Raw genomic sequence first — 57,671 nt, forward strand, 5'->3', positions numbered from 1 at the left:
TAATCGTATCTCTTTGATGTTTCTAGTTCTTATTATTCGTATAAACTATCTCTAGTCTAATACGCGCTGTCAATCAATATGTCTATGAACTTTTTTAACTCCTGAAGCGATCTTCTTCGCCAGTCGTCTTGTCAATTAATAAGGAATCGAACCTTATAAATGTTACCTCTAACACCCTACTCCTGTATAATTATTTATAATGAACCTTACTTGTTTCTCAAAGCGGGTGCAAATATACAACCCTTTTTAATTCTACAAAGCTTTTTTTTTAATTTATTTTAAAGTTTTTTTTAATCTCTTTTAAAACAAATCTTGTCTATGAACTTACCAAAACCGTAAACCGTTTTGCGGCTGCAAACCTACAACCTTTTTTTATTCTGACAAGAACTTTTTTTATAAATATTTTAAAAAAATATCAAACTCTTTTAGCAATAAATATCCTCAATGAACAAAGCAAAACAATAGCCCGTTTTGCGGGTGCAAACATACAACTCTTTACTACATACACAATATCTTTTTTACAGTTTTTTTACATTAATTTAACAACCCCCTGAAAACACACCCTTTACAACTCCCATTTTTTCAAATATCACTAATCCCGAAGGGAAAATTACCCGAAAGATCCATATATACTATCTAAACATATGATAAAAAAGTAGCCAAAACCATATCATACATAAAACTCCTTTACAGATAAAGGTGTATCATAACTAAGCGTGAGGGATAGTAGTGAAAATCCCACAGCCTGAGGAAACGAAGTGCGAGGAATTGTAACGGATAGCCCGACCCATAGGGGCACGCCATAATCAAAACTCTTTAAATAGTACTACTAAACTCTTTCTATACCTACAACTATAGATTTACTAATGGGAGTATGACTCTTATCTGCATAATGGTTATATGGAACTAAAACATTGGTCTCTGGAAAATAAGATGCTAGATTCCCTTGGGGTATATTATAAGGGAGTACTAAAAAATTGCGAGCTATACGTTCTTTACCATCATAGTAACTTGTTAAATTAACAACATCCATCTTTTCTAATGACTGCTTCTCCATATCTGACTTGTTCATCAAAACAATCCTGCGTTCATTATATATACCTCTATAGCGATCGTCTAATCCATAAATAGTAGTATTGAATTGATCATGAGAACGGATTGTCATTAACAAAAACTCATTGTCTTTTATACTATGAAAAGGCAAGCTACATACACTAAATTGTGCTCTATGGTTAGGGAGTTTACTAAAATCTAAATCTCGTACATTATTAGGTAAGTAAAACCCTGATCCTTTGGATCTGTTTTTTAGATTATTAAACCCTTTGAGAACAAGTTCGATTTTCTCTCTAACCTGTTCATAATCTTCACTTAGGTTTTTCCAATCTACAACATGCCCTTCTTTATAATATGCATTTGCAATCCCACCGATGATTTCGGGTTCGCTTTTTAGATCACCAGATGCAGGTTTTAATAGTCCTTTGGACTGGTGTACTTTTCCCATGCTATTTTCTACTGTAAAATATCTGGGTTTCCCATTTTTGATATCTAACTCTGACCGACCTAGTGTAGGTAATATCAATGCTGTTTTTCCTGTAACCAGGTGCGATCTATTTAACTTGGTACTGATTGCAACGGTTAGATCACAATTTTGAAGAGCTTCTGCTGTGTATTCTGTATCTGATGCTGCTGATAAAAAGTTACCTCCTAAGGCTATGAATACTTTTGCTTTTCCTTGATGCATTGCTTCTATAGCATGTACCGTATCCAACCCTTCTTTATCTGGAGGCGTAAAACCAAAGGTATTTTCTATTGCTGTATTTAAATCAGGAGAAACATGGTGCATTATACCAACGGTTCTATCCCCTTGCACATTGCTATGCCCTCTAACGGGACATGTTCCTGCCCCAGGTTTTCCTAAACTACCTTTGAGCAATAACAGATTAACACATTCTTTTATATTATCTACTCCATTTTTATGCTGTGTTAGCCCCATTGCCCAACAAATAATTATTTTATTGTTGCTTGCTAACAGTTCTACTGTTTTATCTATCAGTTCTTCTTCTACTCCTGATAATGTATGCAACTCTTGTTCTGAATATTGCTCTATATCTTTAAGAAGTTCTTCATATCCTTGGGTATAGGTTTCTATAAATGTATGATCGAAAACATTTCCTCTTTCTTTATCGAGTGTTGCCAGTTTTTTGATAATAAGCTTTAATAGGGCTACATCCTGATTTATCTTTACTTGCAGGTGTATATCTGTTAGCGCTACTCCAGAGGCTAGTACTCCTTTAACTTCTTGTGGGTTTTTAAATCTAATTAATCCTGCTTCTTCTAGAGGATTAATACTTATCACTTTGCCTCCATTTTCTTTACATTTTTGCAAAGCGGATAGCATTCTAGGGTGATTTGTACCTGGATTTTGCCCAATAACCAGAATTACTTCTGCTTTATCAAAGTCTTCGAGTTTTACTGATCCTTTTCCTATCCCCAAGGTTTCGCTTAACCCAACTCCACTAGACTCATGACACATATTAGAGCAATCTGGCATATTATTAGTACCGAAAGCTCGTATAAAAAGACCGTATAAAAAAGCGGCTTCGTTACTGGATCTACCAGAAGTATAAAAGACTCCTTGGTCTGGGTTACCTAATTTATGTAATTGATCTGCTATTAATGTATAGGATTCTTCCCATGATATTGGTTCATAATGAATACTTTCTGGTTTTAGGATCATGGGTTCTGTAAGCCTACCGCTTTTACCAATTTGATAATCTGACCAGTGTGATAGCTCTTCTACAGAATGTTTTGCAAAGAAGTCTTTACCTGTTCTAAGATTGGTTGCCTCTTCTGCAATTGCTTTGGCTCCATTTTCGCAATATTCTCCCAATTTTGAAGGCTTATCAGGATCAGGCCATGCACAACCAGGGCAATCAAACCCTTCTTTTTGATTCATCTTAGAGAGTATATGCATGGATTTTACCACTCCCATTTCTTTGAACGCATGCTGAAGCGCTACTTTTACCCCTGTTAGCCCGGCTGCATAGGTTGCGGGTTTTTTAAAAGTAATCCCGGTAAAAGCATCTGGACCTAAGACAGAAACGTTTCTTTTTTTGATAGTGCTCATTATATGTACTCTAAAATGATGTGATAAATTATAAGGATCAAAGATACAAGTATCTACTGAAAATACATTATCCTTATGTAATGGATTAAAATTTTGATAATTTATCAATTAACAGCACTGCTTCTTTTTTATTTTCTGACAAATAGGATAAGTAGTAAAAAATATCAATCGGGGTTTGGGTTGTATAAAAACTGCTCATACTCATTGGTTCTCATTATTGTGCCTCTATATGGTATAATGGCATTAGGGTCTTCTTCATGAAAATACTTTCTTATTCAAAATATTATCCTGGCAAAAAAATACGTTTTAGATTTTTATGATGTAGTATAACAATTTGAGCTTCTATATATTTTAAAAGCTCTGGGCAATCGCGCTCAAAATCTTCTGAAACAATTCTTTTTGATCGATTATCCCATTTAAAAGTTACTATCAATTGGCTAGCACACGATGATTTACTGCTATATGAATCTTTTAAGTCAAAAAAACCGTTGTTAACTACATAACTTATCAAGCTATCTCGGGTACTCTTACTTATTTTTTGTTCTGAAGTATAATTATAGGCGTCATACTTTTTTTCAAATTTTTCTGACGATGGGTAATAGGTTATAACGGTATCTTTAAGTACAAATTTATCATAATGAAACGCTCCTCGTTCTACTTGTATTACTGCACTTGAGAAGTCCATTGATGATTTTGAGGATATCGTATCTGATTTTGAAACTTGTAGTGATTTTATATCTCTTTCGGAACTGGATTCATTACAACTCAAAAAACTTAACCCTATCAGAAGTATGATTATTATAAATTTCATTAGTCTTAGTTTGATTCTATATACTCTTTAAGATTCTTTCTTATAAAATAATCCCACCCGGCAAGACAACTCTCTCTTGTAAACTCAGGGATATCATCAGGAAAACTTTCAACTATTTTTGTTGTTAATTCTAGTTTTATCTTATTCTTTTCTTCTTTTAATTCGAAAGTAACAAAAGAGTTTCCTGGATACTCTTTATATTTCCAGTTATACGTTATCTTTTTTTCGGGAATTGCTTCTGTTATTTGCCATAGATGAGTGAATTTTCTGTCTTCTACCTGTACTGAGAATTCAGTTTTAAACCCTACCTGAGGCACAAATGACTCAAGAGCTTCAAAGTACCATTTCTTCATTTCTTCCGGTTTAGTTATGGCATTCCAAACTTTTTGAACAGAAGAAAGAAATATTTGCTCTACAATAATGGGGTCATCTGTACTTTTCATAATTGATAAAGTATTGAATTCATGCTACATCATTTTGTATTGTTTTACTCTTAATACATTGGTTTATTTTCAAAAAAAAGCTTTTCTATTTTTACACTTACAATATAGCAATTATAGAAAAGCTTTTCTATAGGGGTTACTTATTAGGAACTATTCTGGAAGTAGTTTTATATTTCTATTTTTGCTCCCATAAGTTTTAAGAACTCCCTGATGAAGCTAGGGTGTGCTGGCCAGGCGGGTGATGTTACCAAATTACCATCTACTACTGCACCATCAACAGGGATTGATTGATACTCTCCTCCTGCAAGAGTTACTTCAGGACCAACAGCAGGATAGGCTGTTAATTTTCTTCCATGTACTACACCGGCAGCTGTTAATATCTGTATCCCATGACAAATTGAAGCTACTGGTTTATTAGTTTTAAAGAAATGTTTTACTATTTGAATTACTTTTTCGTTTAATCTCAAATATTCTGGAGCCCTTCCTCCTGCGATCACTAATCCATCATAATCAGTTACATCTACTTGATCAAAACTATAGTTTAGGGTAAAATTATGCCCTGGTTTTTCGGTATAAGTTTGATCTCCTTCAAAATCATGGATAGCTGTTTTTATCGTATCTCCTTTTTTCTTATCTGGGCAAACTGTATGCACCGTATACCCAACCATTTCCAACATTTGAAATGGCACCATGGTTTCATAATCTTCTGTAAAATCTCCGGTTAAAAACAGTATTTTTTTCATCTTTTATTTGAGTTTAAAATTTCAGTGAGTATGTGTTGTGACGTCATAACATTGTACAGCATACTAGTGATAGTTGTTGTTTTTTATTACTACAATACAAAATAATCTTTATTAGTTTTTTAAAACTACTCTAAACCTTGCATTTCCTTCTTCGAGGTGAGTCAGAGCTTCATTTGCATTTTTCATAGGAAATTCTTCTACGGTAGGATATATATCATGTCTTACACAAAAGTCTAACATCGTTTTGGTTAGTGCCGGGCTTCCTAATGGGCTACCTGCTACAGATTTCTCACCACCAATTAGGCTAAATGCAGGTATTGCCATTGGTTCCATAACAGCTCCTACGGTATGAAATTTCCCTTTTGGTGCCAGAGAGGAGAGATAAGAGTTCCAGTCTAAAGTAACGTTGGTGGTATTTAGGATAAAGTTTAGTTTTCCTTTGATACTTTCTAGTTCTTCGGGGGATTTTGAATTGATCACTTTAGTGGCTCCCATATTTAAAATTTGTTCTTTCTTATCCGGATTAGAGCTAAAAGCTATCACCTCGCACCCCCAGTGTTTTAAAAACTTGAGTGCCATATGCCCTAAGCCTCCGATCCCAATAACCCCCACAGTATCTGTTGGTTTTACACCTGCCATAATAATAGGATTAAAAACGGTAATACCTCCACAAAGCAAAGGACCGGCTTTGCTCATATCTATCTCTTCTGGAAGAGGAATTGCCCATGACCAGTGACCACGAACATAATCTGCAAATCCACCGTGTCTCCCTACTATTGTAGCTTCACTATTAGCACAAAGGTGATGTGTTCCCTCCATACATTCCTGACAACTCATACATGACGCAGAGAACCAACCCAACCCCACTTTGTCTCCGATTTTTATATTCTTTACGGCTGCGCCAGTGGCAACAACTTCTCCTACAATCTCATGTCCCGGCACAATAGGATACTCTGTCATTCCCCAGTCATTATTGATCATACTTAAGTCTGAATGACAAATACCGCAATATGATACTTTAATATCAACTTGCTCTGCCCCTAATTCACCTAATTCATAGGAATACGGAGTTAACTTTTCTTTTGGCTCTAACGCCGCATATGCATTTATCTTCATAGCTCTTCTTTATTTTTTTGTAATAGGATCCACCTGTAGAAGATTCATAAAACCCTCACTAATTTTCATACCAATATAGGTTGCCTTTTATGAATACTATAAATATAAAACAGCGACTTTGGTTATACATCAAAGTCGCTGTTATTTTTTACTTAATATTATCTTATTGTATTCTAGAAATATTATCCATTATATATTACAAAAGGAAGATAGTTTTGCTTCTTAATTACTAATCCAGAAGGGGTTTATGTGTACTTATTGCTATTCTGTTCCAAGCGTTGGCAACTGTTATTGCCATGATCACTTGTGCAATATAGGTATCAGAAAAAGTAGTACTTGCTTTTTGATATGTGGCAGCAGACAATCCTTTGTTATGAATCAATGTTATCTCTTCGGTCATTTCTAAGAGTATTTTTTCTTCTTCAGAAAATAAATTAGTTTCTCTCCAACCGTCTAACACTACAATTCTTTGTAGACTTTCGCCATTTTCTAGAGCTACTTTGGTATGCATATCTAAGCAAAACGCACAGCCATTTATTTGTGATGTTCTAATTTTAATAAGCTCCTTGTGCGTGGTACTTAGCTGGCTTTTTTGAAAATACTTTTCTAAAACATACATTCCTTCATAAGCAATGGGTTCAATCTCGTCTATTTGAATTCTTTTTTCCATTTTACTTTGTATTTTAATTTTATATATACAAAAGTATTGGAGCCTATCTTCAAAAAACTTAAGCTGGTTTAAGAAATGTGTTTACTTTTAATTTCGCTTAAATATTCTGGGGTTAATCCCAAATATGTCGCTATCAAATATTGTGGTACTCTCTGAACGAATTCGGGAAAATTATCTCTAAAACGAAAGAAAATCTCTTCTTTAGAGTAATTAAACATATACTTCATTCGTATCAATGTTGATCCATAAGCAATCTGGTAGATGTTTCTGAAGTATTTTTCTACCTCGGGAAACTTCTCAAACAATTCTTGCTGTTTACTATAATCAATACTCAAAACATTAGATTTTTCTACTGCCTGAATGTAAAAATCTGTGATCCCTTGTTGATGAAAAGCCAAATAATCTGTAATCCACCAATTTTCTATACCAAACTGAATAGTTTGTTCTGTTCCTTTATCGTTTATATAATACATATGAAGACAACCGTTAAGCACAAAATAATTGGTTTTGCATTTTTTGCCAGCATGCATAATTACTTCTTTCTTTTTTAAAGATCTGGATTCGAAGTAGGATAGAATTTCTGCAATATTATCTTTATCTACTTTGGCAAATTTACTCAGATGGGTGTAGAATTGTTCCTTCATTTTTAAATATAATAAAAGAAGATAATGTATATAACTTTTGCAGCATATCGTTTCTATCTAACAAATGTTTACTACAATAATCGATTATTACCCCCTTTCTCGGGTTAGTATTTTATCTATTAAAATATACATCACCAATCCTATTGTCATAACAACCATCCCTATCATCCCAATTTTTAATGCTAATGATGAGTTTTCATATAGAGCTTCATTAAACAGCCCTACTATGTACAAAAATAGCTTTATAGGAACAAAAGCTATACTGATCATGATTGCCAAATATTTTGGATTGGTGTGTTGCGTAAGAACAGAATTGATTACGGGTGCGATATGAACCTCTGAGATACTTAAAAACAATATTGATACTAAATACAAAATGCTATACTGTGCCGTAGGGGTTTCGGGAATAGCAAGAAGCACGGCATAAGAAATAGCACCAAATAAAAACCCTATTGCCAATTTGATAAATTGATTTGAATAAAAATATGTCCAAAGAATAATTATTACAAAGCTTACAGGAATAATAAAAATTGTGTTTAGAGAAGACCAAATACTTTTAGGGGTATCAAAAACAGCAAGTTCTCCAAATTTAAATTGTAAATCATGAAATCTGATACCCGATATTTCGTATAGCCCCCAGAACAAACCAACAATAACAAACGCTATTAACACTTTCAGAGCCCTTTGAATTTCTGGAAGCTTCTTTTCTACTACTTGATTATTAGCCTGATCTGCCGAAATTAATGGTAAAACTACTGAAAGTAAAGCAACAACACCAGCAATAATAAATCCTATATTCCACCCTAATTTTTCTCCTAAATAACCAATGGTAACTACGCCGATAAAAGCTCCAACATTTACCGCTAGATAAAATATGGTAAAGCCTGAATCTAAAAGTTTAGTTTTGTTGAGATATAATTTTCCGAAATGGGCAATAATATTAGGTGTGTAAAATCCGCCACCCAAAACAACCAATGCAAGCCCTATATATAATCCTATTATAGAAGGAATACAAAAACAGAAAGCGCCTAGAGCTTGTAACACTCCTCCAATAATAATAGATTTTTTATTTCCTACGAGTAGATCTCCAAGTAGTGCTCCTAGAATCTGAGAAAAAACTATTGATACTGTAAACCAACCATAAATCTGCAAAGCTTCTTGAGTTGTCATATTTATACTTTCTCCAATCATATATAATACAATCAAAGAACGTAATCCATAATATGAAGTTCTTTCTAATAATCTTGAACATGCATAAATAAAGGTATACTTATCGTGGGTTTGATCTAAAATTCTTTTCATTTAGTTTTTCTTATATAAAGTTGTTCCTTCGGTTTGTTTTGATATTACAAGCTCATGCCCAATCTCAATATTATCAGGAAAACTTATATAGTCAAAATGAATATGTCCTTTGTAATTTTTATTAAAATCAATATTTCTCTTCAATACATTTAAATTCTCAACTGACCAAAATATTTTGAATTCTCTATCACCATATTCATATCGAATTTTTCCTTCGGTAAATCTAACTGACAAACAAGAACAAATACTATCGTAGGGTAATGGATTGATACATGAATCCAATTCAACTGAGAAATCGGTATTCAAATCCAGAAGTTTATATAATTTTTGAAAATCACAAAAATCCCCTTCTATTTCAAATTCACAATTATTGTATGTTCGGATAATCATTCTAATCAAATTTAAATTATAATTAGCGTTTATCTATAACTAGTACTGAAGCTGAAAATCACTATTTTTTCGAACTATAACTTAAACAAACATTAAATTTTGATTAAAGTCGCACCCGTATTATCTAATAGGTGTTGTTACAAACAATTACTCATTAAAACCTATAATTCATTCCTAATTGAATTATTGAAGAATGAAGATTTTGTCTTTCCGTAATTCCATAGTTATATCTTAGTTCAATTCCATAACTATTTGTAATTACATACTCTAATTCTAGATCAACTCCTATTTCAAATTTTTCAGAACCATCATTTCTAATAAAACCAATATTAAACGGGTTATTGTCAAATTCAACATTTCTACTTAAACTATGGCTTAATTGAGGACCTCCACCCAAAACAAATTTTTGACTCAATTTATATTTAAGTATAATTGGGAGAAGAATTAGCGATTCTTTTATATCTCCATCAATTGAAGTAAAGAAAAATGCATCATCTAGGGTAAATACCTTTATGTCTGTCCCATTTATGGAAAAACTACTCCCTCTTTGAGAAAATAAAAGCTCTGGTCGAATTGATATTTTTTCACTAACATTAAAAGACACAAATCCTCCAACGTAGAATCCAATTCCTCCATTATAATCAGCAGGAATATCCATGCCATTATTATCAATAAAACTTGAGTAATTTGTACCTCCCTTTATTCCATATTTTAACTTGTCTGTTTGTCCAAAAGTTTTGTAATAATTAAAGTTATACTAATCAGTAATATTATTTTTTTCATTTATAATACTTGTTGTGAATTATTTGTAACATAAAAGTATATGTCTTCAAACGATAAAACGTTACCATCCTACCGTCATTTTTTTTCGACACCTTAATAAGAGAAGTTGTAGTTTTAATTTTTAAAGCAAGTATAACTTATTCGCTTACAAAAAGAAATTCCATACAATCCCAAAGCGTAGTACTGCATCTCGAGTAGCATAGCCTGGCGCAGAAAACTCATTGTTTTGGCTAAAGGCTTCCCCTATATTTTCGTATTTAAAATAGATTCGTGTTTGCCTTACTTTGGCATTAAAGAAGATATCAAACTGTGGATATGCGCTTATCTCCTGAGTATTTTGAACATAAAACTCGGATAAGACAGGGTCGTATGCGTCAGCTTTATACCCAGAAAAGTATTTGAACGTTATTCCTGTTTGTAAAAAAAGAGCATTCTTTTTAAACCAATGATCTTGATAATACAAACTGTTTCGGGTTACAAACTCGGGTACATTATACACTTGTTCTCCTCCTTGTACATTTTGATACATGACGGTATTATCAAGCCCTAGTTTCCAATACTGCAATCCTTGCGTCAGTTTTACTTTTAATACATCTATACTTTCAGAAAACTGCATTGGAGTAATAGCATCGTTTGCATTTTTTGTAAAATAGGTGTACTTATCAATTTTAGAATAATTAGCTTCTATTTCTGCTATTTTACTTGCTTTAATATTTACCTGTATTTTTTGAGTTTCGATATTATCAAAATCGTTTTGCCAGTTGTAATTTATATAATCACTTTGATATAGCAGGAAATTATAGTTTGGAGCCACAGAGCTAGCTCCTATTTTTGCACGAATACCATATTTATCATTAAGCTGATAACCTGCGCCGGCATTAAAATAATATCCATCAAAATCTCCTGATACAATACTCATACCATCACCAAATAACTGAAATCCTTTGTAATTGTTTTGATACTCTGCTCCTACGGTGTATACATCTCCTTTAATTCGATTGGTGATACTAATTTGATCACCGGTACTATTTACCTGATTTAAGATCGAGTTATATCCATAATTATAATTAGAGCTTCCTCCTAGTAGTCTTAATTTCCCTAACCAGATATTTTCAAAATCAAGAAACGCTTGATTGTTAAAATCCTCTAATGCCACATTATCAGAAATATTTGCAGACACATAGGACTCACCCAAAAGCCCGTTAGGTGCAATTGCTGTCTGATCGTATTTATACCTCTTATCGGTAAGATCCATAATATGTCCTATCCCTAATCCTGTGGCTGTACTATCTGTTTTTTTGATAATTGCATATTGGTGATTTAGGTAAAATCGTTTACCTAAAAGAATATTTTCGGCATCCTGAAAATTAACTGACACTGATCCTCTATCAGCAAATTCACTTTCTTCTCCAACAAAATTACCTCTCCCCAGATATTGATCAATTCCTTCGGTAGACAACCCTCCATTCTCTTCATTGAGTAAATCCTGAGTGACAAAATGTGACTTTACCTTATACCGATCATTTTTGGTTACATAACTTGCTGTCGCTCTAAAATTGCCTGTGCTTGTCAAGGCATGTTGATATTTTCCTAATGACCGTACTCCTTTATATGCCATAGATAGGTTAAGCCTTGGTGAGGTATTTACTGTAAAAAAAGCGTCTAATTGTTGCCCTTGCTCGAATGTAGTTTTAAAATATAATTCGGTAAGCGGAGTGGGAACATGATAGTAATTAATATCATTAACTTCCATAAAGTTAAAATGCCTCGCTCTGGCACCAAAAAGTGGTAGTATATGATCTTTTTCTTCCCGTTTTGCCAAACTATTATAGGTTTGTCCTACATTATGAATCGGAAGTAGCTCAAAATCATCTCTACGCAGGTAATTAAACTTATAGTCCTTCTGCATCGTTAATGTAGTATCTACATAGGTTGTATCATTTTTTATGGTAATGATTTTATAATCTGTTACTGGCGGTTTCTCCTTTTTCTCTTTAGGTTGCCTTAAGGATTTCTTACCATCTAGAGATCGATTCCCTCTTGAAGGAGAGCCATCATCTTCTCGCTCCTGATTTATACCTTGCGCACAGGTTATTGATACCGTTAATAGTGCTATTATAAATATTATGTTTTTTCTCATTAGATTGCTGAACTCAGGCAAAAGTATACTTTTTTAACGAAAGTAAATACTACTCATTGCTTGTTTAGATTAACTTTTTTATAGAACCCAGATAGGATATGTTCTTTAATTTCAAAAAATAGTTTTTAGGTATTCTCTTCATACTGTATCTTCGTATTATGCTTGCGTTACAATTAAATCCAAATATTCTAGAATGTGGCACTGATGAAGCAGGGCGAGGATGCCTCGCCGGACCTGTTACGGCTGCTGCCATACTATTGCCTGATGATTTCAATAACACTGTCCTTAATGACTCTAAACAACTTAGTGAAACCAAGAGAAATCTTTTGAGACCCTTACTAGAAGACTCCTGTTTGGCCTATGGTGTTACACATGTTTTTATGGACGAAATTGACAAAGTCAATATTTTGAATGCCTCAATACTGGCCATGCAAAGATCAATCGCGCAGCTAAAACCACAACCTAAGCATATCATTGTAGACGGAAACAGGTTTAAACCATATAATGATATCCCCTTTACTTGCGTTATTAAAGGTGATGGAAAATATCTAAATATAGCCGCAGCTTCTGTATTGGCAAAAACGTATCGTGATGAGTATATGGAAAAAATACATGAGGAATTCCCTATGTATAACTGGAAAAAAAATAAAGGATACCCTACAACTGAGCATCGAGATGCTATACGTAAGTATGGTGTAACCAAATATCACAGAAAAAGCTTCAGGTTATTACCCGAACAGCTCACACTTGATCTTAAATAATTATATCTTTGGGGCTTAGAAGAGAAAAACTCCAATTATATTTCTATCATTAAACAAGAATATCTATTTTGCAAATCAAGAAATTGAATTTTTTTATTTTGACAACAACATTCAGGAATACAAAACACATCGGCATAATGAAAAAAATAGTTGCGATTCTTTTAGTTTTTATAGCTATTTCTTGTGACGATATCTCCAAAAAATCAAATTCTTTAATAGATTATATTCCCAGAGATGCTCAGGTTATTGTAAAAATAAATGATTTGGAAGGAGCCTCTAGTAAACTACGAGATAATAACCTTATCAAAAACAATGACCAAATTGCATTTTTTAAGTACTTTAAAGAATTATCTATTCTGAATGAATCTAATCAATCTGAAAGCCTATTATGTTTTTCTCCTCTTGGGAAAAATGATTTTGAATATACCTATATCTCAAAATTTGATCCTTCAGTAATACGAACTGATTCAATCAACACAAAAAAAATAGAGACTATTGCCTATTCTGACCAAACTATATATAAAATCACCTCAAAAGGGCAACCTTTTTTTGCTACCAAACAGGATAGCATTCTGATTGCTTCTTCTTCTCAATTGCTTATCGAAAATGCAATAAGGATGCAGAAAGCTCCAACTCCTATTGACAAGGATCTAAAAAAAGTATATGAAGTATCTGGAAAAGAAAACACAATATCCTTATTATTTAACGGTAAGAAACTACAAAATATCCATAATTCTCTCCTACCTAATACTGATCTAGAAAGTTTACAAAATTTTAGTGGCTGGGCATCAATAGATGCTACTATAGATCAAAATGCCCTGTATCTAGATGGTATTGCTATCGAAAAAGACTCATTATCCAGTACCATCGGTATTTTTGACAATACCCTAGCTCAGGAAAACCTAATGTCTAGAGTTACACCAATCACCGCTCAAGGATTTATCTCATATACCTATGATGATTATGATGAATTGAAAAAGAATTTATCTATCGCTCAGGATAGAGAGTTAAAAGATATCCCTGAAGACCTTGATGATATTCTCTCAGGTACTTCTGAAATAGGAGTGCTATTTTTTGAAAAGGGAAATGCTTTGGTTTTAAATTCTTTGGATGCAGAAACCGCTCATAAGAATTTGGCAGGAACAAAAGTAGAAACCTACAGGAATACTGCCATATATTCTTATAAAAACTCCACCTCTTTTGCACAGACGTTAACACCACTGGTAAAAGATTTTGAAGCTAAATTCTATTTTATTAAAGATGAGTTCATCATCTTTGGATCATCTGTCAATACCCTTAGGGACATTATTGCTAATATTCTTAATAAAACCTTACTTTATGATCAAGAGTATTATAAAAATATCGTAAAAGATTTATCCGATCAATCTTCGATATTAATGGTGGGGACTATTAAAAATATAAAAGAATACATTTCTGACAATACTAAAAAAGATTATGCCGCACAATGGAGTACATTAAAAGATAAAGGCTATCAAATTGGGGTATTGCAGATCATTAAAGAAAATGATTTTGCCCATATTCATGCTATTTTACAAAAAAGTAAAGACAAAGGAGCTGCAACATCAGTAGCTCAAGTTGCTTCGACTACCATTGAAAACAAAGTATTAAACAAACCCACTCTTGTTAAAAACCACAGAACCAAAGGTATGGACGTGGTAGTACAGGATATCGAAAACGAGTTATACCTTATTTCTGATAAAGGGGCTATTTTCTGGAAAAAACAAATAGATGGAGAAATTCTGGGTGATATTAAACAAATTGATATCTATAAAAATGGGAGATATCAATTAGTATTTAATACTGCTAATAAGCTTTATGTAGTTGATCGCGATGGTAAGGATGTAAAACCTTATCCTAAAACCTTTGAAAAATCCATTACGCAACCATTGTCTTTGTTTGATTATGATAAAAGTAAACGCTACCGTATCGTCATCACGCAAGGAAATGAAGTAAAAATGTTTAATGCCGAAGGAAAAATTGTTACTGGGTTTCGTTTTAAAGAAACAGAAACAGAACTTATTTCTCCTCCAAAGCATATTAGGATAGGAACAAAGGATTATATTTTACTTTCGGAAAAAAATGGTAAACTAACTGTTTTAGATCGTCTAGGTAGAGTAAGAATAGACGTAAAAGAAAAAGTCGATTTTTCTAAAAGCGAATGGTATCAATATCAAAACAAACTTACATCAACCACCAAAAGTGGATATTTGATTCAAATACAAAATGATGGTAATGCTATAGAACAGAACCTAAGTTTACATGAAGACAATCAAATGACAGCCACAAACAAAACTCTGGTTACTTTATCTGAAAACAAACTGACTATAAAGGGCAAGACTATAGAGCTAGATTTTGGAATTTATACTGAACCTAAACTTTACTTTATCAATAACAAGATTTATATCACTACTACAGATATACAGGCAAAAAAAGTATATTTATATGATAGTAATGCAGAATTGTTCCCTAATTTTCCTGTATATGGTAATTCTGTATTAAGCCTTGGTAATATGGATAAAGATCCAAACTTGGAGTTTGTAGTGCAAGGAGAAGAAAATAGTATCTTAATTTATCAAATTAATTAAGCTTTTAAAAGTTAAAAAATAATTCAGGTAAAAACCAAAGTATTCGCTTTGGTTTTTTGTTTCGCACTAAATTGAAGTTTTTGATAAGCATAACTTCAAGCGACTTTCCCATCCTACACAAGATAACGCCTCCTTTTATTTAACATTTTTTTATGATTTAATATAGATTTATATCATTTTGTGTTAAAGATCCATATATAGGTAATAAACTGTATAATAATGAGTTAAATTTACACACACAAAACAAACTCAACTATGAAAACAAGTATTTTTTCGAAAATACTAGTACTCACACTTTTATTTGTGAGTATTAGTGTTAACGCGCAGCTGTGGAATCCTATCTCTCAAGCCAAAGCACAAAACAAACCAAAAGAATTTAGAAAAACGACACCAACTCAGTATCAATTATTTAACCTAAATACTACAGAGTTAACTTCAATTCTAAAAAAGACTCCTTCAAGAGCACTACAAAAAACCTCTGGTGTTGTTATGGAGTTACCTACTCAAAAAGGGGTCTTAAAAAGATTTAGAGTCCTAGAGGCCTCTGTATTAGACAAAGATCTTGCAAAAAGATTTCCCAACATTAAATCTTTTGTAGGATATGGTATAGATGACCCTACATCTATTGCTAGGTTTAGCGTATCAAAAGTCGGGTTACACGCAATGATTACTTCGGGTAATCATAAAACTATCTATATTGATCCTTATACTAAGGACAAACAAGATTACATATGCTACTCTAAAACAAATTTACCTGCAAATCCAGATAGTTTTGAGTGTCTCGTAGAAGATAATTTCAAATCGAACTTCTCTAATCAACAGTTCGATAATACTACAAAAAATGCTAATGATGGCAAACTAAGAACTTTTAGACTCGCTATTGCCTGTACAGGAGAATATTCTCAATTTCATTTAAACAATCAGGGAATACCTTCTGGAGCCTCTGACCAGATAAAAAAAGAAGCTGTGCTTTCTGCTGTAAACACAACCATGACTAGAGTAAATGGTATTTTTGAAAAAGATCTTGCTCTTACAATGGTATTGGTAAATAATAATACCGATATTATCTTTTTAAATGCAAATACGGATAACCTCAGTAACAATAATGCTGGTGCCCTGATAAACGAGAGTCAAACCGTTTGTGATAATGTTATTGGTTCTGCTAATTATGACATAGGTCACGCATTTAGTACAGGAGGTGGTGGATTAGCACAACTTAGATCTCCTTGTACTAGTTCTAAAGCCAGAGGAATTACTGGAAGCGGCAACCCAATAGGAGATCCATACGATGTAGATTATGTTGCTCATGAAATGGGACATCAATATGGAGGAAACCACACTCAAAACAACAGCTGTCAGAGATCCAGTGCCTCTGTAGAACCAGGAAGTGCTTCTACAATTATGGGATATGCAGGCATCTGTTCTCCAAATGTTCAAAATAATAGTGATGCTTACTTTCATGCTATAAGTATTCAGGAAATGTGGCAAAATATTTCTCAGGGAAATAGTAGGTGTGGCGCCCAAAGCAACACTAACAATGCTGCTCCAACTGCCAATGCTGGTCAAGATTATACCATTCCTGCCTCTACTCCATTTGTCTTAAAAGGTAATGGGACAGATGCCAACTCTGGAAATGCACTGACATATTGCTGGGAACAAATGGATGCACAACATGCAACCATGCCTCCTTCTGCAAATTCTACAAATGGACCTGCTTTTAGATCATTGACTCCTACATCATCTCCAGATCGATATATGCCTGCTTTATCAACTGTTATAGCTGGGCAAACTTCTTCCACCTGGGAAGTTGTTCCTGCGGTAAGTAGAACAATGAATTTTAGACTTACAGTAAGGGATAATGCATCTGGGGGTGGTAGCACCGCCAGTGACAACTCCAGAATTACGGTTGCTGGAGCAGCGGGACCCTTTATTGTAAACGCTCCAAATACAAATGTAAGCTGGGCTTCTGGATCTACCCAGACAGTAACCTGGAACGTAGCTGGAACAACAGCTAATGGTATAAATGCCGCCAATGTAGATATTTTACTCTCTACAGATGGAGGGAACACTTATCCTATTACAATTGCCACTGCCGTACCTAATGATGGTTCTCATAGCATTATAGTACCAAATGTAACAGGAACACAAAACAGGATTATGGTAAGAGGATCTGGACATATTTTTTATGATATTTCTAATACTAACTTTAGCATTACCGGTGGTAATGGAGACACTCAAGCTCCAACAGCACCATCAGGTTTAACAGCCTCTAATATTACGCAAAGTACTATTAATCTTAACTGGAACGCTTCAACAGATAATGTAGGTGTTACAGGATATGATGTATATCAAGGTAGTACAGTGATTACAACTGTTACCACTACTTCTTATCAAGTTACAGGGTTAACAGCCAACACTACTTATAGCTTTAGCATAAAAGCAAAAGACGCCGCCGGCAATCAATCTAGTGCAAGTAATATTATGAATGCCACCACATTACCACAAACAGATACACAGGCACCAACACCTCCTAGTGGTTTGACAGCTTCAAATATTACACAAACTACCACAGATCTAACATGGAATGCTTCTACTGATAATGTAGGTGTTTCTGGTTATGATGTATATCAAGGTAGTACAGTAGTTGCAACAGTAAATACTACTTCACATCAGGTTACTGGGTTATCAACTAATACGGCATATAGTTTTAGTGTAAAAGCCAAAGATGCTGCAGGTAATCAATCTAGTGCAAGTAATATTGTAAATATCACAACCCTACCATCGGGGGGGAATAGCTGTACTGGAGGTATATCTGTTTTCCCTTATACAGAAGGGTTCGAAAATACATTAGGAGCATGGACACAAGCTACTGGTGATGACTTTAACTGGTCAGTTGATGCTAATGGTACTCCTTCTAGAAACACAGGACCTTCTAGTGCTTCAGAAGGATCTTATTATGCCTATATGGAATCATCATCACCCAACTACCCTTCTAAAAGATCAATATTAAATTCTCCCTGTTTTGACTTAAGTGCACTCACAGCAGCAAAATTTGAGTTTAAATATCACATGTATGGTGCTACAAGCATGGGTAGCTTAGTACTAGAAGCTAGTAGTGATAATGGTGCTACTTGGAGTACGGTTTGGTCAAAATCAGGAAATCAAGGAAATGCATGGCAGTCTGCAAATATTGATTTAGCCAACTATGTTGGGTCTGCCGTACAATTACGTTTTAATGGTGTTACTGGTTCTACATGGCAAGGTGATATGGCAATCGATGACCTTCGATTATCTAAAGATGGAGGACAGACTACTTGCAAAGATGTAGTGCTAACTCTTACTTTTGACAATTATCCACAGGAGACTAGCTGGCAAATTACAAACAGTGCTAATCAGACAGTAGCATCTGGGGGTACTTATCCTTCTCAGCCAGATGGATCAACCTTAACCATTACAAAATGTTTGGATCCAGGAACATATACATTTACTATTAATGACTCCTATGGAGATGGTATTTGTTGTGCATACGGTAATGGTTCATACACGCTTATATCTGGTGGAACAACAATAGCTTCAGGAGGATCTTTTGGATCTTCAGAATCTACAACATTTACTATCGGAAATACTTTCAGCAGATCACAAATAGCTATAGAAAGTGTAACCACTACCGATCCTTTCCAGGTTTCTATATTTCCAAATCCTGTTGGAAAAAGTAATATATTAAATGTGCTAATCTCTAAGGAAAATACATCATATGAAATTGTTGATATACTTGGAAAAACAGTAATGAAAGGTGAATTAATTCAAAAAACAATTAATACCGATATATTACCAGCTGGACTATATATTTTAAAACTTAATCCAGGTGGAGAAGGCAAATACAAATCTATTCAATTCATACAGGAATAGGTTTTTTCAGATTTAATTAAAAACGGTGCATTATAATGCACCGTTTTTTTTATATCATATGAATCGTATTGCTAGTTTTTGATTGTGGACTTTACATATTCGGCTTCAAACAACACCGAAAAATGCCTTAGTAATTTTTCCTTTACCTCTTCTTCATTTATCTTTTCTAATCCTAATTCTACATTAAGTGAGGTTACTGCTTTACCTTTTATTCCACAAGGAATAATATGATCAAAATATCCTAAATCGGCATTTACATTTAGAGCAAAACCATGCATAGTTACCCAACGACTAGCACGAACTCCCATAGCACATATCTTACGGGCAAATGGAGTGCCTACATCAAGCCATACTCCTGTTTCGCCATCACTCCTTGTTGCATTAATGTCATATTCTGCCAATGTGCGAATAACCATTTCTTCAAGAAATCGAAGGTATTTATGAATATCTGTAAAGAAATTATCTAAATCCAAAATTGGATACCCAACGATCTGCCCTGGTCCATGATATGTGATATCACCACCTCTATTAATTTTGTAAAATGTAGCTTCTTTTTCCTTAAGCTGCTCTTCTGACAATAAAAGATTACTGAGATCACCACTTTTACCTAAAGTATAAACATGTGGATGTTCTACAAAAATAAGATGGTTAGGTGTACTTAAGCCTGCATCTTCTCTTCGGTTTTTGATTTTTATATCTAAAATCTTTTTAAAAAGATCTTCTTGATACTCCCAGGTTTCTTTATAATCTTTCTGCCCAAGATCCTGAATTTGTACTTTCTTATTCATAGGGCTTCAAAGATACAACATTAAAAATGCCTGATGAATTACTTTTTCTTATTCTATCTCAATATTCAAACGTTTTAACCTTTCACAAAATATTCCATAAGATTACATTGTTTAATATTAGTTTTTATAAGCAAAGCCCCTTAACAGAGACCAAATTCATTAATCAGATTTTATTACATCCTGTATAATCCAATTCAACTCTTGATCTTTTTCTTTTTTTGCTTCTATATACACATCTGGTTTAATTCCAAAACCATCTGGTTCTAGAGTATATGGTGCATTTATTTTCATTAACCCAACACGCATTTTTATTTTAGAATTAGGGAGTTCTACTATTGTAAACAATCCTGCAATAGTACCATTATACGCTCCTCCTGTTTCTTCTCCCACAAAAGTTGCTCGTTTTGTTGCTTTTAAATGTGTTGACAAAATACTACTGGCAGAAAAACTCTCTCCGTTTATTAAAACATAAATCTTACCTGAATAAGGTTTAGGTTTAGGTTTTCTCAGTTTACTATATTTAAATTTGAAATACGGATCTCCTTTTTCTTTTTTAACCTTGAACATCTGATAAACAGACAACACAGGAGATAACAATACTGCTCCTGTTTTTCCTATCCATGACTTAGTATGAAAAAAAGGATATAAAAAACTCATCCTCCTGGTCATTTTTGCATTTTCTATAAAAACGTATTCTCGATCTGTCAAGTATGAATATAGTTCATCTATTTCTGACAATCTGCCTCCCAGATTACCTCTTAGATCAATAACTAAATTTGTACATCTTGCCGAATCAATTTTTGAAAAGCTTTCTTCATAAAAATCCTCATAATTACCTTTGGTAAAACTTCGTATTTTCATGTAAGCGATATCCGAAAGGTTATCGGATTCTATAAACTTAAAATTTCTGTTATATTCTTTTTTGTATTTATTAAACCCATATTTTCGATTTCGTTTACGAATCTCTTTATTCTCTTGTTTAGCTATCTTTTTGTATAATCTACTTGGTTTTTTTTCAGGTATACTTACAGTATCTTTTGCTAGTTTAGTTTTTACTTTACTATACTTTGCGTATAAATAGCGAGAGTAAACGCTATCTCCTGTTTTTAGGGTTACGAATACGCTATCCTTTTGCTGGTGTGTTTTCATATAGAAAGAGCCAAAACTTTTTGCAGCGTATCTAGGGATAAATGTTGTATTATATCCATCACCTGTATGTAGTTTTTGAAAAGAACTTAACAAAACACTTGTTGCCTTATTATCTACACTTAGTATTTCTGTTCCTGCAACCAGTGTACTATCTTTTCCATAATTCTTCTTTATATACAATTTATTACCAACCTTATGAAAAGCTAAAGGTTTAAAAGGAGAACTTCTTTTTCCATTTTCTTTTTTGTCTTTCTTGGTTTGTTTTTTATAGGGAGAGTAAATTGCAGTGTGTCCTTGCCGAATACTAGCTATTACGGGAGCTAATTGTTTATAGAATTCTATACCAGAGATAGGATCTTGAATTGTAGCCTTTAATGTATTTATTTTTTCATCTAACGAATCTTTATTGATATACCAGTACAAATCTGGATGAAGTCTTTGTAATTTGCGATAAGCATAATCGATATCTTCATGAATTGCCTCAGGATTATGTAATTTGCCTATTTGTTCGTTATACTTCTTTACAGAAGAACAACCCGCTAACAAAACAACCAATACGCACCCGACTAATTTTTGAATCATAAAAAAAGGTTTTGATTTCTTACCGCCAAATTTGTGCCACAATAGCCTTACCTATCCTTTTGACCAGATATCTACTTAAATTCATTGAATGATTCTTTTTCTATTTTGGATTATTAAGTATTACTAACGCAGCAATAACTCCTGGAACCCAACCACAAATGGTTAGCAAGAATACGATTACAACAGATCCACAACCTTTATCCAATATTGCCAATGGCGGAAAAAAAATTGCCAATATAACTCTCCAAATACTCATAGTTTTTAATGTAAAATATATTAAATGTTTATAATTAATTGTTACCCTTCTGAAAATAGAGCAGGTCATACTTATAAGTAGGTCATAATTTTATAATGTTACAATATCTGCTTAAAATTAATTTTTCTACTTTTAAGCTGTTTTTCTAAAAGATAATTGGATATACCCAAAATATTTATACTCGACCCCAAAAGTTTCTTGTGATAAAAACAGAAAATTACTTAAATTTTTAGATTTTTTGTGGGAGTACGTATAACATTTAATGACAATAACTAAACAGATGAGATTACTGATTTTTACTCTTTATTTTATGCTATTGATAAGCCCTAGGGTAACATTCTCTCAATATGAGTTTTCTGGGTATGTAGACACAAAAAACTGGTCAGGTGACATCTATCTATCCTTAATAGAAGACTATAGACAACTATCTGGAGTCTACCCCGAGCAAATAATACAAAAAACTATTAGTGATTCTACTGGGTATTTTAATTTTTCTGGTGATAATCTTCCTGTGCAAAATCATATGTATAGGATTCATATTGAAAACTGTTCTGAAGATGAAAAAAAGCTAGTACACTTTAATGGTTTTTGTCCAGAAAGTAAAGAGATTTTATTTATTGCAAATAATACCGACACCTTAAACTTACCTTTTTCTTTTGATAGAGAAATGTTTTGCAAAATTGTATCAGGAAACCAAAAAAGTAATGCTTTTATTAAAGTTGATTCTGTTATAGACGAAATGCGTTTTGCTTTTGCTTCATATCGAAGCCAAACGAATCGTAAGATAAATGCAAAAAAATGGTTTACTACTTTGCAACACTATGTACAAAAACAAAATGAACCACTAACAGAGCTGTATGTGTATTCTTTTCTATCTAATAAATCTAATAATCTATATGCAAACTACCTCGAAGATCTTAAGCATAATACATATTACGATGACTTATTAGTGCGTCTTCAAAAAAAATACCCCAATAGCACTTACACCAAGCAATACAATATAGAACTAGCTTCAGATAAATTTCTTATTAATCCCAAAAAAGCTTCTTCAGATAATCTTTGGATATGGTCTCTTTTGGGTATTCTTTTCCTTTCAATATCCTTTAATATTCTTCAATATTTGAGATATCGTAAAAAAAGAAATGCATCCAGTACTCTAGAGAAAAACCTTACACAACAAGAACAAAAAGTACTAGACCTTATCCTCAAGGATAAAACCAATAAAGAGATCGCTTCATCCATGTTTGTAAGTATCAGCACGATAAAAACCCATATCAACAACTTGTACAAAAAACTAGAAGTCAGCTCAAGAGACGAGGTTAAATCACTATATATCAAGAGATAATAAAATTTCCACCCGGGTTCTAGTCCTCTTTTCAAACCCAGTTTAATTGATTTTACACCCATATGTTTTGATTTTTGACGCAGCTAATCAATATCAAAACAAATGAATAAAGCTACATTTACAATACTACTTTTTTCTATATCCTTATCCAATCTATTGGGACAAACTAATAGCATAAATGTTCCTCAAAACATTAGACTTCCAAAAGATTCAATCACCTCTGATAAACTTATCCGTTCATTTCAAAATTTTCTTGACTTAAAGGAAAAGCCGAATCATGAGAATACATTAATTTCATCTCAGAATTTTATAGAAACCTCGGCCTTATTAGATGAATTAAAAGGAATTGAAAAAAGCTTCAAATATAAGGATGACAACTTTTACAAGTGCTATATCAATAATGTTATCCAACTTAATAACAGCAACTATTTAATTCAATTTCACTATTCCGGAGTTCATAAAAATCAACCCCTTTTGAGAGCAAACTATACCATAGTTGCACAAGAGACTGATGATCAGTTTTACTTTTATTCTCCGCTTCAACAAAACACATCTTCGTGGAAAGCTAAAACCATAGAAAATTACACTTTTTATTTTAAGGATCATTTTGATTTATCCAAAGCAACCGCATACACTGCAAAGATTGCGGAATATGACAGCATACTACATATTCCAAAACAAGCAACAAAATTATATTGTGCTGAAAACTTTAATGAGGTTTTAAAACTAATCGGTATTGACTTCAAACTAGATTATAACGGATACAGTTATAACACACTACAAGCCAATGAAAATGGAAACAGCCTGATTGTTGATGGCATACTAGCTTCAAATTATAAAAATTTTGACCCTCATGATTTATGGCATAGCAGGGTTAGAAAAATACTCCCTTCAAACAAAATATATAAGCCTGTTGATGAAGGTTGTGCGTTCATCTATGGAGGTAGTTGGGGATATACTTGGGAGGAAATTCTTCACAAATTCAAGGTTTTTATCACTTCAAATCCAAAATCTGATTGGCTGGAGCTATACAATAATGGTAAAAACTTTGGGGATGAAAAAAATAAAGCTTTACGGGTTGATTATATGCTAAATGCACTATTAATACAAAAAATAAACAAAGATCAAGGTTTTTCTACAGTACTCAAATTGCTTAGTTGCGGAAAAACAAATGAAGAATACTTTCCCCTATTAGAAACAGTAACAGGCATAACCAAAAGTAACTTTAATCGCAAAATATCTAAGTTGATTAGTCAAATCAAATAATAATTATGACGATTAAGCTTAGCATTTATACTTAAAAAATGTTTAACCCTTTTAATAATTTAAAAATTGAAATAATGAAAAAAACAATTTTATTTTTAACCAGTCTATTAATGATAACCCTTATATCTTGTAAAGAAAATGCTACTAACAAGATAAATCCAGAAAACGTTATTCTCTCTGCAAATCAGGATGTAAAAACCTCTAGTTTTCCGGTTATGACATTTGGAGAAACCAATCATGACTTTGGTACTATTAACGAAGGCGATATTGTAGAGCACAAATTTACATTTACAAATACAGGTAAAGCCCCATTGGTAATTATAAGTGCCAAAGGTAGCTGTGGGTGTACTGTATCTAAGTGGCCAAAAGAACCTATTGCACCAGGAGCTACTGGTGATATGTTGGTAACTTTTAATTCTAATGGCAAGCCTAATTTGCAAAACAAACAGGTAACCATTACGGCAAATACAGAAAAAGGTAAAGAAATACTTAAAATCAAAGCTATGGTTACGCCAAAATCCAAAATAAGCGGTACACCTTTAAGCAAGTAATAGACACCAGATTAAGAGTGTTTCTATCTTCTGACAATGATTTAAAAACACTCTTAATTTCTTGAATACAAAATACGCTATGAAGAAAATGGCTATATGTGGTATCTTATCACTCTCTCTTTCAATCATTACACTTTCTGCGCAATCATTTAATAATGAAGTCAGAATAGAAGATAACTCACCAATGCTTCTTGGTAAAATCAACAATCATGGCTTATCGCAAGAACCATATGATCAATGGTTTTCAAAAAACTATAATCAATACATACCAATACGAAACAGTATTGATTCTTTAAAAAACCAGTTACCTCAATACACCATTACTCTTTTTATGGGAACCTGGTGTGGCGATAGTAAACGAGAGGTTCCTAAATTTTATAAAATCTTGGAGAAAAGTAATTTCCCTTTAGATAGACTTACCACAATTGCTGTAGACCGTAGCCGTAATGCATATAAACAAAGTCCCGGAGGAGAACATGAAGGGCGGAATATTCATAGGGTGCCTACTTTTATCTTTTATAAAGATGGGAAAGAAATAAACCGTATTGTAGAATCTCCAAAAAATACTTTGGAAGAAGATATGCTGGCAATTCTTTCTAATAATTACACACCCAAATATGCTTCGGTCATCTTAATGAATGATATTCTAACCAAAAAAGGAGCTTCATTTATAATCAAAAACTCCAAAAAACTAGTAAAGCGATTAAAAGATAACACCAAAAACATTTATGAACTAAACACCTATGCAAGTGTCCTTTTTTATGCTCATAAAAAAGAAGAAGCGATTGCTATTCTAAAATTAAACACATTACTATTTCCTGAAGAGGTTAAGACCTATATAAGTCTTGCTAACAAATATGTACTTCTGGATGATAATGATAATGCAATCAAGTATTATAAAAAATCATTAAATATTACAGATAATGAAGAAATACGGCATAAAATTAGCGAATTAAAAATTGCATCAAACCAAGGTTAAAAGTTTTTAATAAGACCTTTCTTTAAATTCTTCAAATAGGCTATTTTTGTCCCTATTAAAATGACGAATCCATGCAATTATCAGAACAAGAACTTGTAAGAAGAGAGAAATTAAACGCATTACGCAATCTAGGTATCGATCCTTATCCGGCACCATTATACCCGGTGGACTATACTTCTAAACAGATAAAGGATAAGTTCGAAGAAGGAAAAAAGGTGGTAATTGCAGGTAGATTAATGTCTAGAAGAATACAAGGCAAAGCTTCTTTTGCAGAACTACAGGATACTGACGGTCGTATACAAGTATACTTCAATAGAGATGAAATTTGTACAGGTGAGGATAAAGTCAAATACAATGAGGTTTATAAAAAACTATTAGATATCGGTGATTTTATTGGTATCCAAGGTGAGCTTTTTACTACTCAAGTAGGCGAAAAAACGGTATTAGTTAAAGATTTCACATTATTAAGTAAATCTTTAAAACCACTTCCTCTACCTAAAACAGATAAAGACGGAAATACTTATGATGAATTTAATGATCCAGAATTAAGATATCGCCAACGTTATGCAGATCTAGTCGTTAACCCAAAAGTCAGAGATACTTTTGTAAAACGCACGCAGATTGTAAATACTATTCGCGACTTTTATAACAATATGGGCTTTCTAGAAGTAGAAACTCCAATTCTTCAACCTATTCCTGGTGGTGCTGCTGCACGTCCATTTATCACACACCATAATGCATTAGATATACCGTTATACTTACGTATTGCCAATGAGTTGTATCTAAAACGATTAATTGTAGGTGGGTTTGATGGAGTCTACGAATTTGCCAAAGATTTCCGAAATGAAGGTATGGATCGCACTCACAATCCAGAGTTTACGGTAATGGAGATGTATGCCGCTTATAAGGACTATCACTGGATGATGGATACTACAGAAAAATTATTAGAAAAAGTAGCAGTCACTCTACATGGTGATACCAAAGCACAATTTGGAGAAAACATAATCGATTATAAGGCTCCCTATAAGCGTATCGGTATTCTTGATGCGATAAAAGAACATACAGGTTATGACCTTTATAAAAAGAGCGAAGAAGAAGTTCGAGAAGCTGCAAAGGCACTAGGTCTTGAAGTCGATGAAACTATGGGAATCGGTAAAATGATAGATGAGATTTTTGGAGAAAGATGTGAATCAAACTATATCCAACCCACTTTTATCATAGATTATCCGGTTGAAATGAGTCCGCTGACCAAAAAACATCGTTCTAAAGAAGGGCTTACTGAACGTTTTGAACTTATGGTTAATGGTAAAGAGCTAGCTAATGCCTATACAGAGCTTAATGACCCTATTGATCAGCGAGAACGTTTTGAAGATCAGCTAAAATTATCAGAAAAAGGAGATGACGAAGCAATGTTTATAGATCAGGATTTCTTACGTGCTCTTGAGTATGGTATGCCTCCTACTTCTGGTATTGGTATTGGTATTGACCGTTTAGCTATGTTTATGACTAACAATCAATCTATTCAGGAAGTATTATTTTTTCCGCAAATGAGACCAGAAAAAAAGCAAGTAGAGCTTAATGATAATGAAAAAGCTATTTTTGAAATTCTTAAAAAAGAAAAAAGTATGGCACTTGCAGATCTTAAAAGCGCTACTGGTTTAAGTAATAAAGGATGGGATAAAGGGATGAAAGGGCTTTCTAAATTAGGATTGACAAAAGTTACCAAAACCGATGATAGCTTATTAGTAGAGATTGCTGAGTAAATATTAATTATTAGAATATAATATATACAAAAAACGCGACCGTAACGGTCGCGTTTTTTTCTTAAACAATCAATTCTAACTATACGAAACTGCATTCCTCCCCCAACAGTCTACGTATAACCTTCTTGTGCAATGGCTTCGGTAATAAACCATTGTATCTCGACGATATCTGCCGTATACATTATTTTCAAAATTACCTCTTATACAAGCATCCATACATTGTAGTTCATTAGTACTACTATATATTAACACGAACATAAGATTTATGTATACTAAAAGATGCTTCCAAAAGACTTTCTATGGTCTTTTTTCTGGCTTTTAGTTAGAACCAAAGATATTTTTGAAGCTATATATAAATGTTACCCTTAGATTAAAAAAACCTTAATATTGCTATGCTTACCCCACAGTATTGATTTTTAAAGTAACAATATTTCTACTTTTTTTTATTTGTTTTTAAACCTTTTTCCTTCTGTACGGTCTTAGTAATAAACCACTTAAAAAGCATCATTATGAAAACAACAAACATTTTTTTAAGAATAGCATGTATCGTTTTTATTTTTTCGGCAACCATAGGAGTCGCACAAGAACAAAAAAGTAAAAAAGTGCACATCGATAAAGATGGAAACAAAACTATAGTACGCAAAGGAAAAGATAGCGAAGGAAACAAAGCTGTATCTGTTACTAGAAAAGAAGCAGATGGTGATGTAAAAAAAGCCAAAGGAGTAAATCAAGCAGATGGTGATAAATACAGAGCTGCTGGCGTCAATAAAGCAGATGGCACTAAAAAAAGAGCAGCAGGTGTAAACAAAGCAGACGGAACCAAAAAAAGAGCCGTTGGTGTTAATCAGGCAGATGGGGATAAATATAGAGCCGGCGCTGTTAACAAACCTGATGGAACCAAAAAAAGAGCAGCAGGTGTTAAACGTGCTGATGGATCCAAAACAGGTGCTATAAAAAATGGCTCTGCTAATGGAGCAAAAAAAGCACATAAAAAAGGAAAAAAGACTCATAAAAAAGGAAAGAGAAGAGGATCAAAGGCATTACGTAAAAATATATAAGAATCCTGAAGAGGGTATATTTCAAATACTACTTAAGTTTCTCGATAGCCTCGAAAATTAATTTTCGAGGCTATCGTTTTGTTTACTAGTATCAAATTCTATGATCCGGCCTTAGTCGTTTTAATTTTGGTAACTCATTTTCAAGACAATACCCTAAGCAGTGTATCTAGACATAAAAACCTTAATAGTATTATGCCTATACCATCATATTTCTCTATTATACCGGATAAACATTTTCTAAAACCTATAAAATCTTGAAGTTTTGTTAGAATCAATTATATTTGAATATCTAAACACTGACCAGATGCCTTTTATAACAGACCAAGAATTACAGGATTATAAAGACCAAATAGAAAAAGCTGAAGAATCTAAACGTACTGCAGATTACGTTCGTAACAAAGCAGTAAAAGATGAACAGGAAAAATCCCAAAAGTTTAAGATAGCTACAATAATACTAGGAATCATAGCCTTGTTAGGAGTTGCAGGAACAGTTTATTTTATGAATTTTAATACTCCTGACAACATGGTCTCTCGAAAAAAACATAAATCCGAGGTTACCAAACGTGACAGTAAAATTGCTGAGTTAGAAGAGACTGTTCAAAACCTCTCTATGAATCAGGAAGTAGGTGGTAATAGTGCTAGTGGTTCTTCGGGCTCAATTCAAAATCAACTTGTATACGCTGTTCAAATAGGAGCTTTTGAGAGTAAAGATCTGTCACTGTATTCTGAAAATTTTGTAAATTTTAGAGAGATAAAAAGTGAAGGATTTAACAAATATGCTCTGGGAAATTTTGAAACCCTTGATGAGGCAAAGGTTTTTAGGAGAGAATTGGTTCGATTAGGGTTTAGAAGAGCTTTTATCGCTTCTTATCAAAACGGAGAGCGTATAAAAATTGAAGAAGCCTGGTAGATTACAAAGGTATTTCTACAGTTAGAATCAATAAAAAATCTCAGAAACCCAATACAGGTATCTGAGAAATTATACATTTTAAGATTTTTCTAATGATATTGATTTATGGTAAACCCCAACCTTAACAACCATTGGGGAATACCACAAAACCAACCAACAAAAATTATACATTAACTACTACGTATCTCTTACCTGATCTCTTGTAGTATACCCCTTTGCATGTATAATATTTTACCCCTCTTACTTTTACTATTTTATAGCCTCTGGGCAATGTAGTTACTCTTATACCTGCAGGAACTACAACTCTTTTATAGGCTCTATTCTTTTTCACATACCATATTCCTCCACTTCGGTAATAATGCACATTTTTATGTACCACAACTTTAGGGTGATGTACTTTATTTACAACAACACCATGTGCAGGGCGTACTCTTACATTTGCAGCACAAGAAGTCATTAAAAATCCAAATAATAAAATCGGCACAATAATTCTCATCATATTTTTCATATCCATAGTATTTTGGTTTCTTACTCTATAAGACTAAAGGATTATAAAAAGGTTTAATGAGGAAGCAAAAAAGATATTTTTTATAAAAAGTAAGAACATTATTCTACATACTCTTGAATCGGGATACCAGCAATAATCACATTCTCCAAAACAGACCTTCCTTCTTTAACATACACCAATGCATATACATTATCCTCTATCTCGTCGCGATTTGTTTCTAAATAAGCTCTTTCTGCATCATATGCTTTGGTCTCTTTCATATAAAATCTATTAAATGCAAGTTCAAAAACCACTTTCCCATTGTAATTATTTACAACCTTTGCCATTACATAATCAGCATTAATCTTTAATGGTTCTTTACTAATTTCTTTGGCAACAGCAAAACCATTACTATCATTTTCAATGTATACGCGTATCTTATCTCCATAGACATATGAAGAATCTAATGTATCAAAAGAATTCATCTCAAAGTTGAGCGTTATATATTTACCTCTAAATGGATCTGTAGGATCTATCGGTTGAGTCTTAAACTTATAGACAGTACCTGTCATCAAAGTATCTTCGCTATCATAAATCATCTTTAGTGGTATACCTAACTGCGCTAATATCACTATTATAAATACTATACTTATATAAATAGGTTTCATCATTTTACATTTTTTTGATTGACTTAATACGTTCTTGCTTTTTTAGCATAACATAATTGGCTAGAAAAAAACCGGCTCCTACCAATACAAATAAAAGCCCTCGGACTACAAAACTCATTCCTGTATCAAAAAACCTACAAATAATAAGTATCGAAATGATAAGCAATCCATAATTAAGTATCCCAAAGTTAAACTTATCTACACCAATTTTGATGGCAGATATCCCCAAAGTAAATACTAGAATATTCATTAATACCACAGCCAAGATTTCATTCCCGGAAAGAAAGAAATATACAATCCAAAAAATCACAAAAGCCACTTGAAACAGGTTTATTGCTCTAATCCCATTTTTAAAAACCGTATATCCAAAAACCAGCGTACTTAGTAGTAATAGGGTTAAAGAAACATAAAGCCCATGCAAGTCATATTCAAATGTTTCTGGAAGGTCATTCCATATCCATCTAAATGTAAATATCATCAATGAGATAATGGTTCCTAAAGAACCTATGATTAGAGAACCATTTTTGAGAGTTCTTACTTCACTAAAAATTGGTAATCTCCCAATATTATAAAGCAGACCAAATAAAGTGATATACATGATAAACCCAAGATCTTCACTATGTTTTATAAAAGTTCCCAACGCTATTGTAATGCTTATAGGCAAAATCCAATTAAAAATTGCCGCCGGATTACCCAAAACACTCTTTTTAAGAAGCATATAATAATATGGTAATATGATAATAAGAAAAATAACATACCACCAAGGTATTACATTACTTCTATAGCTCCATAAACCAACTTCTAAAGCATAATACGTACTCAAAATAACTAACAATAAAGCTACTGCATGCGACCGTAGTACATATATAAGAGGAAGACATAGAATTATCCAGGTAAGTAAAAAAGATCCTAATTCTCCCGGAATATTATAAATCTGGCTGACCAACGCAATGGTAGCTCCTACCGAGAAGAAAAGAAAAGTCCCCGAAGCTTCTTTCCAGGTATTACTTTTCTTTTTTAGGATAGAAAAACCCGTGAATCCCTGACCAATAATCAATGGGATAAATGCTATAATCGTCTTGGTCAACCTCATGAAATTATCCCAATTGTGCGCCAACATTAATATAATCCCCGAACCAATCAATAGTGCTCCAAAAATCCCAAAAATCGTAAATAACCTATTTGGTTTTTCTACATCTTTTGTAGAATAATACTCTCCTATTCTTTCTGCAACCTCTGGAGAAATAACCTTATCTCTGATAAGCATCTCCAGCTCTTTATCAAATTTTGCCCCCATAATGTAGTGTTATTTAGTTATAAAGTTAATACATGTTTTAATAATCAATTATTTTAAAAATCACTTTAACATCAGTTACACTCTGAATTTATTGTGTTTTTGGAATCACAATCCCATCACTGGCATCCTTTTTCTTAATGCCTACCAAAATCTCATGAAGGGTTTCTGCTGCCAATCCATGTAGTACCAGATTATATGCTGCAGAATATGTACTTCTGGGTACCATTGGATGTTTGTTGTTCACCAACCCCAAATGCCCGGGAGTACCTAGTATCTGCGAAACATATACTGCTATAGTTTCATCTAATTGCAAAGAGTTAGAAGCTCTTACAAAATCATTAGCCGTTAGAAATAATTGATAAAAAGGAGTAAATAACTCTATGGCAGACCTCAAATCCAGAATATTAGTCCATTTACTCGGGAATGTAATATGATCAAACTGATCTTCAGAGATCATCGAAGTATCCAAATGTTCTACATAACCAATAGAAACTCCTTTTTCCTTTAATTCACTATTTAAATTAATCACAAAATTGAATAAGTTTAAATCATGATTAAGAAACAAATCATCTTTTACATCATTAAAATCTTTTGGTTTCAAAGGGCTTGTTTTTACATCTACCCCCTTAATATTACCAGCGATAAATTGTAAAATTTCGCTGCCTACATGAAAATGCCTAAATATTAACAAGTTTGCATCTGGACTCACAAAACGTCTGAGTCCCCATGCCAAAATGATATGTAAAAACTTAGATGAATTAAACAGTTTCGGAAAGAAAAACTTTAATACATGGATAAAAAACATGGTAATTTTTGACCAAAAAACAAGTAATGGTCTTAAATATCTGGCAGACCTAGAGTCGCTATCAGACATCAAGGCTCGTTTTGTAGTATCATTGATAGGAATACTATTATCCAAATAGAGCGCTAACCATGGATTAGGATCTCTACTGTCATGTGTTTCGATTTCGAATATATCTTTTTTCATCAGCTTATAGTATTAGTTAATAATTCCCTAATTCTTTTAATTGCATCTCATACAAAAGCGCAGTAGTCTTTGCCGTTTTTACAATGTTTCTTGCCAAGTCCATGTGCATTAGAGGGTGATTGAGGGCTTTTTCTAAATTTTCGAAGTGTTTTTCGTCTGCAATTCCGTGATAAGTAAAAAAAGAAACCTGATTTTCTTTAAGGTTCAATTGGTCTTTGATCATAGTTCCCCAATAGGCAGCTAATCTTTTACCAATACCTTCAATAATAAACATAGCTCCTAAAAGATCTATCGGGTTCGGCTTACTGGCTTGTTGAAACATAAAGGATGAAAGTCCCATGCTTCCTATATTTTTTTCTCCAGAATGTATTTCGGACATATCTGCTCCCAGGTTTTTAAAATTCTCCTCTAACATCTGATAATCTTTATGTTCTACTGCTGTATGTTTTATAAAAGCAGAACGCAGATCAAACAATTCGATGTCAATATTAGATGCCGCTCTGGATATCCATTGAGAGCCATCAATCACCTGCTGTCTTAAATCAACGAGAAGTAATTTATAATCCTCCAAACTCAGTGTTTTATTATGTATTTTTTTGACAATCGGCACTCGTAATAAACTACTTTCAAAATCTATCCAAACACGAGAGAGGTTTCTTACCAGCCACTGGGATACCTGATCAGAATTAATAGTAAGCTCTGGGGATTCAATTTTTCTAATCGGGTAGCTTGCTTGCATTGTATCCTGTTGTCCTACTACGGTAAGTTTCATAAATGAGGTAATAAACCGACCGCTTTCGGGTACCATACATAATATGGACTGCCCATTTTTCAGTTTGCCTGAGTACATCAATTCTTCTAACATTATAAATATAGATGCAGCACCAGTATTTCCTTTACTAGTCAGATTACTAAACCATTTTTCTTCAGCGATTTCTCCACCTCCTTTTTCCATTAAGTCCTTTATGGGCTTTTTAAAATATTCTGATGAATAATGGCAACATAGCCAGTCTACATCTTTTGGGCTAATCATCCCTTTATCGATCAGTTCAAAATAATGTCCTACTCCTGTTTGCACTACCTGATTAAGTAACCTAACATCTTGTTTCAGATTGATAGCTCCTGCTTTTGATGCTGATTCATAATCTGGATAATCCAACCATGTCTGCTCAGATTCATTTTTATTGTCGTTTTTACCGGTATACATACACACAGGAAATGCATTGGCATGTGATCTAATATCAATCCATTCTACTTTTAATGATATTCCTTTGGTGCTCTTTTTATTCTCTAATACCAGTGCTCCTGCACCATCAGATAACATCCACCTCAAAAACTCTGTGTCAAAAGGCACAGATTTTATGTTTTGCGCTTCAAATCTTGAGGCTTTAAATAGCCGGCTGGCAAACTCACTACCTACGCAAACTGCATTTTGTTTCTCTTCACTTTTTATTTGTACATAGGCGCTCTTCAAGGCCATCATGCTACTAGCACAAACACTTTGAAAACTAGCTAGCTCACAAGTAGACCAATCCAACCCCCCGTGCACCATACTTGCAAATCCAGGTACGGGCAAATCACCTTGTGTAGTTGCGGTAGACAATAGTTCTATTTCTGTATTTCTAAGGCTACTTTTGGCTATTGCCTGCTCGATAGCGCGTATTGCTAGTTCTGCATTAGAATGTGTACTTTTTTGCTTTGTGTTTATAGCAAAATAGCGTTGTTTGATCCCATTTTGTTTTAGAATACGTTCCTTTACCTTACTCTTTTGTCCATTGATTTTTCCCAAATAGTCTTCTACCTCACTATTAGATATCGGTTTATTAGGTAAATAGACTCCAGAACTTGTTATATATACGTCTTTCATTTGTTTATTTTTTTGATAGCCTTTGTTGGCTTATTTTATCATTTAATTTGTCTAGAATATTAGAGGCAAATCCATAGTTTTTCTTGAATGCACCATGATGTGTATTATGCCGTGTTCCAAACAGTTTCCACTCTACTCCTTTTCCTTTTCCGAATCTGTAATTACAATGTCCGGAGTAGTTTAACAGTATACTAGTTAGAGGGTACAGAAAAACGGCTATAGGCGAAAAAGGTATAAGCGGAAGTATTGTAAGTGGTACCGTACTTAACAATAAAGCTTCAAACCAATGAAAACTATATACAGAGTATACCGTAGGGACTATAGATTTATGATGCACCTTATGTACTGTTTTCATTAAAAAGGGAATATGCATAAATCGGTGAACCACAAAAAAGTGAATCTCATTCCATAAGGTTAGGCACAGAACCCCTAATACAATATTCAAAAATGTATCCGGGAGTAATATTATTGTTTTGCTCCTTATCAAATACACCACGGGTACTACTGAAAAACCAAATACAAAGATTGATTTTAGAGAATGTATTCTCTCCATCCTCTTTTGTCTTTTGGTGGCTTTTCGAGCATTAATCCTATGGATTATATTTTTTTTCTTCAACCATATACATGATTTATCAAATAATGGAGCCATTCCAAAATAGAGTAAGAAAAAATACATAAATGTAAGCCCATACAATTGTGTATAGGAATATTCATAGACAATGTCATGAACCAGATTAGCACTCATCTCCTAATATTTATAATTATTTCTATTGAATAGAATGATGATGTAAGAGGCAGCTGCAACTCTACAGCTGCCCTTATCAATCATCAAAACAAGAGACCTTAAGCCACCCTAAGGTCCCTTCTTTTGATTACGCCTCTTTGCTTTCGATGTATTTTTTATCTCTGGTATTTTTCTGTACGGCAATAGCTGCAAACAAGCTCAAGGCAAATGACATTCCGTAGAAGCCTTTTTCACTAAGTTGCATATCGGCATTCCATAGACCAATAACCAGTAATAAAATAGAGGTTAGTGTAGTAAACCAACTGATCCCATAATAGATATCAGTAACAGGAATCCCTTCTAACTTATCTCTAACACTTTTTTGAACCGATACTGCAGAGAACAATCCAAATAGAAGGATTGTAAAATAGTATCCTTTTTCATTAAGTAACATATCGGCATTCCATAGTCCTGTACAGTATGAAATCATTCCTATAAATAATGCTGACCAAGATGCAGATATAAAAGCCGAAGTTGGTTTTTGATCATATACTTTGTTTTCTTTCTTTTCTACGTTTTCGATTATTGTATCTTCAGATACTTCTTCATTTAATTTGTAATTCATAATAATTGATTTTGATGATTAAATAAAAATTCAATTGTTTGTTTGAACACTACAAATGTGCGATGATCTCTTCTGATACAAAATTCAGTTTTCTAAAAAAACTTACGATATATTTTAATCAATAACTTGAAAATATCCCTTTTTACAGTATATTTATCAAAACTATACTTACTATATAATGCATATTATTTCTTCTATTATCCATACATTAACAGACGAAGAAAAACGAAGTTTTATCGTTCAGCTACGACAAAAAAATAAAAGAAACGATACCAAAAACGTACAACTATTTAAACTTCTTGACACCACTGCAACAGACAAAGATCTTGATATTCAGATTTATGGAAAAAAATCTAAAGGAGCATATCATGCATTATGCAAAAGACTACATGATTCTCTGATTGATTATATTGCTTCCAAAAGTTTTGTAGAGGAGACCTCTGAAGAAATGGAAACCATAAAACTACTCAGGGTAAGTAGAATTTTCTTCGAGCAAAAACAATATAAAATTGCTTTCAAAACAATTACAAAAGCAGAACAAAAGGCTAAAACATACGCTCTTTTTAGTATTCTAAACGAAGTGTACTATACCCTCATTCAATATGCCCACCTCAACCCTACTTTGGAGTTAGACATACTCCTTGCAAATTTTAAAAGCAATAAAGAGTCTTTACAACAAGAAGAAAACCTAAATTTGTTTTATGCCAGTGTACAGCACGAGCTACTACATCAAAAGAGAAATGTAGTACCAGTAATTAAAAATACTTTATCAAAGTTTGGGATATCTCTTGATCAGGATCTCACTTTTAGATCTCTGTTTAAAATTCTTGAAATCACCAACAAAACAGCCCATGTAACCAGAGAGTATCATACTATACTCCCGTTTGTAGAAGAAACCTATAAGCAAATAGATGCCAAAGAAGGGCTTATGGATAAGCATCTGTTTTATCATATCCAGATTTTGTACTATGTTGCCAATTCTTACTTTAGAAACAAAGATTTCAAAACCTCGCAACACTACTTAGAAATGATGCTAGAGCAGATGAAAAAATATGACAATAAGTATTTGAAGCGCTTCTATCCGCAATATAGCTTGTTGCAATCTCTTAATCTTAATTATACCAATCAGGCAACTTCTGCCATCTTGATGTTAGAGAATTTTGATTATGAGAAACATAAAGATCAGATCACATATCTTCTGGATCTAAAACTAAGCCTTATTGTCTACTATTTCCAGCAGCTTAGATTTAAAGAAGCTCTTGGTATCCTTAATGACTTTTATCACAGTGATCATTGGTATACTGAAAAGGCCGGAATTGCCTGGGTGATCAAAAAAAACCTGATAGAAATCTTATTACGAATCGAATTAGATCATATTGACCTAGTAGAATCCAGAGTGAATAGCTTTAGAAAAAAACATGGTACATATCTCAAAAAAAATCAAGAAGTACGAGTAATAGAGTTCCTAAAACTAGCAACAACATACTATCACAAACCAGAAGTAATAACGACACCTGAGTTTATAGATAAAATCCAAAATACACTAACCACACTCAATCCAGAGGAGGAGGATATTTTTGAAATGAGTTTTTATGCCTGGATAAAATCCAAGATCGAAGGCACTACACTCTACGAAGCTACATTACGTCTTGTAAAATAACCCCGTGAGTCCAAAACCCTCTTCTCTACAAAGGGGAATATTCCTACACTCATTGATCTCATCAAAAATATAACTACCTTAGTAACAACACATACCCACAGTATATATTATTAACATCAACTAAAGAATCAACACTAACATGAAAAAACTAATTTCAGAATTTATCGGAACCTTATGGTTAGTATTAGGCGGGTGTGGAAGCGCCGTATTAGCAGCAGCCTACCCAGAATTAGGCATTGGTTTTGCAGGGGTAGCACTTGCTTTTGGATTAACCGTAGTAACAATGGCTTATGCTATAGGTCATATTTCAGGCTGTCATCTTAATCCAGCCGTCTCAATTGGTCTATGGATTGGTGGTCGCTTTGACAAAAAAGAAGTAATACCTTATATTATTGCTCAGGTATTAGGAGGTATTGCCGGTGCAGGTATTTTATATCTTATTGCAACAGGCAAACCAGGCTTTGAGGTTGGAGGGTTTGCCGCCAACGGCTATGCAGAACATTCTCCAGGAGGGTACAGTATGGTTGCTGCCTTGGTCACAGAAGTTGTTATGACTTTTATGTTTTTGATCATTATTTTGGGAGCTACACATTCTAAGGCTCCTTGTGGTCTTGCCGGATTAGCAATTGGATTAGGACTTACTCTTATTCATCTTATAAGTATACCAGTTACTAACACTTCTGTAAATCCTGCAAGAAGTACTAGCCAGGCCTTATTTGCAGGTGGTTGGGCAATAGATCAGCTATGGCTATTTTGGATCGCACCCATTGTAGGGGCTGTTTTGGCAGGAATAGTATATAAAGCTATTTCTCCCGAAAAAGAATAAAAAAATATATAATAAACCTATAAAACACACCCCCTAATTTATCAAATAGGGGGTTTTTATTTATGTCTCTCCTTTGGATCTTCTTATAAAAAAAGCTCTATTAACCAAAACAACTAATTATACGCAATATCAATAAGTGTAATGTAGCTATACATTCTATTTTCACCTTACAGCAGATATACTTAAAGATCATCTACTTACTCAAAAACCTTTGGACAATGAACTCTAAACCAATATATCATTTGTGATTTCGCCTCAACCAACTTAACCTGGTTATTAGATACCTTAGTAATCCTTAAGAGAGCCCCTTCTTTTTCTCTTAAGTACATATAACCTTAAAACCAAAAACAATATGGAAAGTACATTTATTGATGTACTGCAAAAAGAAATTACTTAAACAAATTCAAAGGAAGTAAAATTGGTGTGTTTCAGACTAGTTAAATATATAGCACACTCATATGCTTATTCTGGTTTTATGACGCTATATGTTTACAAAAGAGAGGCTATACAGAGCTGCAGTTGTTCTGTTAGCCTCTTTTCTTATATTTTTGATAAAATCCTGTCATTTGTATAAATGACAGACTTCATACTCTTTTCTACTCAACCCCCCTTTATTAATCACTAATTATCCGTTATTTAACAAAAAAAAGTTATCTTACAACTTTGCAACCAACAAAAAACCATACCCCTTCTTATTACACTCTTATAAACCTTTACAGTATGCAACAAATATCATTTCTTCTACTTCTTTTATCAACTATAACTTGTTTTTCGCAATCAATTTCTAATACTACCGATTTGGTTGGGACATGGAAATATTATAGTGGGTATTTTGAACACAAATTGATCTTAAATCAAAACCAAACTTATACCTATACCATTGTAGGAGACCTTAACAATAGAAAATCACAAGGTACTTGGAAAATAAAAGGTAAAAAATTAGTATTACATAGTTATAAGCAGAAACCTACAGAATCAATTGTTAAGGCGCAATATATTGACTCCATAAAAGGAACGAAGTTTTCTATTAAAACAGAATCTGGAATCCCCGTTTCTATGCCTCATATAAAAATTAAAAATAATCTAGTTCACATCGATACTTTGATTACTAAACAGTCTCAGTTTATAAGCTTCAAGAATATAAGTCGTGTCAAAAAGTTTAGAATATCCTATGTTGGACTCAAAGCTGCTACATGGGCTGAAAAAACCAATGAAAATTACTTCGAAATAGTTATGGCAGATGTACTGGATAACTATATATATCAAAGTAATGATGTTTGGAGAATAAAAGATAATAAGCTTTTTTCTCCTTCAAGTAAAAAAGAGAATAAATTATTTAGCAACAAAAAACGAGTTAATTATTATTCAAAAGAACAAACTAATACTAATATAGATCGTATCCAATAGGATGTAATGCCTATTAATGAAATTAGTGTATAAACAATGAACTAGGTAGCTCCAATAAAAAAATTAACTTCGGTAAACTTGTTAATTTCTATCAAAGATCATTTTGGTTTTCATGACTCTGGAGATTCTGATAGTGACTATGACTTTGATTTTGACTAACTCTTTTGATAGCCATAAGGCTTCTTTTCTGGTAAAAGCGTTATAAATTGAATCACCTCTCCTCTATCTTCCTTTGCTTCAACTTGAACAACCGCATCAAACCGAAAAAAAATTAACATATCTCTAACCATAAAAGACATGTGTTTTCTGTCTTACATCATATATATTTAAACTTTAAATACAACTACCCTTCTTACATAATGGGTACAAAAACAAGACATGAATAAAATAGCAACATCTTTATCTATCATCTTTTTAATCGTATCTCAATCTCTCTTCTGTCAAAAAAAAGTAGCAATAACCATAGATGATGTTCCCAATACTATACAATACGAGAAAGATGGTTATAATTCATTACTATTAAAAAAACTAGACAGCCTATCTGTTCCTATTACAATTTTTGTAAACGAAGGGTTACTGTATAAAACTGCATCGCCAGATAAAAACTTTAAACTATTAACCGAATGGTACAAAAAAGAGTATATCACTTTAGGCAATCATTCATTTAATCACTCCCGATACTCTGTCGTTGGTATCGATTCATTTAAAACAGAGATCATCAAAGGAGCATATATTTCTAAAGAACTCGCCAATCATTATAAAAAGCCTTTGCGCTATTTTAGATTTCCGTACAATGATATGGGCAAAGATTCTATACAACACCATGCCGTTAGGGAGTTTTTAACCAATACCGGATATACCATTACACCATTTACTATAGAAAGCTCTGATTGGATGTACAATAGTGTATACCTGCATTATTTGGAAAAAGGAGATATTGAGAAAGCTCGAGAAATAGGTCGTCAATATGTTAATAAGACCATAGCATATTTTGATTTTTTCGAAAAAGCCAGCCACGACCTATATCGCCGACCTATACATCATATCTATCTATGCCATGATAATCGAATTAATGCAGATTATCTGGATGTTTTACTACATGCTCTTAAGAAAAAAAATTATGAGTTTATTACTCTCGATGAAGCACTATCAGATAAGGTATACGATCAGGAAGACAGATATTACCATAAATGGGGAGTCTCATGGATGTACAGATATCTAGACGATAAAAGGGTAAGAAGCAAACTAATGAAAAGTGAACCCTCTACCCAGCAGTTAGAAGCTCTATACAATAATATAAACCAGTAAAAGACCTCTCGTCATTTTATTAAACCTCTTTAATTATAATTTTAGCAAAAACTACCCATACTATATAAGACCAACCTCCTCTTGAGATAGCTCTAATAGGTTATAGAGCATTTTGAATAGGTCTTTTAGCCCTTTTAGCCCGGTATCTAGAGGGTGATAAGTGGTTTTACACCGCTTTTGATGGGTTATTAACCAATTATAAGCGGTTAAAAACCAGATCAAAGGAGATATATTACCCCTTATAAATGGTCATGAACCACCTAGAGAGACTTATCAACCGCTTCGAGATGGTTCATAACCAGATCAAAGTGGTTCTTGACCCCCTATAGGGGGGTGTTAGACGGGGGGTAACCCCTATTTTTTGTCCAAAAAAATTTTTAAAAGAAGTATCAAAAAAATACTTTTATATAAATATTGTAAAAAAATCATACACTATATAATCTTACTTTTAAGAAATACTTATTTTGGTAATTAAGAAAATACATTAAACAAAAAATTAATAAACCTATACTAAAAATGCACCAAAACATCACCTTACCAAAAATTCGTTTAAAAAAACTAAACATTCTAATTGCAACTCTATTATTAACTTTTATCAGTTGTCAAAAAGAGTCTGATCAATTAAAACCTGATAGTGTTCTGGCAAAAAAAATAGAAGCAGCATTTAAATCAAAAAGCGAAACTGTTGACTTACAAAAACATACCGATTTCGAGTGGGACAGTATCGTTATTTTTGGTCCTTATTCGGGGATGGATAACGCTGAATTAAATTTATCCAATATCCAGGAAAACTTAAATTTATCAAATGACGGAATACATACAATAGTATTTCTTAAAGACAATACTTCTGTAAAATTTGTTGAACTATCAAGATTAATAGGGGATTTCAAGGATATCAAAACTCAAATTCCAAAAGAAAAAGCTACGTTTCTTAAAACGACACCTCAAATAAAATTGGTTTCAGAAGAATAGACTCCTAATTTATAATTAACTTCTAGGTTTTGATTGTTCTAAAACCTAGAAGTACTATATTATATATTGTAGATTTTATTTAAAAAAATAACTACTTTGTAGATCAAGAAACTCAAATCACATAATATTATATGGAAAACTCAAACCAAATTGCGATAAGAGTAAAAGAAGTCTTTCTAAACGGTACCTGGATAGCAAATACAAACTACAAAGACGCATTATCAAAAGTCACCTGGCAACAAGCCACAAAAAAAATCGGGGCTTTGAATACTATTGCTGCACTAACGTATCATATCAATTACTATGTCGCAGGAGTTCTGAATGTGTTTGAAGGAGGAACACTAGATATAAAAGACAAATACAGTTTTGATCTGCCTCCCATTCAATCAAAAGAAGAATGGGAAAAATTACTCAGCACATTCTTGATAAATGCCGAAAAATTTGTAAGTCATATCGAACTTATGCCCGAAAATAAATTAGAAGAAGTATTTGTAAAAGAAGCATATGGATCATACCGAAGAAATATTGAAGGAATGATAGAACATAGTTACTATCATCTAGGTCAGGTTTCGCTCATAAAAAAAATGATATCCGAGTTATAAATGATCAAAAAATGGAATTTCACTTTATAAAGTCTTATTTTTAAGGATCTACAAATTGGCATTGGTATATGATATTGTGGGTAACACTAGTAACTTGATATATCCTGCACTATGGGAAACTTAAATAAAAACATCGAAAATCATTACCTAAAAGAAGCTCTTTTTGAAGATATTATTAACCGTCTCAAAGAACAAGAGATTGATCTAAATAATGTAACAAGGGAAGATATTTCTGGAGTTGATGAATTTCATGTCAGAGGAGCTGCCGTATCAAAAGAGCTAGCAAGCACTATTGATTTAAAAGGGGCTCATCTTTTGGATGTAGGCTGTGGTCTGGGAGGACCTTGTAGAATGCTCGCCGACGAATATGACTGTCATGCCACAGGGATTGACCTAAGTAATGAGTTTATCAGAACTGCCAATGGATTATCCAAATTAGTCAAACTAGATAACAAAACTACTTTTATACAAGGAGATGCTACCAATCTCCCGTTTGAAGATCAGGCCTTTGATGTGGTTTGGACGCAACATGTTCAAATGAATATTCCTGATAAAAAAAGGCTTTATTCAGAAATAAATAGAGTACTAAAACCGGAAGGACACTTCCTTTACTATGATATCTTTAAAAAAGGAGAGCAAGAAGTCCAATATCCAATGCCTTGGGCAAGTCATGCTAACCTTAGTTTTCTTTTTAAGACTGAAGAGATGGATACTATTTTAATTGATATGGGATTCTCAAAAATACAATCGGTAAATCAAACTCAGCCAGGAATTGATTTCTTTGATGCTTTGGTCAAAAGATTTCAAGAGTTTGGACCACCAAAAATAGGATTAAATGTCCTCATGGGAGAAACAACAAAACCTAAACTGATGAATCTCGTTACTCATTTCAAAAATGGAGTGTTAGCACTGGAAAGCGGTGTATATAAGAAATAAAGAATATCAAACTTATAATCAGTTATAAAACCTATATAAATGTTAGTTTCAAGGATATCATTTTTGATTAGTTTAATTGCAATTATCGTGGCTATATGGGCTCAATATGAGTTATTTGTTGGATACCAAGGCATCAGTGCTAAAACAAGGGCGCTCTATGGCATTACCCATCTAATGTATTATAAATACGCAAGTATAGGAATCGTAGGGGTACTTCTCTCTATAATTTCTATTTTCAAAAAAGAAAAGCTAAAAATAGTCCTCCTTACCTTGGGCATGGCTATTTTATCAATTTTACTATTGATATTAGACGTCTGGAAATTGTTTTCATGATTAAAATCATAATCTCATTGTACTAACCGTTCTGTATATTTGTAATGATATCTATAAAAGCACTTAAAGTGAACAAAACCATTAAAAATTTACATTTAGGGGTATCTGCAACTATTGTTTTTGGAGTAGCTCTAATCTACGGCTTCAATCCAAATAGGATCTTGCCTTTGTTTTTTGATTTTACAGTCGATAATTTAGAGTTAAAAAATATTTTTAGAGCTGTAATGGGACTTTACATAGGATTTGCCATATACTGGATCATTGGAATTAGAAAATCTGAATATTGGAAAAACGCAACCATTAGTAACGTTATCTTTATGGGAGGGTTAGTGTTTGGAAGATTATTAAGTACAATTCTAGATGGCGTTTCAATTCAATTCACTTTTGCCTTAATACTAGAATTAATCGGTATGATATGGGGGATATATAACCTAAAAAAAGTATCCTACTCCTAATTATGTGTATAAAGTTTCATTGACTTTTTAGTAACATTTCCTCTCCTCGTTACATATACTTATTACAAATAATACATTATCAAAAAAAGAAAAAATGGGGAGATGGATGAAATCTTTGGATAAAAAGGGTAACGTAATCGATGAAGTAACACCTCACCTACTCATGTATTGCACCAGATTTTTACCAAAAAACACTAGAAAAGAATTTCCAATAATCGACAATCTAGAATTACATGCAACAAAGTGGAAGACTGAACTTCAAATCTTTAAAGATGGATCCCTTTTCCAATTAAATGAAGAACTCATAAGAATTAGAAAGTTAGCAAACATGGAAGAATTTATCGATGGGGTTGACAATAATAGGTTTTTAAAACATTGGAAAGGTGATGACACAAACGTCTATGAATTTTATAAATATCTGGATGCTATTCAAAATGTTCTTCAAAAGGCAATCACTCAAAAACTCGAAGTGAGAATCTATTTGTAAAAAATCAATATTTGAAAAAATAGTATCCCTAGCTATATTTATCTTTGGTAGTATAATGAAATAATACACTTATATCGATATGAACAACAAATTCTACATAGAAACACCAGTGTATAAATCTCACAAATTAAACAAAGAGCATAACAAAAGTGTTTTTTATAAAATGGAATGTTATCAACCCACAGGCTCTTTTAAGATTAGAGGTATGGAAGAATTATGTCGCTTTCATATCAATAATGGAAAAAGAGACTTTATAGCGTCTTCTGGAGGTAATGCTGGGTATTCACTAGGGTATATTGGACAAAAAATGGGAGTAGATATTACGGTAATTGTTCCTAAAACAACTTCTCAGTTTATGATCAATAAGATGACAAACCTAGGAACTCAGGTCGAAGTCTATGGCGATGTATGGGATGAAGCTCATCAATATGCATTAAAAATTTCTGAAGAAAGAGGTGCCGTCTACGTTTCCCCCTTTGATGATCCTCTACTCTGGAAAGGTCACTCTACTCTAATCGATGAATGTGCAAAACAGATACCACAACCAGATAAAATTATTGTTTCTGTAGGTGGTGGTGGACTACTATGTGGCGTACTCCAAGGAATCAAAAGAAATGGGTGGCACGAAACTACAGTCATAACAACAGAAACAATTGGCGCGGCATCATTTTACAAGAGCTACCAGGCTAAAGAAATTGTAGAATTAGATGAAATAAAGACTATTGCTACTAGTCTGGGAGCAAAAAAAGTAGCAGAAAAATCATTACAACTAGCTTATGATCTTAATGTAACCCCTTTTATGATGAGTGACAACGAAGCCATAAGAGCTTCTCTTGATTTTTTAGACGAATATAACGTTTGGGTAGAACCAGCCTGCGGAGCAGCAATTTCTGTTCCTTACTTTTATCCCCAAATGATCAAAGAAGACGAAACAGCTCTAGTAATTGTTTGTGGTGGTGTAAATATACCTATCAAAAACATAACCCATCAAGCTCCAAACAACTAATACACATATAAATCATACTTAAAACTATGTTCACATCAGAAATAAAAAGTAAAACAGGAGAAGATATATCCATCTTAGTAAAACTTGATAATCACCCTTGGAGTTATATTTGTGAATGTGGAGATGCTAGTAATCTAACCATAAAAGAAATCCAAAATACCAATGCCATATTTATAAGTCATACACATATTGATCATTTTATAAACTTTGATACCGTGATAAGGCATCAGGTAGGAATCCAAAGAAGAGTCACTATATGCGGTCCAAAAGGTATTGCCAATCAGGTACAATCCAAAATAAAAGGATATACATGGAATCTCGTAGACAAAGATGCTATCACCTACGAAATAAGAGAAGTTTTATCTGATGATAAAATTGTTGTCTATGAAATAGAACCTCCTGTTTGGGAATTAAAAGAAATTTGTACACTTAGTGGCAATACAATATTTGAAGAAAAATCTTTTGTAGTCACTTCTACCCTTCTTGATCACAAAACCCCAACACTAGCTTACAAGTTTAAAGAAAATAGTACTACAAAAATCGATATTGCCTCAAGCGGATTCTCTGGTGGCAAATGGGTTAAAGAACTTAAAGATGCTTTTGAAAATAATCTAGACAATCAAATCATAACTATAGAAAATAAAGAATACCCTGCCCAAGAACTGTTTCATTTATTACACATACAAAAAGGAGATACGCTAGGTATTATTCTAGATCACTCTGCTAATACAGAGAACCATTTGAAAATCAAAGAGCATTTCTCTAATACTAGGAAAGTTTTTATAGAAAGTTTTTATAAAGACGAAGACAAAGAGCTGGCAGTTATACATTATCATAGCTATGCATCAATGTCTGCAAAAGTAATGAAAGATTCAAGTGTAAAAGAAGCCATTCCTGTGCATTTCTCTAGAAAATATAACGAAAATGAGATCGAAGAATTAATTACTGAATTTAATCTGGCACTAAACTCTTCTAATGTTTAAGAAAAACTTCTGTCATTAAAAAGTAAAAAATACGACTTAAAAAACTTAAAAGAGAATCATGCTAATAGTAAATAAGCTTAACAACAACACAGAGGTTCCATTACTTGAGGTAAATATCCTATTCTTATTGGCAGGGAATATTTCTATCCAAACCAATACTTCTGAATATCAAGTAGACAAAAAATCATATTTCTATTATGATCAAAAATTTAGGATCACGAGTTCATCTCCATATCTAAATGGCTTTATCATTTCACTTTCTAAAGAGTTCTTGAATAAAAACCCTGAAGTGTACAATCATCTTTCTCAGATACCAGAATACTTCAAAATATTCAAAATAAATGATCCCAGTACTGTAAAAACATTAATTGAAACCTTACATAAAGATAGCCAATCCGCTCCCGAGCTCACCTCTAATTACCTCAACCTTATTTTACTAAAATTAAAATCTACAAATGAGATTGAAAACACAAATACCTCTCCCCTTTTTAATCAATTTGTTGATTTGATACAAGACAACATCGAGAATAATTATTGTGCAGGTACTTATGCAAAAATGCTCGATATTCCATTAAAAAAACTAATTAAAGAAGTAAGACATAATACCGACAAAACGCCTTGCAATATTATCACAGAGCAAGTAATTGACAAAGCAAAAGAATTACTCACCACTACCAACAACTCTAGCAAAATGATTGCATATCAACTTGGGTTTCAAGAGCCGTACTACTTCATTAAATATTTTAAAAAAAATGTTGGTATCACTCCAACACAATATCGAAAGGAATATTAACTCAAAAACAGTACATAAATAGGTTATCAAAAGGGAAAAATTTACATCTTTTCATCTTTTATTACATTTTTAAAAACTGTCAACCTCTCCATATTTGCCGCAACAAACAATGCAAAGACCGAAATATGGATTTAATAGAAGAATTACGAGCAAAAAAAAATGCTTCTGCACAAAATATTCCTACAGAAAAATGGAATATTATGATGAATAGCACTCAACAATTAATCAAAGAACATTTATCTAAAAAAGCGTTAAAAGAAGGAGATAAAATGATTGACTTTACTTTACCAAATGCTGTTGGAGGTATAATCACTTTATCAGAAAAATTGGAAAAAGGGAGCGTTATCATTTCATTTTACCGAGGAGGATGGTGCCCCTATTGCAATATGGAGCTAAGAGCGTTACAAGAGATACTGCCCCAGATAAAAAAATCAGGAGCTTCCTTACTGGCAATCTCTCCAGAAACTCCTGATCACTCTCTAAATACTTCAGAAAAAAACAACCTACAATTTGATGTACTAAGTGATGTTGATAATAGTATCTCCAAAAAAATTGGATTGGTATTCAAAATACCAAAAAACTTAAGAGAAGTATATCATTCATTTAATATCGATGTGCCAAAACACAATGGCAATAGTGACTATGAGCTTCCTATGCCTGCTACCTTTGTGATTAACAAAAACGGTATGATTACATATGCCTTTGTACCAGAAGATTATACAGAACGAGCTGACCCAAAAAAAATACTCGAATTGATATAATAAATAATGCCTCAATAAGATAATATAGCAGAAAAGAATTTAGTCCTTTTCTGCTATATTTGTTTAAGCCGAAATCGGGATACAACAATCTTTGTTATTTGTATACAATTCATCTCTATCAAACTATTTGAAAAACATGAGTCAATCAGTACTTTATCAAAACTATCAAGAACTATCCCTTCTTACTATACTAATAATTGTGAACAACCTGCTAACAAGTTCAAGGAGTTAATAGAAATATTAGAAAAAGATAGCGTCAAAATTGAAAATTAATAAACAAATAAGAGCACTGTACCAACCCATACAGCCGACAATAAAACGAGCTGATAAAAAGGTAACCTATCAAGAATTTATACCTAATACTTTTTTACAAGAATACATTTATTGCTATTGGCAGTTAAAAACAACAGAAAAGCTATCCAGCCAATTTAATTACAAAGTAGTATCTGATGGATGCATCGATATTCTATTCGAAATCAATACGCCTCAAGAAAGCTTTGTAGCAGGTTTTTGTAAAAAATATACCGAATTCCTACTTAACAACGAGTTTAATTATGTAGGTGTTAGGTTTTTGCCAACGATGTTTACTCAGATTTTTAACATCGATGCCTCAGATCTAAGCAACATGTTTCAAAACCTAGATGATTTTGTTCCCAAAACATCACAATTCATCAAAGATCATTTTCATCATGAATTAACAACAAATGAGATCAAAAATATATTTGATCAGTATTTTACTCAATTGATTACTAAAGTTGATTTCAATAATGACAATAGGTTATATAATGCTGTACATATTATCCTAAAAAACCAAGGAGTTTTACATGTTGTAAATGATATCGATGTTGGAGTTAGTCCCAGACAATTACAACGCTTGTTTAAATTCTATATAGGAGACACCCCTAAAACATTCAGCAAGGTTGTTCAGTTTCAGAACATTTTAAAAGCGAAACCAACAACGCAGAGCCTACAACAAAACAAGTTATTTTATGATATCGGTTATTACGACCAATCTCATTTTATCAAAGATTTTAAAAACTTTTATGGCGTAACCCCTTCAAAAGCGTTTACAAGATAATTATGTCCGTTTTTTACTATCTCAACTTCCCATACTGTGATAATTTTGAATCATATCATAAATCAAAAAATCATGAGATTATCACTTGTCACTGTTACCCTTTTTCTGGTAACACAAGCGTTTTCGCAAAACAGTAGTACTAACTTTCAAAATCTAAAAACTATGAAACTCAATGCCGGAATTATCACTGAAAAATTAAATGAAACCAAAGAATTTTACACCAACGTATTGGACTTTACTGTTGTTTTTGAAAATGAATTCTACCTGCTAATGCAAACCCCTAATCAACAGGCACAAATTAGTTTCTTACTTCCAAATCACCCAACTCAAAAGCCAATTTTCCAAAAACCCTTTAGCAACCAAGGGGTATACCTGACTATCGAGGTCGAAAATGTTGACACAATCTATACTAAATTAAAAAACAAAAAAGTGCCCATAGAAATTGACATACAAAATGAAGCATGGGGAGATCGACATTTTGCCATTGTTGACCCTAATGGTATAGGAATAGATATTGTAACCTATACTAAACCTGAAAATGACTAACAACCCTAAATTAAAAAAAATAAAACTCAAAAAAGACCTTAACCCGTTTTTTGAATAGTTATATGTACCTTAGTTATTTATAAACTACAACAGTTAATTAAGCAATCTCAAAACGTTTAAGATTTCTTAAGGTATTTATAACTATTAAAAAGAGCCAATGAAAAACATAGCTTTTGTTATCACATGCATACTTCTCATCTCTTGTTCCAATAAATACGAGACAGCAATTAACTCAATAGAGGATTATCCTATAATTCCAAAACCAAAAAAACTGACAATAGCTCAAGGTCGTTTTTTGCTAAGCTCTAATACCAAAATAATAGGAGAAAGTAGCTTAGCCAAAGAAGCTCAATATCTCTCTAAGATGTTAAACACAACTTTAAGCCTTGATCTTGTTATAGCCTCTTCAGACCACCCTACCAAAGCAAATATTATACTCTCTATAGACCCTGCTATTGAACATCCAGAAGGCTATACTTTATCCATAAAACATGATAACATCCTTATTTCAGGAAAAACGAGTACTGGTGTTTTTTATGGTATTCAATCTTTACTACAACTGTTACCCGTAGGAATTAATACTAAAGAAGAGCTCACAATTCCAGCGGTAAAAATTGTAGATAGCCCTCGATATGCTTACAGAGGAATGCATCTGGATGTAGGACGTCATTTTTTCCCAATGTCGTCTATCAAGAAGTATCTCGATATGATTGCTATGCATAAAATGAATACATTCCATTGGCATTTAACTGAAGATCAAGGGTGGAGAATAGAAATTAAAAAATATCCCAAATTAACCGAAGTAGGAGGCTTTAGAAAAGGAACCGCTATTGGTCTAGCCGGTACCAGAAATGCTCCATATACTTACGATAACATTCCTTATGGAGGTTTTTATACTCAGGAAGAAATAAAAGAGGTAGTTACCTATGCAAAGCAAAGGCATATTACTGTAATACCAGAGATAGAGCTTCCGGGACATTCATTGGCTGCATTAGCTGCTTATCCTCAATTTGGTAATACAGAAGGTCCGTACGAAGTGGCAAAAAGGTGGGGTATTTTTAATGAAATATATGCCCCAACAGAAGAAACATTTGCATTCTTAGAAGATATACTTACCGAAGTAATGGAACTTTTCCCAAGCAAGTATATTCATATTGGCGGTGACGAAGTGTTAAAAAAAGAATGGGAAGAAAGTGCCTATGCACAAGAGCTTATAAAAAGAGAGAAACTCAAAGATGAGCATGGGTTACAGAGCTATTTTATTAGGCGCATTGAAAAATTTCTAAACGCTAACGGTCGAAATATTATCGGCTGGGATGAAATCCTCGAAGGAGGGCTAGCTCCAAATGCTACAGTAATGTCCTGGCGTGGTGTCAAAGGAGGTATCGCTGCTGCCAAACAACACCACTCTGTGATCATGACACCAGGAACTCATTGCTACTTTGATTATTACCAGGTAGAAGAAGAAAAACAAAAAAATGAACCTATTACTGGAAGTAAAAGGCATACCACTGTAGAAAAAGTATATTCTTATGAACCAACTCCATCTATATTATCAATAAAAGAGAGTAAATACATACTAGGTGCCCAAGGAAATGTATGGACAGAATATATGCCAACCTGGGATTTGGTAGAATATAACGTATTACCCAGAATGACAGCACTATCAGAAGTAGTATGGTCATCTAAAGAAACTAGAGACTGGAAAGATTTCTATAAACGTTTACAGTGTATTACAAAAAGGTATGATAAACTAGGATACAATTATGCAAAGCATAGTGTAGAAACAAACCAAACCCCATAAAACATTGATTCTGAAGAAAATTCTTCTTCTTCTATTCAGGCATCTAAACCTGGTATTTTATGTAAACAAAATTTTACAAAAAAATTAACGAAAGTTAAAAGTCTACCCCTATTTTTATTAGCTACTTTCGCGCTAAACCTACTCTCTAAATCTTTAGAGTTGTAGTTAGTTTATAAAGCCTTTCTGAGAATATAGAGTTGAAACAGTATAAAAGACATATAGCACTATTTTTTGCGTTACTTTTTGTAACCACCCAGCTTAGTCATACGCTTCATAACTTTTCTGACACTCATAATCACCACCAGAAGAGATTACTATCAGATATAGGTATTGATGATGATACCGTATCAAAAAACAACGTTTTTTTTGACGACATCTGTGATTGTCTTCTTTGTGAACAACATCAAACTATCAAATTATCGGTAGCCAACCCTTTTAATTTTGAAATAAAAGAAGCTACCAACCTTGCCTATAGACTTGAAGTATATACCTCTCCTCTATTTTCTACGTATTTACTAGAAAATAGCTCTTTGCGGGGACCGCCTGCATCATGTTGATAGTTTAAGTCAGTCGTTATAATTACTTTATCCTTATTATATATTATGTTAGTCAACACTCTATAGTAGTATCATAGTATATATAAACAACTTGTCTTATTCTATTGATTAATCATATATCGTGATTAATAATTTTCTAAAAATCAAACGTATCAGTTGCTACACAGGTGTATTACCTATTTGCAATTGACATCCATTTTCTTTTAAGTTTTTATAATGTATAGGAATATCACCATACCCTTCCTATTGTTATGTTCTGTACTGTTCTGTCAGGAAACGTATAATATTAAGATAAAGGTAATCGATAAATACTCGAGTTTACCCGTATCTGAAGCACATGTAACAATAGGCAATCAACAAGCAGTTACAAATTCGGAAGGAGATTTTTACTTCGATAATATCAAGGCTCAAAAACATAGGTTAACGATTACACATGTAGGATACCAAACATACACAACAGAAATAATAATTCCGACATCCGTTGCAGATTTTATTTATCTAGAGCCTAAGGAATCATTATTAGATGAAGTTGTTATCTCTGGTGATAACGATAAAAAGCTACTCCAAAAAAAATCGCTCTCCACGCTACAAGTAGAAAAAGAATTTCTCGAAGAAAACAGAGAAAATAGCTTAATGCAAACTCTTAAAAAAATACCTGGTGTGAGTGCTATTTCTATTGGCTCCGGGCAATCCAAACCTGTTATCAGAGGACTTGGATTTAATCGTGTGGTGGTAGTCGAAAATGGAATTAAGCATGAAGCACAACAATGGGCTACCGATCATGGCTTAGAGATCGATCAATACAATGTAGAACAGATCGAAATCACTAAAGGTGCTGCTTCATTACTCTATGGTTCTGATGCCATAGCCGGAGTTATCGCCATCACTCCCGGAAAATTACCTGCAAAAAATACACTAACAGGAGAAGCTCACCTTACTACTCGAAGTAACAATGACCTTATAGGAGCCTCTGTTGGGATAAAAAAACGATATACCAACTGGTACTACAAAGCTCGACTTTCACATCAAAATTATGGTGACTATAGAGTGCCAACTGATAAGATTTACTACGAAAACTATGTTTTTGACCTACATAAGAATTACTTGCGTAATACTGCTGGATTTAACTATGATATTAGCTCATCGATAGGATATATATCTGATAATTTTCATACAGAAACTACTTTTAGTAATGTATATGCTAAAAATGGTTTTTTTGCCAACGCCCATGGTCTGGAGGTAAGAACCTCTCGAATAGATTATGATGCTAGCAATAGAGATATCGATTTACCATATCACAAGGTAAACCACTTCAAAGTAATCAACAATTCTAAGATTACTTTACCAAATCACACCCTCACTATCGATGCCGGATATCAAAACAACCATAGAGAAGAACATTCTGAAGCCGTACCTCATGGATATATGCCTACTCCTGAATCCTCACAAGAACGCTTGTTTGTAAAAAACACATATAGCTTAAACGTACAGGACCAAACCTACGCCATAAGTGGTCATAAAATTAAGACTGGTATTAATCTCGAATATCAAAACAACACTATTGGCGGCTGGGGGTTTTTGATCCCAGAATATAATAGATTTACTGCCGGTCTATTTCTCTATGATCAATATGAGATACATAAAAATCTGTATGTAGAAGGAGGACTACGTTATGACTATGGTATTGTAAATACAAAACCCTATTATGAGTGGTTTGATTCTCCTGTAACCGATAGTAATGGAGTCGTTACGCAACAAAGATTACAAAGAGCTAGTGATGAAAATCTAAAATTCGGTAGCTACAGTGCTTCTCTAGGTATTAGTTATTTACAAAAAAAGACATCTTATAAATTAAATATAGGAAAGAGTTTTAGAATCCCCTTGGCTAGCGAATTAGCTTCAGATGGAGTAAACTACCATATGTATAGGTATGAAGAAGGAAGTATTAACCTCAAATCTGAAAATTCATATCAAATAGATGGAGAAATTAATTTTAGTTCCAAAAACCTTGATATCCTAATAAACCCTTTTGTCAACTATTTTGACAACTACATCTACCTTAATCCGATTCCCGAGTATTATGAAACACTTCAAAGGTATAAGTACACGCAAAGTGAAGTATTCAGGTATGGTAGCGAGTTGATGATTACTTACAAAGTAAATACTAATTTTTCTGTTTCTGGTGCTTTAGAATATGTAAAATCAAAACAACTAAGTGGTAGCAAAAAGAATTTCACAATCCCATTTTCACCACCTCTGTCAGCTATTTTTTCGGCAAAATATAACATAAAATCACAATCTTTTTTTAGGGACACCCAACTATTTGCTGATCTCAGGATGACAGCAAAACAAAACGATATAGTACCACCAGAAAGACCCACAGATGGATATTCTTTATTGCATCTGGGAGCACAGACACAAATACCACTTATATCAGAAAAACACCCACTAAAAATACAGTGTAAACTAAACAACATTTTCGACAACAAGGTATACGATCATACTAGTTTTTATAGACTAATACAAGTTCCCGAACCGGGAAGAAACATTTCAATTTCAATAACCCAAAAGTTTTAATTTAAACAACCCAATTATGAAAAACAGATTTCAAGTAGCTATTTTATTTTTCCTCAGTCTCTTTATCATCTCATGTGATAATGATGACGATGCGATCATTTTTGATGAAAACATAAACCAAGTGCGTTTTACAGGTATAGAACTAGGTAATTCTCAATTAGTCTTACCGCAGTCCAATGTAGATATCCATACAGAATTTGATTATGCTGGTACAAGTAAGGTTACCAAGATTTTCTTTGATGTTATACCTTTTGATGTTCCTAATGTAAGAGAAGGTGAAACCGCCTGGGAGTTAACCGATCATCTGGTTCCGGTAGAACGTTATGAAGGGCAACTGAATCCACATATACATTATCATGTATATTTTGACGAAGAAAACAAATATGACCCAAGTATCACTCCGGCAGAAGGGGTTTATAAATTTAAAATCACGGTAGAGCATGAAGACGGTTCTAAAAGTGCTATCACCAAAGAGCTTCACATTATTCAAAAATTTAAAAACATGAAAATTGGTGATAATAATGTAGTAGCATTAGGAACGGACAAGCTTCCTACTTCATATGAATATCTTTCTGGGAATAATACGGTAACAGAAATCAAATATCAATTATGGTTTGAAGAATGGAGAGAGGGTCAAAATGTAGAAGTCGGTAAATGGGACAATATCGAAGTAATACTACCAGAGAACCTTTATAAGGGAATCAAAAACCCGAACATACAATACAATTTTGATTTAATCAAAGGCTCTCCAGCTGGAGGATACTGGTTAAATATTTATGCAAAAGAAAGTGGAGAAAGTGAAGCTGTGAAACTTTCAATTCCTTTTGAAGTAAAATAAAACACTAAAAGAGACTATCTGAAAAAGATGATTTCTCAGATGGTCTCTTATTCTAACTATAAAAAACATACCAATGAAAAAAATAGCATCAATACTAACGATTACCATTTTTTTGGGTTCTTTTATAAGCTGTTCTAGTGATAATGATGAAACAGATACAGAAAAACCAACCATTAGCGTAAACTACAATGAAGGGTTTCCTAAATCCTGCACGGTACTAAAAAAAGGAAGTCAGTATACTATCAGGGTAAAAACATCAGATAATGTAGCTCTTGCTTCGTATGCTATAGATATACATCATAATTTTGATCACCATACTCATGACGATCAAGGATCGCAATGTGTACTAGGAGCTATTAAGACTCCAGAAACCCCAATGATTTTTATGGAGAGCTATCCCATAAATGGAGATACGCAACAGTTCGAAATTAAACAAACTATAGCTATCCCTGACCATATCGATTCTGGAGATTATCACTGTCAGATTTCTGTAATTGATGCCACAGGATGGCAAAGCAGAACATCAATAGATATTAAGATTGAATAAAGTATATTCGGAGGAGAATACCCAACTAACAGATATAAAGATTTATCTGTTTACAAGGTTCTTGTATATTTATACTCTTATATGGAATCATCTTAAAAATGGAAAATATCCCCATAAGAAATATTAATGCTTCTCAAGAAAAACTAAAGCTCGCGGACAACTTTAGCATACGAAACCTCCGAGATTTGTTTGAAGGAAAAGATATGGTTCAAAAACTGCATAAGCATAGTTTTTTTTATGTATTGGTTTTAAAAAAGGGAAAGGGTGATCATCAGATAGACTTTACGCCATATACCATTGATGATCATTCTATTTTCTTCATGCGTCCAGGTCAGGTGCATCAGCTTAATCTTAAGCTAGGTAGCGCAGGTTTTTTAATGGCTTTTACTACTGATTTTTATCGAGATAAAGAATCAAATCAATACTTGCGCAAAGCCAGTAACACCA

53 protein-coding genes and 1 pseudogene (1 of these 54 running past the window's edge) are annotated in these 57,671 nt (G+C 33.2%); 32 read left to right on the top strand and 22 right to left on the bottom strand.

Translation table 11 applies throughout. The features are described 5' to 3' along the window. Positions 1-829: 829 nt before the first annotated feature. From C1X07_RS23465 to C1X07_RS23515, 11 genes and pseudogenes are all read right to left on the bottom strand, one after another. Positions 830-3,127: an FdhF/YdeP family oxidoreductase gene (locus C1X07_RS23465; protein WP_103072593.1), complete on the bottom strand. Its 2,298-nt coding sequence runs from the start codon at positions 3,125-3,127 to the stop codon at positions 830-832. A 283-nt stretch (positions 3,128-3,410) separates the two neighbouring features. Then, complete coding sequence (locus C1X07_RS23470; RefSeq protein WP_128755385.1) at positions 3,411-3,938, bottom strand: hypothetical protein; 528 nt, start codon at positions 3,936-3,938, stop codon at positions 3,411-3,413. A 5-nt stretch (positions 3,939-3,943) separates the two neighbouring features. Further along, on the bottom strand, positions 3,944-4,381 hold the full coding sequence (locus tag C1X07_RS23475; protein WP_103072497.1) for an SRPBCC family protein: 438 nt from the start codon (positions 4,379-4,381) through the stop codon (positions 3,944-3,946). Between the two features lie 167 nt (positions 4,382-4,548). Further along, positions 4,549-5,124: a DJ-1/PfpI family protein gene (locus C1X07_RS23480; protein WP_103072498.1), complete on the bottom strand. Its 576-nt coding sequence runs from the start codon at positions 5,122-5,124 to the stop codon at positions 4,549-4,551. A 111-nt stretch (positions 5,125-5,235) separates the two neighbouring features. After that, positions 5,236-6,240 (bottom strand): NADPH-dependent aldehyde reductase Ahr, encoded by a 1,005-nt coding sequence (ahr, locus tag C1X07_RS23485; RefSeq protein ID WP_103072499.1) that lies wholly within the window; start codon positions 6,238-6,240, stop codon positions 5,236-5,238. 229 nt (positions 6,241-6,469) lie between these two features. Next, positions 6,470-6,910 carry a carboxymuconolactone decarboxylase family protein gene (locus tag C1X07_RS23490; protein WP_103072500.1) on the bottom strand — a complete coding sequence of 147 codons (441 nt, stop codon included), beginning with the start codon at positions 6,908-6,910 and terminating at the stop codon, positions 6,470-6,472. 68 nt (positions 6,911-6,978) lie between these two features. After that, the gene (locus C1X07_RS23495) at positions 6,979-7,554 is read right to left on the bottom strand and encodes a Crp/Fnr family transcriptional regulator (protein ID WP_103072501.1); all 576 of its coding nucleotides are present in this window, start codon (positions 7,552-7,554) and stop codon (positions 6,979-6,981) included. 87 nt (positions 7,555-7,641) lie between these two features. Continuing rightward, complete coding sequence (locus C1X07_RS23500) at positions 7,642-8,856, bottom strand: MFS transporter (RefSeq protein WP_103072502.1); 1,215 nt, start codon at positions 8,854-8,856, stop codon at positions 7,642-7,644. Continuing rightward, positions 8,857-9,246 carry a hypothetical protein gene (locus C1X07_RS23505; protein WP_103072503.1) on the bottom strand — a complete coding sequence of 130 codons (390 nt, stop codon included), beginning with the start codon at positions 9,244-9,246 and terminating at the stop codon, positions 8,857-8,859. Positions 9,247-9,400: 154 nt separating this feature from the next. Further along, positions 9,401-9,964, bottom strand: a pseudogene (locus tag C1X07_RS23510) (porin family protein); the annotation flags it as partial. 210 nt (positions 9,965-10,174) lie between these two features. Then, positions 10,175-12,169, bottom strand: a complete 1,995-nt coding sequence (locus C1X07_RS23515) for a putative porin (RefSeq protein ID WP_103072505.1) — start codon at positions 12,167-12,169, stop codon at positions 10,175-10,177. Between the two features lie 158 nt (positions 12,170-12,327). Here C1X07_RS23515 and C1X07_RS23520 point away from each other — a divergent pair, with 158 nt between their 5' ends. The 3 genes from C1X07_RS23520 (at position 12,328) to C1X07_RS23530 (ending at position 19,445) form a co-directional block, all read left to right on the top strand. Beyond that, a complete protein-coding gene (locus C1X07_RS23520; RefSeq protein WP_103072506.1) occupies positions 12,328-12,930 on the top strand; it encodes a ribonuclease HII in 603 nt (200 codons plus the stop codon). 137 nt (positions 12,931-13,067) lie between these two features. Beyond that, positions 13,068-15,536 (top strand): hypothetical protein, encoded by a 2,469-nt coding sequence (locus tag C1X07_RS23525; RefSeq protein WP_103072507.1) that lies wholly within the window; start codon positions 13,068-13,070, stop codon positions 15,534-15,536. 255 nt (positions 15,537-15,791) lie between these two features. Next, entirely contained in the window at positions 15,792-19,445 is a 3,654-nt protein-coding gene (locus tag C1X07_RS23530; protein WP_103072508.1) for a reprolysin-like metallopeptidase, read from the top strand. 71 nt (positions 19,446-19,516) lie between these two features. Here C1X07_RS23530 and lipB read toward each other — a convergent pair whose 3' ends face one another. From lipB to C1X07_RS23545, 3 genes are all read right to left on the bottom strand, one after another. Then, a complete protein-coding gene (gene lipB / locus C1X07_RS23535) occupies positions 19,517-20,233 on the bottom strand; it encodes a lipoyl(octanoyl) transferase LipB (RefSeq protein ID WP_103072509.1) in 717 nt (238 codons plus the stop codon). A 159-nt stretch (positions 20,234-20,392) separates the two neighbouring features. Beyond that, positions 20,393-21,964 carry a S41 family peptidase gene (locus C1X07_RS23540; RefSeq protein ID WP_103072510.1) on the bottom strand — a complete coding sequence of 524 codons (1,572 nt, stop codon included), beginning with the start codon at positions 21,962-21,964 and terminating at the stop codon, positions 20,393-20,395. Positions 21,965-22,064: 100 nt separating this feature from the next. Continuing rightward, positions 22,065-22,220, bottom strand: a complete 156-nt coding sequence (locus C1X07_RS23545; protein WP_103072511.1) for a YqaE/Pmp3 family membrane protein — start codon at positions 22,218-22,220, stop codon at positions 22,065-22,067. Between the two features lie 280 nt (positions 22,221-22,500). Between C1X07_RS23545 and C1X07_RS23550 the strand changes: the two genes are divergently transcribed. The 7 genes from C1X07_RS23550 (at position 22,501) to C1X07_RS23580 (ending at position 30,092) form a co-directional block, all read left to right on the top strand. Further along, complete coding sequence (locus C1X07_RS23550) at positions 22,501-23,565, top strand: response regulator transcription factor (RefSeq protein ID WP_241507323.1); 1,065 nt, start codon at positions 22,501-22,503, stop codon at positions 23,563-23,565. Positions 23,566-23,667: 102 nt separating this feature from the next. Continuing rightward, on the top strand, positions 23,668-24,831 hold the full coding sequence (locus C1X07_RS23555) for a hypothetical protein (protein ID WP_103072513.1): 1,164 nt from the start codon (positions 23,668-23,670) through the stop codon (positions 24,829-24,831). A gap of 74 nt (positions 24,832-24,905) precedes the next feature. After that, the gene (locus C1X07_RS23560; RefSeq protein ID WP_103072594.1) at positions 24,906-25,382 is read left to right on the top strand and encodes a DUF1573 domain-containing protein; all 477 of its coding nucleotides are present in this window, start codon (positions 24,906-24,908) and stop codon (positions 25,380-25,382) included. A 61-nt stretch (positions 25,383-25,443) separates the two neighbouring features. Beyond that, a complete protein-coding gene (locus tag C1X07_RS25235; RefSeq protein WP_206604272.1) occupies positions 25,444-26,361 on the top strand; it encodes a hypothetical protein in 918 nt (305 codons plus the stop codon). Between the two features lie 71 nt (positions 26,362-26,432). Then, positions 26,433-28,124 carry a lysine--tRNA ligase gene (gene lysS, locus C1X07_RS23570; protein WP_103072514.1) on the top strand — a complete coding sequence of 564 codons (1,692 nt, stop codon included), beginning with the start codon at positions 26,433-26,435 and terminating at the stop codon, positions 28,122-28,124. A 509-nt stretch (positions 28,125-28,633) separates the two neighbouring features. Continuing rightward, entirely contained in the window at positions 28,634-29,182 is a 549-nt protein-coding gene (locus C1X07_RS23575) for a hypothetical protein (protein WP_103072515.1), read from the top strand. A gap of 304 nt (positions 29,183-29,486) precedes the next feature. Continuing rightward, positions 29,487-30,092: an SPOR domain-containing protein gene (locus tag C1X07_RS23580; RefSeq protein ID WP_103072516.1), complete on the top strand. Its 606-nt coding sequence runs from the start codon at positions 29,487-29,489 to the stop codon at positions 30,090-30,092. Positions 30,093-30,255: 163 nt separating this feature from the next. Here C1X07_RS23580 and C1X07_RS23585 read toward each other — a convergent pair whose 3' ends face one another. The 7 genes from C1X07_RS23585 to yiaA all read right to left on the bottom strand — a co-directional run bounded on the left by C1X07_RS23585 (position 30,256) and on the right by yiaA (position 36,748). After that, positions 30,256-30,600 (bottom strand): DUF6515 family protein, encoded by a 345-nt coding sequence (locus tag C1X07_RS23585; protein ID WP_128755386.1) that lies wholly within the window; start codon positions 30,598-30,600, stop codon positions 30,256-30,258. 98 nt (positions 30,601-30,698) lie between these two features. Continuing rightward, positions 30,699-31,250 carry a GDYXXLXY domain-containing protein gene (locus C1X07_RS23590; RefSeq protein WP_103072518.1) on the bottom strand — a complete coding sequence of 184 codons (552 nt, stop codon included), beginning with the start codon at positions 31,248-31,250 and terminating at the stop codon, positions 30,699-30,701. A 1-nt stretch (position 31,251) separates the two neighbouring features. Then, entirely contained in the window at positions 31,252-32,544 is a 1,293-nt protein-coding gene (locus C1X07_RS23595; protein WP_103072519.1) for a DUF2157 domain-containing protein, read from the bottom strand. 88 nt (positions 32,545-32,632) lie between these two features. Beyond that, on the bottom strand, positions 32,633-33,532 hold the full coding sequence (locus C1X07_RS23600; protein WP_103072520.1) for a DUF6999 family protein: 900 nt from the start codon (positions 33,530-33,532) through the stop codon (positions 32,633-32,635). 16 nt (positions 33,533-33,548) lie between these two features. After that, entirely contained in the window at positions 33,549-35,399 is a 1,851-nt protein-coding gene (locus C1X07_RS23605; RefSeq protein WP_103072521.1) for a beta-ketoacyl-ACP synthase III, read from the bottom strand. Between the two features lie 4 nt (positions 35,400-35,403). Next, positions 35,404-36,144, bottom strand: a complete 741-nt coding sequence (locus tag C1X07_RS23610) for a sterol desaturase family protein (RefSeq protein ID WP_206604273.1) — start codon at positions 36,142-36,144, stop codon at positions 35,404-35,406. Between the two features lie 127 nt (positions 36,145-36,271). Continuing rightward, positions 36,272-36,748 carry an inner membrane protein YiaA gene (yiaA, locus tag C1X07_RS23615; protein ID WP_103072523.1) on the bottom strand — a complete coding sequence of 159 codons (477 nt, stop codon included), beginning with the start codon at positions 36,746-36,748 and terminating at the stop codon, positions 36,272-36,274. 178 nt (positions 36,749-36,926) lie between these two features. Here yiaA and C1X07_RS23620 point away from each other — a divergent pair, with 178 nt between their 5' ends. The 3 genes from C1X07_RS23620 (at position 36,927) to C1X07_RS23630 (ending at position 40,641) form a co-directional block, all read left to right on the top strand. Further along, positions 36,927-38,408: a hypothetical protein gene (locus C1X07_RS23620; protein WP_103072524.1), complete on the top strand. Its 1,482-nt coding sequence runs from the start codon at positions 36,927-36,929 to the stop codon at positions 38,406-38,408. A 139-nt stretch (positions 38,409-38,547) separates the two neighbouring features. Then, on the top strand, positions 38,548-39,234 hold the full coding sequence (aqpZ, locus tag C1X07_RS23625; RefSeq protein WP_103072525.1) for an aquaporin Z: 687 nt from the start codon (positions 38,548-38,550) through the stop codon (positions 39,232-39,234). Positions 39,235-39,954: 720 nt separating this feature from the next. Then, entirely contained in the window at positions 39,955-40,641 is a 687-nt protein-coding gene (locus tag C1X07_RS23630; RefSeq protein WP_103072526.1) for a hypothetical protein, read from the top strand. Positions 40,642-40,796: 155 nt separating this feature from the next. On the opposite strand, the gene C1X07_RS25425 is transcribed toward C1X07_RS23630, so the two are convergent. Then, positions 40,797-40,931: a hypothetical protein gene (locus C1X07_RS25425; protein ID WP_262494928.1), complete on the bottom strand. Its 135-nt coding sequence runs from the start codon at positions 40,929-40,931 to the stop codon at positions 40,797-40,799. Positions 40,932-41,019: 88 nt separating this feature from the next. Here C1X07_RS25425 and C1X07_RS23635 point away from each other — a divergent pair, with 88 nt between their 5' ends. From C1X07_RS23635 to C1X07_RS23725, 19 genes are all read left to right on the top strand, one after another. Further along, positions 41,020-41,949: a polysaccharide deacetylase family protein gene (locus tag C1X07_RS23635; protein WP_103072527.1), complete on the top strand. Its 930-nt coding sequence runs from the start codon at positions 41,020-41,022 to the stop codon at positions 41,947-41,949. A 516-nt stretch (positions 41,950-42,465) separates the two neighbouring features. Next, positions 42,466-42,921, top strand: a complete 456-nt coding sequence (locus C1X07_RS23640; protein ID WP_103072528.1) for a hypothetical protein — start codon at positions 42,466-42,468, stop codon at positions 42,919-42,921. Positions 42,922-43,052: 131 nt separating this feature from the next. After that, positions 43,053-43,523: a DinB family protein gene (locus tag C1X07_RS23645; protein WP_103072529.1), complete on the top strand. Its 471-nt coding sequence runs from the start codon at positions 43,053-43,055 to the stop codon at positions 43,521-43,523. Positions 43,524-43,634: 111 nt separating this feature from the next. Beyond that, complete coding sequence (locus C1X07_RS23650; RefSeq protein WP_103072530.1) at positions 43,635-44,459, top strand: class I SAM-dependent methyltransferase; 825 nt, start codon at positions 43,635-43,637, stop codon at positions 44,457-44,459. A 39-nt stretch (positions 44,460-44,498) separates the two neighbouring features. Next, positions 44,499-44,792, top strand: a complete 294-nt coding sequence (locus tag C1X07_RS23655; protein WP_128755387.1) for a hypothetical protein — start codon at positions 44,499-44,501, stop codon at positions 44,790-44,792. A 68-nt stretch (positions 44,793-44,860) separates the two neighbouring features. Next, positions 44,861-45,247, top strand: coding sequence for a DUF4345 domain-containing protein (locus C1X07_RS23660; RefSeq protein ID WP_103072595.1), 387 nt, complete (start codon positions 44,861-44,863; stop codon positions 45,245-45,247). Positions 45,248-45,341: 94 nt separating this feature from the next. Beyond that, positions 45,342-45,734: a hypothetical protein gene (locus C1X07_RS23665; protein WP_103072532.1), complete on the top strand. Its 393-nt coding sequence runs from the start codon at positions 45,342-45,344 to the stop codon at positions 45,732-45,734. 79 nt (positions 45,735-45,813) lie between these two features. Beyond that, a complete protein-coding gene (locus C1X07_RS23670) occupies positions 45,814-46,740 on the top strand; it encodes a pyridoxal-phosphate dependent enzyme (RefSeq protein WP_103072533.1) in 927 nt (308 codons plus the stop codon). Positions 46,741-46,766: 26 nt separating this feature from the next. Next, positions 46,767-47,723 (top strand): MBL fold metallo-hydrolase, encoded by a 957-nt coding sequence (locus C1X07_RS23675; RefSeq protein WP_103072534.1) that lies wholly within the window; start codon positions 46,767-46,769, stop codon positions 47,721-47,723. 58 nt (positions 47,724-47,781) lie between these two features. Beyond that, positions 47,782-48,516, top strand: coding sequence for a helix-turn-helix domain-containing protein (locus C1X07_RS23680; RefSeq protein ID WP_103072535.1), 735 nt, complete (start codon positions 47,782-47,784; stop codon positions 48,514-48,516). A 125-nt stretch (positions 48,517-48,641) separates the two neighbouring features. Beyond that, entirely contained in the window at positions 48,642-49,277 is a 636-nt protein-coding gene (locus C1X07_RS23685) for a peroxiredoxin-like family protein (protein ID WP_103072536.1), read from the top strand. A 262-nt stretch (positions 49,278-49,539) separates the two neighbouring features. Next, positions 49,540-50,355, top strand: coding sequence for an AraC family transcriptional regulator (locus tag C1X07_RS23690; protein ID WP_206604274.1), 816 nt, complete (start codon positions 49,540-49,542; stop codon positions 50,353-50,355). A gap of 162 nt (positions 50,356-50,517) precedes the next feature. Continuing rightward, positions 50,518-50,901 carry a VOC family protein gene (locus C1X07_RS23695; RefSeq protein ID WP_103072597.1) on the top strand — a complete coding sequence of 128 codons (384 nt, stop codon included), beginning with the start codon at positions 50,518-50,520 and terminating at the stop codon, positions 50,899-50,901. Between the two features lie 157 nt (positions 50,902-51,058). Beyond that, on the top strand, positions 51,059-52,705 hold the full coding sequence (locus tag C1X07_RS23700; protein WP_103072537.1) for a beta-N-acetylhexosaminidase: 1,647 nt from the start codon (positions 51,059-51,061) through the stop codon (positions 52,703-52,705). A gap of 197 nt (positions 52,706-52,902) precedes the next feature. After that, on the top strand, positions 52,903-53,262 hold the full coding sequence (locus tag C1X07_RS23705; protein WP_103072538.1) for a hypothetical protein: 360 nt from the start codon (positions 52,903-52,905) through the stop codon (positions 53,260-53,262). Between the two features lie 216 nt (positions 53,263-53,478). Beyond that, complete coding sequence (locus C1X07_RS23710) at positions 53,479-55,839, top strand: TonB-dependent receptor (protein ID WP_103072539.1); 2,361 nt, start codon at positions 53,479-53,481, stop codon at positions 55,837-55,839. A gap of 16 nt (positions 55,840-55,855) precedes the next feature. Continuing rightward, positions 55,856-56,677, top strand: a complete 822-nt coding sequence (locus C1X07_RS23715; protein WP_103072540.1) for a hypothetical protein — start codon at positions 55,856-55,858, stop codon at positions 56,675-56,677. A 73-nt stretch (positions 56,678-56,750) separates the two neighbouring features. Then, a complete protein-coding gene (locus C1X07_RS23720; protein WP_103072541.1) occupies positions 56,751-57,224 on the top strand; it encodes a DUF4625 domain-containing protein in 474 nt (157 codons plus the stop codon). 98 nt (positions 57,225-57,322) lie between these two features. Then, on the top strand, positions 57,323-57,671 hold the beginning of the coding sequence (locus C1X07_RS23725; RefSeq protein ID WP_103072542.1) for an AraC family transcriptional regulator. Its footprint extends 503 nt past the window's final position; only the first 349 of its 852 coding nucleotides appear in the window; it begins with the start codon at positions 57,323-57,325; the stop codon falls past the right edge of the window.

This window comes from Aquimarina sediminis, assembly GCF_002895435.1.
Classification (GTDB): Bacteria; Bacteroidota; Bacteroidia; order Flavobacteriales; family Flavobacteriaceae; genus Aquimarina; species Aquimarina sediminis.

Excerpts from the sequence above, each read along its gene's own strand:
- C1X07_RS23665 (WP_103072532.1), top strand. The coding sequence starts at position 45,342 with ATGGGGAGATGGATGAAATCTTTGGATAAAAAGGGTAACGTAATCGAT.
- C1X07_RS23645 (WP_103072529.1), top strand. The coding sequence starts at position 43,053 with ATGGAAAACTCAAACCAAATTGCGATAAGAGTAAAAGAAGTCTTTCTA.
- C1X07_RS23465 (WP_103072593.1), bottom strand. The coding sequence starts at position 3,127 with ATGAGCACTATCAAAAAAAGAAACGTTTCTGTCTTAGGTCCAGATGCT.
- C1X07_RS23685 (WP_103072536.1), top strand. The coding sequence starts at position 48,642 with ATGGATTTAATAGAAGAATTACGAGCAAAAAAAAATGCTTCTGCACAA.
- C1X07_RS23700 (WP_103072537.1), top strand. The coding sequence starts at position 51,059 with ATGAAAAACATAGCTTTTGTTATCACATGCATACTTCTCATCTCTTGT.
- C1X07_RS23610 (WP_206604273.1), bottom strand. The coding sequence starts at position 36,144 with ATGAGTGCTAATCTGGTTCATGACATTGTCTATGAATATTCCTATACA.
- C1X07_RS23550 (WP_241507323.1), top strand. The coding sequence starts at position 22,501 with ATGAGATTACTGATTTTTACTCTTTATTTTATGCTATTGATAAGCCCT.
- C1X07_RS23650 (WP_103072530.1), top strand. The coding sequence starts at position 43,635 with ATGGGAAACTTAAATAAAAACATCGAAAATCATTACCTAAAAGAAGCT.
- C1X07_RS23655 (WP_128755387.1), top strand. The coding sequence starts at position 44,499 with ATGTTAGTTTCAAGGATATCATTTTTGATTAGTTTAATTGCAATTATC.
- yiaA (WP_103072523.1), bottom strand. The coding sequence starts at position 36,748 with ATGAATTACAAATTAAATGAAGAAGTATCTGAAGATACAATAATCGAA.
- C1X07_RS23500 (WP_103072502.1), bottom strand. The coding sequence starts at position 8,856 with ATGAAAAGAATTTTAGATCAAACCCACGATAAGTATACCTTTATTTAT.
- C1X07_RS23670 (WP_103072533.1), top strand. The coding sequence starts at position 45,814 with ATGAACAACAAATTCTACATAGAAACACCAGTGTATAAATCTCACAAA.
- C1X07_RS23600 (WP_103072520.1), bottom strand. The coding sequence starts at position 33,532 with ATGAAAAAAGATATATTCGAAATCGAAACACATGACAGTAGAGATCCT.
- C1X07_RS23585 (WP_128755386.1), bottom strand. The coding sequence starts at position 30,600 with ATGAAAAATATGATGAGAATTATTGTGCCGATTTTATTATTTGGATTT.
- C1X07_RS23640 (WP_103072528.1), top strand. The coding sequence starts at position 42,466 with ATGCACCAAAACATCACCTTACCAAAAATTCGTTTAAAAAAACTAAAC.
- C1X07_RS25425 (WP_262494928.1), bottom strand. The coding sequence starts at position 40,931 with ATGGTTAGAGATATGTTAATTTTTTTTCGGTTTGATGCGGTTGTTCAA.
- C1X07_RS23710 (WP_103072539.1), top strand. The coding sequence starts at position 53,479 with ATGTATAGGAATATCACCATACCCTTCCTATTGTTATGTTCTGTACTG.
- C1X07_RS23470 (WP_128755385.1), bottom strand. The coding sequence starts at position 3,938 with ATGAAATTTATAATAATCATACTTCTGATAGGGTTAAGTTTTTTGAGT.
- lipB (WP_103072509.1), bottom strand. The coding sequence starts at position 20,233 with ATGAATAAGAAAGTACAAATTCAGGATCTTGGGCAGAAAGATTATAAA.
- C1X07_RS23680 (WP_103072535.1), top strand. The coding sequence starts at position 47,782 with ATGCTAATAGTAAATAAGCTTAACAACAACACAGAGGTTCCATTACTT.
- C1X07_RS23575 (WP_103072515.1), top strand. The coding sequence starts at position 28,634 with ATGAAAACAACAAACATTTTTTTAAGAATAGCATGTATCGTTTTTATT.
- C1X07_RS23475 (WP_103072497.1), bottom strand. The coding sequence starts at position 4,381 with ATGAAAAGTACAGATGACCCCATTATTGTAGAGCAAATATTTCTTTCT.
- C1X07_RS23480 (WP_103072498.1), bottom strand. The coding sequence starts at position 5,124 with ATGAAAAAAATACTGTTTTTAACCGGAGATTTTACAGAAGATTATGAA.
- C1X07_RS23525 (WP_103072507.1), top strand. The coding sequence starts at position 13,068 with ATGAAAAAAATAGTTGCGATTCTTTTAGTTTTTATAGCTATTTCTTGT.
- C1X07_RS23580 (WP_103072516.1), top strand. The coding sequence starts at position 29,487 with ATGCCTTTTATAACAGACCAAGAATTACAGGATTATAAAGACCAAATA.
- C1X07_RS23620 (WP_103072524.1), top strand. The coding sequence starts at position 36,927 with ATGCATATTATTTCTTCTATTATCCATACATTAACAGACGAAGAAAAA.
- C1X07_RS23555 (WP_103072513.1), top strand. The coding sequence starts at position 23,668 with ATGAATAAAGCTACATTTACAATACTACTTTTTTCTATATCCTTATCC.
- C1X07_RS23630 (WP_103072526.1), top strand. The coding sequence starts at position 39,955 with ATGCAACAAATATCATTTCTTCTACTTCTTTTATCAACTATAACTTGT.
- C1X07_RS23490 (WP_103072500.1), bottom strand. The coding sequence starts at position 6,910 with ATGGAAAAAAGAATTCAAATAGACGAGATTGAACCCATTGCTTATGAA.
- C1X07_RS23495 (WP_103072501.1), bottom strand. The coding sequence starts at position 7,554 with ATGAAGGAACAATTCTACACCCATCTGAGTAAATTTGCCAAAGTAGAT.
- C1X07_RS23605 (WP_103072521.1), bottom strand. The coding sequence starts at position 35,399 with ATGAAAGACGTATATATAACAAGTTCTGGAGTCTATTTACCTAATAAA.
- ahr (WP_103072499.1), bottom strand. The coding sequence starts at position 6,240 with ATGAAGATAAATGCATATGCGGCGTTAGAGCCAAAAGAAAAGTTAACT.
- aqpZ (WP_103072525.1), top strand. The coding sequence starts at position 38,548 with ATGAAAAAACTAATTTCAGAATTTATCGGAACCTTATGGTTAGTATTA.
- C1X07_RS23545 (WP_103072511.1), bottom strand. The coding sequence starts at position 22,220 with ATGAGTATTTGGAGAGTTATATTGGCAATTTTTTTTCCGCCATTGGCA.
- C1X07_RS23720 (WP_103072541.1), top strand. The coding sequence starts at position 56,751 with ATGAAAAAAATAGCATCAATACTAACGATTACCATTTTTTTGGGTTCT.
- C1X07_RS23520 (WP_103072506.1), top strand. The coding sequence starts at position 12,328 with ATGCTTGCGTTACAATTAAATCCAAATATTCTAGAATGTGGCACTGAT.
- C1X07_RS23675 (WP_103072534.1), top strand. The coding sequence starts at position 46,767 with ATGTTCACATCAGAAATAAAAAGTAAAACAGGAGAAGATATATCCATC.
- C1X07_RS23715 (WP_103072540.1), top strand. The coding sequence starts at position 55,856 with ATGAAAAACAGATTTCAAGTAGCTATTTTATTTTTCCTCAGTCTCTTT.
- C1X07_RS23560 (WP_103072594.1), top strand. The coding sequence starts at position 24,906 with ATGAAAAAAACAATTTTATTTTTAACCAGTCTATTAATGATAACCCTT.
- C1X07_RS23515 (WP_103072505.1), bottom strand. The coding sequence starts at position 12,169 with ATGAGAAAAAACATAATATTTATAATAGCACTATTAACGGTATCAATA.
- C1X07_RS23530 (WP_103072508.1), top strand. The coding sequence starts at position 15,792 with ATGAAAACAAGTATTTTTTCGAAAATACTAGTACTCACACTTTTATTT.
- C1X07_RS23505 (WP_103072503.1), bottom strand. The coding sequence starts at position 9,246 with ATGATTATCCGAACATACAATAATTGTGAATTTGAAATAGAAGGGGAT.
- C1X07_RS23590 (WP_103072518.1), bottom strand. The coding sequence starts at position 31,250 with ATGATGAAACCTATTTATATAAGTATAGTATTTATAATAGTGATATTA.
- C1X07_RS23540 (WP_103072510.1), bottom strand. The coding sequence starts at position 21,964 with ATGATTCAAAAATTAGTCGGGTGCGTATTGGTTGTTTTGTTAGCGGGT.
- lysS (WP_103072514.1), top strand. The coding sequence starts at position 26,433 with ATGCAATTATCAGAACAAGAACTTGTAAGAAGAGAGAAATTAAACGCA.
- C1X07_RS23595 (WP_103072519.1), bottom strand. The coding sequence starts at position 32,544 with ATGGGGGCAAAATTTGATAAAGAGCTGGAGATGCTTATCAGAGATAAG.
- C1X07_RS23695 (WP_103072597.1), top strand. The coding sequence starts at position 50,518 with ATGAAACTCAATGCCGGAATTATCACTGAAAAATTAAATGAAACCAAA.
- C1X07_RS23635 (WP_103072527.1), top strand. The coding sequence starts at position 41,020 with ATGAATAAAATAGCAACATCTTTATCTATCATCTTTTTAATCGTATCT.